General features: G+C 67.9%; 54 protein-coding genes and 2 tRNA genes (1 of these 56 running past the window's edge). 44 read left to right on the forward strand and 12 right to left on the reverse strand.

Translation table 11 applies throughout. The features are described 5' to 3' along the window. Window positions 1-186 precede the first annotated feature (186 nt). The 4 genes from WC971_07780 (at window position 187) to WC971_07795 (ending at window position 4,579) form a co-directional block, all read left to right on the forward strand. A tRNA-Val gene (locus tag WC971_07780) sits at window positions 187-261 on the forward strand. A gap of 88 nt (window positions 262-349) precedes the next feature. Continuing rightward, window positions 350-1,714 (forward strand): hypothetical protein, encoded by a 1,365-nt coding sequence (locus WC971_07785; GenBank protein ID MFA5844713.1) that lies wholly within the window; start codon window positions 350-352, stop codon window positions 1,712-1,714. A 123-nt stretch (window positions 1,715-1,837) separates the two neighbouring features. Further along, on the forward strand, window positions 1,838-3,787 hold the full coding sequence (locus WC971_07790) for an O-antigen ligase family protein (protein ID MFA5844714.1): 1,950 nt from the start codon (window positions 1,838-1,840) through the stop codon (window positions 3,785-3,787). A 27-nt stretch (window positions 3,788-3,814) separates the two neighbouring features. Further along, window positions 3,815-4,579 (forward strand): TerC family protein, encoded by a 765-nt coding sequence (locus WC971_07795; GenBank protein MFA5844715.1) that lies wholly within the window; start codon window positions 3,815-3,817, stop codon window positions 4,577-4,579. On the opposite strand, the gene WC971_07800 is transcribed toward WC971_07795, so the two are convergent. Continuing rightward, window positions 4,576-5,469: a diacylglycerol kinase family protein gene (locus WC971_07800; GenBank protein MFA5844716.1), complete on the reverse strand. Its 894-nt coding sequence runs from the start codon at window positions 5,467-5,469 to the stop codon at window positions 4,576-4,578. The two genes, WC971_07795 and WC971_07800, sit on opposite strands and share 4 nt — an antisense overlap. Window positions 5,470-5,568: 99 nt before the next feature. Between WC971_07800 and rnd the strand changes: the two genes are divergently transcribed. The 10 genes from rnd to hemG all read left to right on the forward strand — a co-directional run bounded on the left by rnd (window position 5,569) and on the right by hemG (window position 17,520). After that, on the forward strand, window positions 5,569-6,714 hold the full coding sequence (rnd, locus tag WC971_07805; GenBank protein ID MFA5844717.1) for a ribonuclease D: 1,146 nt from the start codon (window positions 5,569-5,571) through the stop codon (window positions 6,712-6,714). Further along, window positions 6,707-7,984, forward strand: a complete 1,278-nt coding sequence (gene xseA, locus WC971_07810; protein ID MFA5844718.1) for an exodeoxyribonuclease VII large subunit — start codon at window positions 6,707-6,709, stop codon at window positions 7,982-7,984. Before rnd ends, xseA begins: the two co-directional genes overlap by 8 nt. Further along, window positions 7,981-8,226, forward strand: coding sequence for an exodeoxyribonuclease VII small subunit (xseB, locus tag WC971_07815; protein ID MFA5844719.1), 246 nt, complete (start codon window positions 7,981-7,983; stop codon window positions 8,224-8,226). Before xseA ends, xseB begins: the two co-directional genes overlap by 4 nt. Continuing rightward, on the forward strand, window positions 8,210-9,511 hold the full coding sequence (locus WC971_07820) for a diguanylate cyclase (GenBank protein MFA5844720.1): 1,302 nt from the start codon (window positions 8,210-8,212) through the stop codon (window positions 9,509-9,511). Before xseB ends, WC971_07820 begins: the two co-directional genes overlap by 17 nt. A 45-nt stretch (window positions 9,512-9,556) precedes the next feature. Next, window positions 9,557-9,916, forward strand: coding sequence for a histidine triad nucleotide-binding protein (locus tag WC971_07825; GenBank protein ID MFA5844721.1), 360 nt, complete (start codon window positions 9,557-9,559; stop codon window positions 9,914-9,916). A 9-nt stretch (window positions 9,917-9,925) separates the two neighbouring features. After that, the gene (locus WC971_07830; GenBank protein MFA5844722.1) at window positions 9,926-11,464 is read left to right on the forward strand and encodes an ASKHA domain-containing protein; all 1,539 of its coding nucleotides are present in this window, start codon (window positions 9,926-9,928) and stop codon (window positions 11,462-11,464) included. 410 nt (window positions 11,465-11,874) lie between these two features. Beyond that, window positions 11,875-13,839, forward strand: a complete 1,965-nt coding sequence (gene acs / locus WC971_07835; protein ID MFA5844723.1) for an acetate--CoA ligase — start codon at window positions 11,875-11,877, stop codon at window positions 13,837-13,839. A 134-nt stretch (window positions 13,840-13,973) separates the two neighbouring features. Further along, the gene (hemE, locus tag WC971_07840; protein ID MFA5844724.1) at window positions 13,974-15,029 is read left to right on the forward strand and encodes a uroporphyrinogen decarboxylase; all 1,056 of its coding nucleotides are present in this window, start codon (window positions 13,974-13,976) and stop codon (window positions 15,027-15,029) included. Between the two features lie 5 nt (window positions 15,030-15,034). Further along, window positions 15,035-16,048: a ferrochelatase gene (locus WC971_07845; protein ID MFA5844725.1), complete on the forward strand. Its 1,014-nt coding sequence runs from the start codon at window positions 15,035-15,037 to the stop codon at window positions 16,046-16,048. Continuing rightward, window positions 16,045-17,520, forward strand: a complete 1,476-nt coding sequence (gene hemG / locus WC971_07850) for a protoporphyrinogen oxidase (GenBank protein MFA5844726.1) — start codon at window positions 16,045-16,047, stop codon at window positions 17,518-17,520. Before WC971_07845 ends, hemG begins: the two co-directional genes overlap by 4 nt. Here the strand turns inward: hemG and WC971_07855 are convergent. Next, complete coding sequence (locus WC971_07855; GenBank protein MFA5844727.1) at window positions 17,514-18,329, reverse strand: inositol monophosphatase family protein; 816 nt, start codon at window positions 18,327-18,329, stop codon at window positions 17,514-17,516. The two genes, hemG and WC971_07855, sit on opposite strands and share 7 nt — an antisense overlap. Window positions 18,330-18,384: 55 nt before the next feature. Between WC971_07855 and WC971_07860 the strand changes: the two genes are divergently transcribed. Further along, window positions 18,385-20,298 (forward strand): transketolase, encoded by a 1,914-nt coding sequence (locus WC971_07860; GenBank protein ID MFA5844728.1) that lies wholly within the window; start codon window positions 18,385-18,387, stop codon window positions 20,296-20,298. On the opposite strand, the gene WC971_07865 is transcribed toward WC971_07860, so the two are convergent. From WC971_07865 to WC971_07885, 5 genes are all read right to left on the reverse strand, one after another. Further along, window positions 20,295-20,840, reverse strand: a complete 546-nt coding sequence (locus WC971_07865) for a hydrogenase maturation protease (GenBank protein MFA5844729.1) — start codon at window positions 20,838-20,840, stop codon at window positions 20,295-20,297. The genes WC971_07860 and WC971_07865 overlap by 4 nt on opposite strands. Before the next feature lie 97 nt (window positions 20,841-20,937). Beyond that, window positions 20,938-21,579 (reverse strand): Ni/Fe-hydrogenase, b-type cytochrome subunit, encoded by a 642-nt coding sequence (gene cybH, locus WC971_07870; GenBank protein ID MFA5844730.1) that lies wholly within the window; start codon window positions 21,577-21,579, stop codon window positions 20,938-20,940. An 83-nt stretch (window positions 21,580-21,662) separates the two neighbouring features. Continuing rightward, a complete protein-coding gene (locus tag WC971_07875) occupies window positions 21,663-23,222 on the reverse strand; it encodes a nickel-dependent hydrogenase large subunit (GenBank protein ID MFA5844731.1) in 1,560 nt (519 codons plus the stop codon). Continuing rightward, complete coding sequence (locus tag WC971_07880; GenBank protein ID MFA5844732.1) at window positions 23,219-24,358, reverse strand: hydrogenase small subunit; 1,140 nt, start codon at window positions 24,356-24,358, stop codon at window positions 23,219-23,221. Before WC971_07880 ends, WC971_07875 begins: the two co-directional genes overlap by 4 nt. Window positions 24,359-24,818: 460 nt before the next feature. Beyond that, window positions 24,819-25,514, reverse strand: coding sequence for an HAD family hydrolase (locus WC971_07885; GenBank protein MFA5844733.1), 696 nt, complete (start codon window positions 25,512-25,514; stop codon window positions 24,819-24,821). Between the two features lie 78 nt (window positions 25,515-25,592). Here WC971_07885 and WC971_07890 point away from each other — a divergent pair, with 78 nt between their 5' ends. Together WC971_07890 and WC971_07895 are read left to right on the forward strand one after the other, a co-directional pair. After that, window positions 25,593-26,279, forward strand: coding sequence for a Crp/Fnr family transcriptional regulator (locus tag WC971_07890; GenBank protein ID MFA5844734.1), 687 nt, complete (start codon window positions 25,593-25,595; stop codon window positions 26,277-26,279). A 99-nt stretch (window positions 26,280-26,378) separates the two neighbouring features. Next, window positions 26,379-26,606 (forward strand): cytochrome b5 domain-containing protein, encoded by a 228-nt coding sequence (locus tag WC971_07895; GenBank protein ID MFA5844735.1) that lies wholly within the window; start codon window positions 26,379-26,381, stop codon window positions 26,604-26,606. Here WC971_07895 and rlmD read toward each other — a convergent pair. Next, window positions 26,603-27,949, reverse strand: coding sequence for a 23S rRNA (uracil(1939)-C(5))-methyltransferase RlmD (gene rlmD, locus WC971_07900; protein MFA5844736.1), 1,347 nt, complete (start codon window positions 27,947-27,949; stop codon window positions 26,603-26,605). The two genes, WC971_07895 and rlmD, sit on opposite strands and share 4 nt — an antisense overlap. A 76-nt stretch (window positions 27,950-28,025) precedes the next feature. Between rlmD and WC971_07905 the strand changes: the two genes are divergently transcribed. Genes WC971_07905 through WC971_07925 form a run of 5 tightly spaced genes read left to right on the forward strand, consistent with a single transcriptional unit; the run spans window position 28,026 to window position 33,017 of the window. Further along, window positions 28,026-29,600 (forward strand): PilT/PilU family type 4a pilus ATPase, encoded by a 1,575-nt coding sequence (locus WC971_07905; protein MFA5844737.1) that lies wholly within the window; start codon window positions 28,026-28,028, stop codon window positions 29,598-29,600. A gap of 14 nt (window positions 29,601-29,614) precedes the next feature. Next, complete coding sequence (locus WC971_07910; GenBank protein MFA5844738.1) at window positions 29,615-30,037, forward strand: OsmC family protein; 423 nt, start codon at window positions 29,615-29,617, stop codon at window positions 30,035-30,037. Window positions 30,038-30,075: 38 nt separating this feature from the next. Continuing rightward, window positions 30,076-30,759: a glycosyltransferase family 2 protein gene (locus tag WC971_07915; protein ID MFA5844739.1), complete on the forward strand. Its 684-nt coding sequence runs from the start codon at window positions 30,076-30,078 to the stop codon at window positions 30,757-30,759. Next, a complete protein-coding gene (gene bshB1 / locus WC971_07920) occupies window positions 30,756-31,436 on the forward strand; it encodes a bacillithiol biosynthesis deacetylase BshB1 (GenBank protein ID MFA5844740.1) in 681 nt (226 codons plus the stop codon). Before WC971_07915 ends, bshB1 begins: the two co-directional genes overlap by 4 nt. A 9-nt stretch (window positions 31,437-31,445) precedes the next feature. Further along, complete coding sequence (locus tag WC971_07925) at window positions 31,446-33,017, forward strand: hypothetical protein (protein ID MFA5844741.1); 1,572 nt, start codon at window positions 31,446-31,448, stop codon at window positions 33,015-33,017. Window positions 33,018-33,025: 8 nt separating this feature from the next. Here WC971_07925 and WC971_07930 read toward each other — a convergent pair whose 3' ends face one another. Continuing rightward, complete coding sequence (locus WC971_07930; GenBank protein ID MFA5844742.1) at window positions 33,026-36,142, reverse strand: hypothetical protein; 3,117 nt, start codon at window positions 36,140-36,142, stop codon at window positions 33,026-33,028. Window positions 36,143-36,413: 271 nt separating this feature from the next. Between WC971_07930 and WC971_07935 the strand changes: the two genes are divergently transcribed. Further along, a complete protein-coding gene (locus tag WC971_07935) occupies window positions 36,414-36,590 on the forward strand; it encodes a 4Fe-4S binding protein (protein MFA5844743.1) in 177 nt (58 codons plus the stop codon). 13 nt (window positions 36,591-36,603) lie between these two features. Here WC971_07935 and WC971_07940 read toward each other — a convergent pair whose 3' ends face one another. Together WC971_07940 and WC971_07945 are read right to left on the reverse strand one after the other, a co-directional pair. Further along, complete coding sequence (locus tag WC971_07940; GenBank protein ID MFA5844744.1) at window positions 36,604-37,242, reverse strand: glycerol-3-phosphate acyltransferase; 639 nt, start codon at window positions 37,240-37,242, stop codon at window positions 36,604-36,606. Then, complete coding sequence (locus WC971_07945) at window positions 37,239-38,144, reverse strand: diacylglycerol kinase family protein (protein MFA5844745.1); 906 nt, start codon at window positions 38,142-38,144, stop codon at window positions 37,239-37,241. Before WC971_07945 ends, WC971_07940 begins: the two co-directional genes overlap by 4 nt. Before the next feature lie 54 nt (window positions 38,145-38,198). Between WC971_07945 and WC971_07950 the strand changes: the two genes are divergently transcribed. After that, window positions 38,199-38,274, forward strand: a tRNA-Arg gene (locus WC971_07950). Window positions 38,275-38,298: 24 nt separating this feature from the next. On the opposite strand, the gene fusA is transcribed toward WC971_07950, so the two are convergent. Next, window positions 38,299-40,356, reverse strand: coding sequence for an elongation factor G (gene fusA / locus WC971_07955; GenBank protein MFA5844746.1), 2,058 nt, complete (start codon window positions 40,354-40,356; stop codon window positions 38,299-38,301). Between the two features lie 220 nt (window positions 40,357-40,576). Between fusA and WC971_07960 the strand changes: the two genes are divergently transcribed. The 20 genes from WC971_07960 to mrdA all read left to right on the forward strand — a co-directional run. Further along, complete coding sequence (locus WC971_07960; protein ID MFA5844747.1) at window positions 40,577-41,263, forward strand: peptidylprolyl isomerase; 687 nt, start codon at window positions 40,577-40,579, stop codon at window positions 41,261-41,263. Window positions 41,264-41,271: 8 nt separating this feature from the next. After that, on the forward strand, window positions 41,272-42,573 hold the full coding sequence (locus tag WC971_07965) for a tetratricopeptide repeat protein (protein MFA5844748.1): 1,302 nt from the start codon (window positions 41,272-41,274) through the stop codon (window positions 42,571-42,573). An 18-nt stretch (window positions 42,574-42,591) separates the two neighbouring features. Further along, window positions 42,592-42,990, forward strand: coding sequence for a nucleoside-diphosphate kinase (ndk, locus tag WC971_07970; protein MFA5844749.1), 399 nt, complete (start codon window positions 42,592-42,594; stop codon window positions 42,988-42,990). A 78-nt stretch (window positions 42,991-43,068) separates the two neighbouring features. Further along, window positions 43,069-44,079: a 4Fe-4S dicluster domain-containing protein gene (locus WC971_07975; GenBank protein ID MFA5844750.1), complete on the forward strand. Its 1,011-nt coding sequence runs from the start codon at window positions 43,069-43,071 to the stop codon at window positions 44,077-44,079. Then, a complete protein-coding gene (locus WC971_07980) occupies window positions 44,076-44,951 on the forward strand; it encodes an FAD/NAD(P)-binding protein (GenBank protein MFA5844751.1) in 876 nt (291 codons plus the stop codon). The genes WC971_07975 and WC971_07980 overlap by 4 nt, the downstream gene beginning before the upstream one ends. A 2-nt stretch (window positions 44,952-44,953) precedes the next feature. Beyond that, window positions 44,954-45,637 carry an NADH:ubiquinone oxidoreductase gene (locus WC971_07985; protein ID MFA5844752.1) on the forward strand — a complete coding sequence of 228 codons (684 nt, stop codon included), beginning with the start codon at window positions 44,954-44,956 and terminating at the stop codon, window positions 45,635-45,637. A 1-nt stretch (window position 45,638) separates the two neighbouring features. Further along, the gene (locus WC971_07990) at window positions 45,639-46,901 is read left to right on the forward strand and encodes a Ni/Fe hydrogenase subunit alpha (protein ID MFA5844753.1); all 1,263 of its coding nucleotides are present in this window, start codon (window positions 45,639-45,641) and stop codon (window positions 46,899-46,901) included. Between the two features lie 139 nt (window positions 46,902-47,040). Next, complete coding sequence (gene rsxC / locus WC971_07995) at window positions 47,041-48,342, forward strand: electron transport complex subunit RsxC (GenBank protein MFA5844754.1); 1,302 nt, start codon at window positions 47,041-47,043, stop codon at window positions 48,340-48,342. Then, the gene (locus WC971_08000) at window positions 48,339-49,343 is read left to right on the forward strand and encodes an RnfABCDGE type electron transport complex subunit D (protein MFA5844755.1); all 1,005 of its coding nucleotides are present in this window, start codon (window positions 48,339-48,341) and stop codon (window positions 49,341-49,343) included. Before rsxC ends, WC971_08000 begins: the two co-directional genes overlap by 4 nt. Then, window positions 49,336-49,923, forward strand: coding sequence for an RnfABCDGE type electron transport complex subunit G (locus tag WC971_08005; protein MFA5844756.1), 588 nt, complete (start codon window positions 49,336-49,338; stop codon window positions 49,921-49,923). Before WC971_08000 ends, WC971_08005 begins: the two co-directional genes overlap by 8 nt. Then, entirely contained in the window at window positions 49,923-50,588 is a 666-nt protein-coding gene (rsxE, locus tag WC971_08010; GenBank protein ID MFA5844757.1) for an electron transport complex subunit RsxE, read from the forward strand. Before WC971_08005 ends, rsxE begins: the two co-directional genes overlap by 1 nt. A gap of 17 nt (window positions 50,589-50,605) precedes the next feature. Then, the gene (locus WC971_08015) at window positions 50,606-51,208 is read left to right on the forward strand and encodes an Rnf-Nqr domain containing protein (protein ID MFA5844758.1); all 603 of its coding nucleotides are present in this window, start codon (window positions 50,606-50,608) and stop codon (window positions 51,206-51,208) included. Window positions 51,209-51,247: 39 nt separating this feature from the next. Next, window positions 51,248-52,078: an RnfABCDGE type electron transport complex subunit B gene (locus WC971_08020; protein MFA5844759.1), complete on the forward strand. Its 831-nt coding sequence runs from the start codon at window positions 51,248-51,250 to the stop codon at window positions 52,076-52,078. Continuing rightward, a complete protein-coding gene (locus WC971_08025) occupies window positions 52,075-52,437 on the forward strand; it encodes a NusG domain II-containing protein (protein ID MFA5844760.1) in 363 nt (120 codons plus the stop codon). Before WC971_08020 ends, WC971_08025 begins: the two co-directional genes overlap by 4 nt. Continuing rightward, window positions 52,403-52,975, forward strand: a complete 573-nt coding sequence (locus WC971_08030; GenBank protein ID MFA5844761.1) for a Gx transporter family protein — start codon at window positions 52,403-52,405, stop codon at window positions 52,973-52,975. Before WC971_08025 ends, WC971_08030 begins: the two co-directional genes overlap by 35 nt. An 11-nt stretch (window positions 52,976-52,986) precedes the next feature. After that, window positions 52,987-53,649 (forward strand): DNA repair protein RadC, encoded by a 663-nt coding sequence (radC, locus tag WC971_08035; GenBank protein ID MFA5844762.1) that lies wholly within the window; start codon window positions 52,987-52,989, stop codon window positions 53,647-53,649. Between the two features lie 63 nt (window positions 53,650-53,712). Then, window positions 53,713-54,753, forward strand: a complete 1,041-nt coding sequence (locus WC971_08040; GenBank protein MFA5844763.1) for a rod shape-determining protein — start codon at window positions 53,713-53,715, stop codon at window positions 54,751-54,753. A gap of 15 nt (window positions 54,754-54,768) precedes the next feature. Beyond that, complete coding sequence (gene mreC / locus WC971_08045; protein MFA5844764.1) at window positions 54,769-55,623, forward strand: rod shape-determining protein MreC; 855 nt, start codon at window positions 54,769-54,771, stop codon at window positions 55,621-55,623. Beyond that, window positions 55,620-56,132, forward strand: a complete 513-nt coding sequence (gene mreD, locus WC971_08050; GenBank protein ID MFA5844765.1) for a rod shape-determining protein MreD — start codon at window positions 55,620-55,622, stop codon at window positions 56,130-56,132. The genes mreC and mreD overlap by 4 nt, the downstream gene beginning before the upstream one ends. After that, window positions 56,129-57,671, forward strand: the 5' portion of a protein-coding gene (mrdA, locus tag WC971_08055) for a penicillin-binding protein 2 (protein ID MFA5844766.1). 377 nt of this gene lie beyond the right edge of the window; the window shows 1,543 of its 1,920 coding nt (coding positions 1-1,543); the start codon lies at window positions 56,129-56,131; the stop codon falls past the right edge of the window. The genes mreD and mrdA overlap by 4 nt, the downstream gene beginning before the upstream one ends.

The raw sequence follows: 57,671 nt of genomic DNA on the forward strand, positions 1-57,671 counted from the left end.
TTCTCTGGCATCGAAAGCGGCATCCTCGTGGCCCTTCGCCGGTCGATCCGGCGTGGGCCGGTTCGAGTACCTTTTCTTCTGAGGCATCGAATCGGTTTCGAGTACATTCTTTCTGAGGCAACGCGGGGTCTGGCGCCCGCGCGGACGGCTGGTACAATACACATCGCCGCCCTGCGCGGCCTATACGGGCGCTTAGCTCAGGGGGAGAGCACTTCCTTGACGCGGAAGGGGTCAGAGGTTCAAATCCTCTAGCGCCCACCAGATAGACTGAAACAGCTCCGTCACCCCATGAGGTGGCCGGAGCTGTATTCTTGGTCGGACGCGTTCTGCGGGGGGAGGGTCGGCTGTCGTGAGCGTGGATGTGAAAGAAGGACTCCAGTCGCGGATCGATCGATGGCGGGCCTATGTCCTCGCGCATGGTGAGGTCGAGACGCACGTCGCTGTCGTTGAGGATCAGCTGCGCGATCACGCGGCCAGGCTCGGCGATGCCGGCTTGGATGCGGAAGAGGCCTTCCTCGTAGCTCTCAGGCGCGTGGCAGTGAGCGATGAGGCTTCTCGCGACTTCGCTCGCGCGTACTCCGACGAGCTGTGGATCCAGCCTGTCGAGACTGAGGGCGAACAGGGCCTGGTTCACGGCGTCACGACCGAGTTCTGGGTCATGCTCGGATGCGCGGTCGCTGCCGCATTCGCGGTCAAAGTCCCAACGCTCTTCGGATACGAGTTCGACGGAGACGATTCGAGCTTCTATGCGCGGAACCTGAGCCTCTTCGTCCTGCCGTTCCTGGCGATGTACTTCATCTGGAAGCGCGGGTCGAGCAAGAAGGGCGTCGTCGGTCTGGCCGCAGTCTTCGCCGCGGGAGCCGTGTTCGCCAACGCGTATCCCTTCACACCGGGCGGATCCACGGAAGTGCTCACTGCGATCCACCTGCCCATCGCGCTGTGGCTCGCGGTCGGCGTCGCATACGTTGCGGGCGACTGGATGTCGGACGCGCGGCGCATGGAGTACGTGCGGTTCACGGGGGAATGGTTGGTCACCTACGCGCTCATCGCGCTAGGCGGTGGAGTCCTTGTCGCGATAACCGTCGGTGTCTTCGAAGCGATCGGTCTCGACGTCTCGATGCTCATGGAGGAGTGGGTACTCCCGTGCGGCGCCATGGGTGCCGTCATCGTTGCAGCGTGGCTGGTCGGGACCCGCCGCAACCTTGTCGGTGGGATGGCGCCGATGCTGGCGCGCGTGTTCACCCCACTGTTCGCGCTCATGCTCGTCGCCCTGCTCGTCGGCGTCGTCCGGACGCGGGGCATCATCGACGTCGAGCGCGAAGTGCTCATCCTCTTCGACGTGCTCCTGGTCGTAGTGCTGGCTCTCCTGCTCTATTCGATCTCTGCGCGCGACCCTCTCTCCGAGCCGGGGCTCTTCGATCGGATCCAGCTCTTGCTCGTCGTGTGCGCCTTGGCTGTGGACGTGTTCGCCCTCCTCAACATCGCCGGCCGCTTGACCGAGTACGGGTTCAGCGCGAACAAGACAGCGGCTCTCGGCCTGAATCTCATCCTGTTGGTCGACTTGACGTGGTCGGCGCTCGTCCAGACGGGCTTCTTGAGATCGCGGCGCAGTCTCGAAGCCGTCGAGCGATGGCAGATGCGCTACCTGCTCGTGTATGCGCTGTGGGCCGCGATCGTCGTCGTCGCCTTCCCGCCGCTGTTCGGTTTCGCCTGACCTTCGACTGAGTCCAGCCGGTGATCCTCTGGGATTGAAGATCCGCGCGTCACTCGGTTGGCTACGAACCCGTCCGACATGGCCCATCAGACCGCGCCGCGAAGGTCTGATAACATCCTGGTCATGAAGCCGAAGCGCACAGCACCCGCCGCGTCGGCCGCAGCCGGCGGCGCGACCGTGGTCGTCGCGATGGCCGTCACGGTGGTGACCGCTTTCCTCATCCTCCCGGGTGTGACCTTCCCTCTGGACACCCCAAGATTCGTCGGGCTCATGATCGCGGCGGGGCTATGGGCGTTCGCATGGTCGTCCCGTGCCGTGCGGTTGCCGGACACTCTCAGACTGCGAACGGCGTTGTTCCTGGTCGCCGCTGTGACCGTGGTCTCCGCCGCGCTTTCCACGGGACCCGGCCTCGCCTTCACATGGGGCGCCGAGGGGAACATGCTGTCGGCGCCGGCCTGGCTCGCAATGATGCTGATCTTCTTGGTCACGGGTGGGTTGGCTTTGGGCGACCGGCGCGTGATGGACCTTCTGGCGATCGGCACGGTCCTGGCGTCCGCCGCCGCGGTGTGGGGTATCAGCGACGTAGTCCAGGGGAAGCTCCCCTCGTCCGTCTTCGGGAACGGGAACTATCTCGGTCCCGTGCTGCTGCTCTTCCTCCCGGTGGCCGTCCATCGCGCGCGGACCGACAAGGAGTCCGGCTCCCGGATCGCATGGATCGCGGCCGCGGTCGTCCTCGTGGTGGGAGCGATCGCCTCCGACAGTCAGACCGCGCAGGCGGTCCTCGCGGTCGAGATCGTAGCCCTCGGGCTCCTCACATGGCGGTATTCGGGGTGGCGGAAGCCGTCCGTGAGGACGGGGCGCCGTCTCGCGATCGCGGCTGTCGCGATAGCGCTCGTGGCGGGGGTCTGGGGCCTAGCGTCTCCCGACCCGCTCGCGAGCACGCTGCGCCATTCCGTTACCCGAGCGCCCACGACGCTGACGCGCGTCGAGTTCTGGAAGGTCGCCTGGTCGGTCTTCCGCGATCACCCGGTGCTGGGCGTCGGACCGGACGGACTGCCGCTCGCCTCGCAGAAGTACCTTTCGCTGCGGACGATGGAGCTGGAGGCCGGAGGATACACGGGCTCGGTGCTACTCCTGCGCGATCCCCACGACCTGCCCATGCTCGTGCTCGCGGAACTCGGTGTCGTCGGCTTCGCCGCGCTCGTGTGGCTCGCCCTGGAGTGGGCGTTCGTCGTGAGGACGAGACTGCGAGACCAGGAAGACGACAGATTCCTGCGCCTCACCCTCGTCGTCTGCGTCGCCTCGTTCTTCGCGACCCAGCTCCTCGTGCCGTGGACGATCCGTTTCGGTGCGCTGGTCCCGCTGCTGGCCGGCCTCGCTGTCGCTCCGATGAAGGCGCGGGCCAAGGGACTCGCCGATCGCACCGGGACGGCGATGTCTCCGACGTCCAGGGCGATCATCGCGCTGGTGATCGCCGTCGCCGGGGTGTCGCTCGCCGTCACGGCTCTCGCGGGCGACGCGTCCTTCGCTCGCGGCCGCCGCGCGACGGATCGTGGGGAGGCGATGCGCTGGTTCGAGACGGCGTCCCGATGGCAGCCGACGCGGGCCGAGCCCCGCTACGAGGTCCTCTACGCGCTCGGTGACGGGATCGTGAGCGGCGAGACCGCGCTCGGGGAGTATCAGGGTCGCGTGAACACTGCACCGGAGATCGTGCGCGAGAACGGGGTCTACCTGGCGAACCTCGTTCAACCCGCCCTCGACGAGGCGGTCGTCACGTCGAGGACCGATCTGACTTGGGAGACCGGACTCGTGGCGAGTGCCGCGCAGCTGGCGCCGAACCATCCGGACACGATACTCGAGGAGGCGCACCTCGCGCTCGCCGAAGGGGATCTGAATGAGGCCCGCGACCTGCTCGGACTCGCCGTACGCATCGGCGCGCGCGGGCCGCGCTCGATCCTCTATCGCCTGCTGCTCGCGAGCGCCTCGGGCGATACCGCCGCCGAACGGCGGCTGACGACCGAGCTCGGGCAGACGGCGCCGTGGTTCCATGCCCTGGTTCCCGCGAGACGCTGATCGCATGTCGACAGGGTTGGAGACGTGATGGACCTTCTTGAGATCTTCTCGCGCCCGGAGAGTTGGGCGGCCGTCGCCACGCTCACCTTGCTCGAGATCGTGCTCGGCATCGACAACATCGTCTTCATCGCCATAATCACCGCCCGTCTTCCTCGCGCTCTCCAGCCGAAGGCGCGCCGTACCGGGCTCGCGATGGCGCTCGGGAGCCGTCTACTCCTTCTCCTCACGCTCGCGTGGGTCGTGAGGCTCGACCGGCCGCTGATCTCGATCGCGGGCTTCGCCCTCTCGGGGAAGGGCATCATCCTTCTCGGAGGCGGGCTCTTCCTGATCGCGAAGTCGACGCTCGAGATCTACCGCAAGACGGAGATGCGAGAAGAAGAGGAGACCGCGGGAGGCACCGCCGCCGCGTTCGGTTCCGTGGTCGCGCAGATCGCGCTGCTCGACGTGATCTTCTCGCTTGACTCGGTCATCACCGCCGTCGGCATGGTCAAGGAGCTGCCGCTCATGGTGACGGCCGTCCTCATCGCCATGGGGGTCATGATGGTCTTCGCCGACGGGGTGAGCGAGTTCATCAACCGCCATCCGAGTCTGAAGATCCTCGCCCTCGCGTTCCTGATGCTCATCGGCGTGCTGCTCATCGCGGAAGGGACGGGTCACGAGTTCGATCGCGCGTACGTCTACTTCGCGATGGTCTTCTCGCTGCTCGTGGAGCTCGTCAACGTCCGGTACCGCGCCAACGTCAAGCGCCACGCGCTGTCCGCGGGCGAGCGGTTGGGGGACCACCCGCTCTAAGGGATGACGAACGTCGCCGCCTGCGGCAGGACGCGCGCCTCGAAGGGCGTCGTAGCCTCGACGACCTCACCGTCCGCCTGCAGGTGCAGCGGCGGGTCGGAAGCGACTCGTACGGACGCCGCTGTGTAGATCTCCAGGTTCATCCGGTCGGGGTGGTCTCCAAGCCGGTCCAGCAGCGCCGCCCAGACGACCGGGAGTACGTCCACCATCGTCTTCCCGTGGAAGACGACGACCTCCAGCAACCCGTCCGAAGGGTCGCTGCTGTGCGTCACGGCAAGGTCGAACTGGATGCGCGCGAAGTTCACCAGCAGCACGGCGATGCCCTCGGTGCGCACCGTGCGGCCGTCGAGATCGAGGGTGAAAGCCGCGATCGTCGGCTGGAGGTTCTGGACGGCGCTGAGCAGGTAGGCACCGGCGCCCAGCACGGGTTTCAGTTCCTTCGCGCCGCGCATTATCGACGCGTCGAAACCTGCGCCGGCCATGATGACGAAACCGCCGGGGCGTCCATCCGCGGCCGGGCGCTCGGGCGCGAACGCGGCCAGGTCCGTGCGGACGGTGCGTCCTCGCAGTGTGGTCTCGGCGAGGCCGAGCGGGTCGACCGGCATCTGCAGGTTCAGCGCGAGCAGGTTCGCGGTACCCTTGGGGAACACCACGACGGGGATGTTCGAGTCGCGGAGCTCGAATGCCACGAAGGAAGCGGTGCCGTCTCCGCCGGCCGCGACGACCCGGTCGAACGACGCCGCGTCGTCGAGCGAAGCGCCGATCGGGGAGTCCGGACCGATGAATCGGATGACGACCTCGGCGCCCGCGCGGCCGAGTTCCCGGACGTACTCGTAGAGGCCCGCGTCGCCCTGACCGGCCGAGAGGTTCACCACGATGAGTATCCGCATGACGCACCTCGCGCGGCGAGCAAGCGGGAACGGCTACACTGTGCACATGATGACAGATGATGCCCGCACTGCTCCGCGTCCCATCGGACGGCGGTCTCCATGCTCGTGAGCGATCTCAAAGCTCTCGAAGCGCTCGTCTCGCGACTGCGTGGCGTTCCGGTGCTCGCGATCGATACGGAGTTCCTGCGCGAGCGCACGTACTGGGCACGCTGCTGTCTGGTGCAGCTGGCGGCTGGAGACGAGGTCGCCGCCGTCGACGTGATCGCTCTGCCCGATCTCAGTCCTCTCGCCGTGTTGCTCGAGGACCCCGCGACGGTGAAGGTCTTCCACGCGGGCTCGCAGGACCTCGAGATCCTGCGGCGGGCGACCGGCGCGACGACCACTCCCGTCTTCGACACACAGACCGCGGCGACGCTCGCCGGATTCCCCACCCAGGTGGGATACGCGGCCCTCGTGAAGGAACTCCTCGGAGTGACCGTGGAGAAAGGGGAGTCCTATACCGATTGGGCGATACGGCCGCTCACCGAGCATCAGCTAGCCTACGCCCTCGACGACGTGCGCCATCTGGGCGCCGTGCACGCTGCTCTCCTCGAGCGGCTCGAGCGCGACGACAGACTCCAGTGGCTGGAGGCGGACTTCGCGCGCATGGCCGATCCGGCGACCTACGAGGTCGTCCCCGAGGAGCAATGGCGCCGCATCAAGAGGGCTTCGACCCTCAAGCCGCGACAGCTCGGCGTCCTGCTCCATGTGGCGGCTTGGAGGGAACGCGAGGCGCAGAGGCGCGATCTTCCGAAGCGCTGGGTGGTGTCGGACGAGAGCCTCATCGAGGTCGCTCGGCGCGCGCCGAAGAGCGCGGAGGAGGTCGCCGCCGTTCGGGGGATAGCAACTCGCAGCGCTGCGCAGATCGGACCCGGGCTCGTCGCCGCGGTGCGCGCGGGACTTGAACTCCCGGAGGACCAGCTCCCGCACCTCGAGAAGCGTCCGCGACTCGTTCGAGACACGGACGGCGCCGTCGACCTCATGGCGGCCCTCGTGAGACTGCGGGCGAAGGAGCACGGTGTCGCATCGCCCCTCATCGCGTCGCGGAACGACCTGGAACATCTCGCGGCGGGCGGTGACGACAGTCCGTTGCTCGAGGGATGGCGCAAGACGCTCGTCGGAGACGAGCTCATGGATCTCCTGGCAGGCCGGTTGACGCTTCGTCTCGCCGACGGACGGGTCCGCGTGGAGCGTCGCGATGGCTGAGGCGAGGCCCGAAGCGGTCTCCGTCTCGCGCGCGATGGCGCTGGCGAAAGGCGCGCTCGAGCGCGTCTCCGCTCGAGTGGTGGGCGAGGTCACCGAGCTTGCGGACAAGCCGGGCTACAAGGCCGTCTACTTCACGCTCGGCGACGAGTCCGCGAACATGCCGTGCCTGGTGTGGCGGGACGCGTACGAGGCGAGCGGGGTCGCGCTCCGTCTCGGCTCGCTGGTCGAGGTCGGTGGCTCGTTCACTGCCTACGCCCCGAAGGGCCGTCTCCAGTTCCAGGTCCGCACGCTCGCCCCGGCGGGGGAGGGAGTGCTCCGTCTCCAGGTCGCGGCGCTCGCTCGCCGCCTCGAGGCGGAAGGTCTCATGCGGGAGGACCGGAAGCGTCCCCTGCCCGCCTTCCCAAGGCGCGTCGGTCTGGTGACCTCGCCGCGCGGCAAGGCCGTGCACGACGTGATCCGGACGCTGCGGCGGCGTTATCCGTGCGCCGAGGTCGTCGTCGCGGGAGTGCCCGTCGAAGGTCCGGGTGCGGTGTCGTCGATCGTGGCGGGCTTAAGGCGGATGGCCGAGGAGCCGGGCGTCGACGTCGTCATCCTCGCTCGAGGCGGCGGCAGCTACGAGGATCTTATGCCGTTCAATGCCGAGGAGGTCGCTCGGGCCGTCGCGGCGATGCCGATGCCGGTGGTCACCGGCATCGGGCACGAGCCGGACACCTCCGTCGCGGACATGGTAGCCGATCTGCGGGCTTCGACCCCGACGGCCGCCGCGGAAGCGGTCGCGCCTTCACTGGACGAGGTCGCGGCGAGGCTTGCCGGCGCTCGGGCGAGACTCGCGCGGGCGCTCGAGCACGTGGCGCAGCGCGCACGCCATCGCGTCCAGCTGCTCGCTACGCGTCCGCTCTTCCAGGAGGCCGCCGTCTTACTCGCTCCGTTCGGGCTCTCGCTCGACTCGGGACGGGAATCGCTCGAGCGGTCGCTCCCGGGAATGGTGTCCGCGAGGCGGGATCGTACGCTGAGGGCGCGCGGGGCGATGCTGCGTTTGGGCGGGCACATCACCGAGCGCCGGGCCGGAAGGCTCGCGCCGGCGGCCGCCCAGCTCGAAGCGCTCTCTCCGCTCGCCGTCCTCGGTCGCGGATATGCGCTTTGCACCGACGAGACGGGTGCGAGGGTGTTGACGGATGCCGGGGCGACCACGGTGGGCGAGCGCGTGAAGGTGCGCCTGCGACGCGGTGCCCTCGGATGTCGGGTCGAGACGACGGAGGTGGAGGCATGACACAGGCGAAGGCGGGCCTTCCGGCGGAGGATCTCTCGTTCGGAGAGGCGCTCGCGGAGCTCGAGAGCATCGTCGCATCGCTCGAGGACGGCCGCCTGGAGCTCGAGCCGAGCATCGCGGCGTACGAGCGCGGCGTCGGCCTGCTCCGGGCCTGCGAGGCTAAGCTCGCCGACGCTGAACAGCGCGTGACCGTGCTCATGGGCGAGCTCGACGCGGACGAGGACGATGCCGAGACATCGTGATATCGCTTCGGGCCCGCACGCCGGGGTGACGGAGCCGTCGGTCGGGCGGATACGGACCGTGATCGTCGCGGGCACCGCTGTCCTCGGCGTGCTCCTGGCCGCGACGTTCGTCTTCTCGCAGGTGCGTACGGAACGTCTCATCCACGAGCAGATCGTGCTCCAGGCGCGCGCTTTCGCGCACGAGGCGATCGCGACGCGCGCGTTCATCTCGCTGCATGGCGGCATCTTCGTGCCCGCGTCGCGGGACGCGACCGTGAGCTCGTACCTGACGCGCATGCCGGGCGTGAAGGCGCGCATCGTGGACCGGGAGGGGAACGTGTACGTCCTCCAGAGCTATGCGACACTCACGAAGCAGGTGAGCGCGGGACTCGGCGGGACGGATGGACGGACGACCTCATTCCGTCTCACGAGCCTCGATCCGGTGGACCCCGCCAACGCGCCGGACTCGTTCGAACGCGCGGGGCTGCGTCGCATGTCGCGCGGCGCCAGCGAGGTCACGGTGCTCGAGCGGTCGGACGGGCGTACCCGGTTCCGCCTGATGCTGCCGCTGCGGGTGTCGGCCGATTGCCTGGTGTGCCACGCATACCAGGGCTACAAGGTCGGCGATCTGCGGGGAGCGGTGACGGTCGACACGGATGTCGAGCGCGAGATGCGGGCGGTGGATCGCGGCCGCATGCTCGTCGTGGCGGTCTGTTCAGGGATCGCGATAGGGCTGGCCGGCGCCTTGCGGTTCGTCTTGACGCGACCGCTCGCCCGGCTCCGGAGGGCTGAGGCCGATCTCGTGCGCCTAGCGAGCGTCGACGCTCTGACCGGTGTCGCGAACCGTCGCATCGGGATGGCGACGCTTGCCGTGGAGGTCGCTCGATCCCAGAGGACGGGAGACGACCTGTCGCTGGTGATGCTCGACCTCGACCACTTCAAGCGCGTGAACGACGCGCTCGGCCACGCGGCTGGTGACGCCGTGCTCGCGGCCGCGGCGTCCGCTCTCATGAGTGAGGCGCGCGTCTACGACACGGTCGCACGTGTGGGCGGAGAGGAGTTCGTCGTGTTGCTCCCCGGAGATGACCTCGAGGCTGCGCTCGGGACGGCCGAGCGCATCCGGCGGGCGGTGGCGATGGCGACGCGAGGAGTGGTGATGGGGCTTCCCGACGGCGTGACGGTCAGCGCCGGCGTGTCGACCATGGAGGGCTTCTCGGAGGGCTCTGCCGACGAACTGCTCGCTCGGGCGGATGCGGCCCTCTACCGTGCGAAGGCCGAGGGTCGCGACCGTGTGCTTGCGGGCTGAACGCGCTAGTATCGGACGGGACCGACACACCTCGAGGAGGCCGGCGTGGACAACTGCATCTTCTGCATGATCGCGCGCAAGGAACTTGCCGCGAAGATCGTCTGGGAGGACGACGACCTGATCGCTTTCGACGACATCGCTCCGCAGGCGCCGGTCCATACGCTCATCATCCCGAAGGTCCACTTCGACGACCTCTCCTCCGACGTACCCTGGTCCGCTCTCGGGCAGCTCTTCGGCGCTGTCGGCCGCATCGCGAAGATGAAGGGCGTCTCAGATAGCGGCTACCGCGTCATCGTGAACAACGGCAGGGACGCCATGCAGTCCGTCGGACACCTTCACGTGCACATCCTCGGCGGCGTGTCGATGTCTCACGGCATGCTCCGGATGAGCGAAGAGGACCGGTAGGCCACGGCCGTGGGTGATCGCGTCCCCGTTCGGCTCGACCCACCGGGCGTGACCGTGTGGGTCTCGCGGGGTGAGACACTGCTCGAGGCGGCCCATGCGGCGGGCGTGCCTCTGGCGTCCGAGTGCGGTGGCCGCGGGACGTGCGGACGCTGCGCAGTGAGAGTCGTAGGAGGGCCCCCCGGCGTCGCTGTGCGCGAGGTCCTCCGGGCTTGTCAGACGCATCCGGACGCGCCGATGAGTGTGCGGCCCGTGTCAGCGCTCGGTCCGAACGCGGGCGCCGAGGCCGGCTCCGCAGCGCCGCGAGGACCGCTCGTGGCCGCCGTCGACCTTGGGACGACCATCGTCACCGGAGCCGTCGCATCCCCGGTCACGGGACGCGAGACCGGACGCGCGTGGCAGACGAATCCGCAACGCGCGAGCGGCGCCGACGTCCTGAGCCGTGCGAGCGCGGCGGCCACCGGCCGGGGCGAGGACTTGCGGGAGCAGGCCGTTCGCGCGGTCGGCGGCGTCGTGGCCGACGTGCTCGCTCTGGGCGCGCGGGACTTCGGCGACGTATCGCGCTTGGTGGTCGCCGCGAACCCGATCATGGCGCATCTGTTCGCGGGAGCCGACCCGTCCGGTCTGGGCAGACATCCCGTCGTGCATGCCTGGCAGGGTCCGCTCGCCAGGGACGCCGGGGTGTTCGGGCTCTCGGGGTTCGAACCGGACATGCCCGTGGTGGTCCTGCCCGCGCTCGGCGGGCTCGTAGGCGGCGACGCGACGGCGGGGGTCCTCGCGACCGGACTCGACGGCGAGGGCGTGCGCGTTCTCATCGACCTGGGGACGAACGCCGAGGTGGTCGTCGGGGTGGACGGTCGTCTCACCGCGGCCTCGGCCGCCGCCGGACCCGCGTTCGAGGGCGGGGGACTCTCGTGTGGCATGCCGGCGATGCCCGGAGCCATCGTGGGAGCGCGCATCGAGAGAGGCGATCTCGTCATCGATGTCGTGGGCGGGGGAGAGCCCGCGGGTGTCTCCGGAAGCGGCGCCCTGTCGCTGATCCGCGTCCTGCTCGCGACCGGACATCTCGACGGTAGCGGTCGCCTGTTCCCGGAGGGTCTGCTCGCAGACCGCTTCCGCACGAGCGAGGGCGTCCTGGGGCTGCGACTCGCGGGGGAGCCGGATGGGAGCGACGACATCAGGCTCACTCAACTCGACATACGTGAGATCCAGCTCGCGAAGGCCGCCGTGTCGACGGCCCTCACTCGCGCGCTCGACGTCGCAGGCGCCTCGTGGGACGCGGTGACCTCGGTCTCTGTCGCCGGAGCCTTCGGCTCCGCGCTCGACGGCGAGCTGCTCGAGGCCTTGGGTCTTGTGCCGCGCGGGGTCGCTCATCTCACCCGGGTGGTCGGGAACGCCGCACTCCAGGGCGCGATGATCGTCGCGCTCGACCCCGAGGCTGAGCGGCGAGCGGCGGAACTCGCCGCAGGGGCATGCGTCCTCGTGCTCGCCGCCGACCCCGCATTCGCCGCCGACTTCCTCGGCAACACCGCGTTCCCGGCGGCGACGTGACACGTTCGGCAGCGCTCGGAGTGTCCCATGACGTGGAACAGCCCCGGCCTTCGGGCCGAGGCTGTTCCTATTCCTTCCCTTGCTACCCCTGAGTCTCGTGTGGATGATCGTGCGGCTGGCCTGGAGTCCGCACCCGTCGCGATGCCGGTCGTCGACGGTCCACACATGTTCGCCGCGTCGGATCCCCCGACTGCGGCATTTTAGGGAAGGGAAACCGTTGATGTGACAGTAGCCCATCCCGTATGTATATGCAACACCAGTTACATCCTAAATCGTGCCGTCCACCGACGATATCGCGCCGCTGACCCGACCACGGGGCGGTCGGAGCGGGTGTTACTCTACGATTGCAGTCGTTGGTTCGACCCGATCGGAGGAGGCCAAACGTGACCGAGACAGTCTCGATCGAGTCCATGATGAAGGAGCTGCGGGTGGTCCAGCCGCCCGCATGGGTGTCGGAACGCGCCCACCTGAAGTCGATGGACGAGTACCACGCCATGTATCGTCGCTCCGTGGACGATCCTGAGGCCTTCTGGGCCGAGCAGGCCGAGGAGTTCCTGTACTGGCACAAGAAGTGGGACTCGGTCCTTGAGTATGAGTTCGACACACCGCGCGTGGAGTGGTTCAAGGGCGGTCAGACCAACGTCGCGTACAACTGCGTCGACCGGCACCTGACCACGTGGCGCAGGAACAAGGCGGCCCTCATCTGGGAGAGCGACGAGGGCCGCACCAAGATGTACACGTACCAGTCGCTCTACTACAAGGTCTGCCGTTTGGCGAACGTGCTCAGGAAGCGCGGCGTCAAGAAGGGCGACCGTGTCGCCATCTACCTTCCCATGATCCCGGAACTGCCGGTCGCGATGCTCGCCTGCGCTCGCATCGGCGCCATCCACTCGGTCGTCTTCGGCGGCTTCTCCGCGGCGTCGCTGCGCGACCGCATCCAGGACTGCGGCGCGAAGATGCTCATCACCGCCGACGAGGGCATCCGTGGCGGACGCCCGGTCGCGCTGAAGGCGGCCGCCGACGAGGCGCTGCTCGAGTGTCCGACCATCGAGACCTGCATCGTCGTCTCCCGCGCGCAGTCGCGCGTCGACATGGAGCCCGGCCGCGATGTCTGGTACCACGAGGAGGTCCGGGCCGCGGACATCCACCGTCACTGCGACCTGGAGTGGATGGATGCCGAAGACCCGCTCTTCATCCTCTACACGTCCGGATCTACCGGGAAGCCGAAGGGCGTCCTCCATACCACGGCGGGTTATCTGCTCTTCGCGACGATGACGATGAAGTACTCCTTCGACTACCACGACGAGGACGTCTTCTTCTGCACCGCGGACATCGGCTGGGTGACCGGGCACAGCTACATCGTGTACGGTCCGCTCTCCCTAGGGGCCACCTCGCTCATGTTCGAGGGCGTGCCCACGTATCCCGACGCTGGCCGCTTCTGGCAGATCATCGAGAAGCACGGCGTCAACCAGTTCTACACCGCGCCGACCGCGATCCGCGCGCTCATGAAGGCGGGCGAGTCGTGGCCGGCGAAGTACGACCTCTCGAGCCTGCGCGTCATCGGCACGGTCGGCGAGCCCATCAATCCCGAGGCTTGGATGTGGTACTACAAGAATATCGCCCGCGAGAACTGCCCGATCGTCGACACGTACTGGCAGACGGAGACTGGCGGTCACCTCATCACGAACCTTCCGGGCGCGACTCCGATGAAGCCGGGCTCCGCCACGTTGCCGTTCTTCGGCATCCAGCCCGAGATCCTGAACGAGGACAAGTCCGAGACGCCCGTGAACGCCGGCGGGCGGCTGTGCATCAAGTTCCCATGGCCCGGCATGCTCCGCGGGACGTGGGGCGATCCCGAGAACAAGCTCGTCAAGGAGGTCTACTTCACGACCTTCCCGGGGCGCTACTTCACCGGTGACGGCTGTCGCAAGGACGAGGACGGCTTCTACTGGCTCATGGGCCGCGTCGACGACGTCATCAACGTCTCGGGACACCGCATGGGCACCGCTGAGGTCGAGAGTGCGCTGGTCAGCTACCCCGCGGTCGCCGAAGCGGCGGTCGTCGGGTTCCCGCACGAGATCAAGGGTGAGGGCATCTACGCGTACGTCAATCTCAAGACCGGCCAGGAGCCGACCGAGGATCTGAAGAAGATCCTTGCCGGGCACGTGGCGCACGAGATCGGCCCGATCGCGAAGCCCGACTACATCCACTTCGTGCCCGAGGTGCCCAAGACCCGCTCCGGCAAGATCATGCGCCGCATCCTGCGCAAGGTCGCGGCGGGCGAGCGCGACCTCGATGCGATGGGCGACATCTCGACGCTCGCGGATCCGACCATCGTCAAGACGATCATCGATTCGGCTCCGAAGTTCGACTGATCGACCGTCGTCCGCAAGGTTGTGTCCACAGCCCCGGTACCCGTGTTTCGGCGGGGGTACCGGGGCTGGTTTTCTGTTAGACTATCTCGCGGCCTTCACCGGGCTGGCGATCCCTTACGAGAGGACCGATCCGCATGCCGTTCGACGATACCTTCCTGCGCGCCTGTAGGCGCGAGCCCACCGAGTTCACTCCCGTGTGGATGATGCGCCAGGCCGGCCGCTACTTGCCCGAATACCGGGCCATCCGGGAGCGTCACGGGTTCCTCGAGATGTGCCGTACGCCGGAGCTGGCCGTCGAGGTCACGCTCCAGCCGGTGGACCTGATCGGTGTCGACGCGGCGATCCTCTTCTCCGATATCCTCGTGCCCTTCCCGGGCATGGGCCTCGATCTCGAGTTCGCCAAGGGCGAGGGGCCGGTCATCCACAACCCGGTGCGCACGGTCGCGGACGTCGACAAGCTGCGCGTCGCCGATCCCATCGAGGACACCGGCTTCGTCATGGACGCCATACGCATCCTCCGCCGCGAGCTGGTGGACAAGGTGCCGCTCATCGGGTTCTCTGGCGCGCCGTTCACCCTGGCCAGCTACATGATCGAGGGCGGTGGGACGCGCGACTACGAGAACTGCAAGGCTCTCATGTGGGGCGAGCCCGCGGCCTGGGACCGCCTCATGAACGTCACTGCCGACACGGTCATCGCGTACCTGTCGGCGCAGATCGACGCAGGGGCGCAGGCCGTGCAGGTCTTCGACAGCTGGGTCGGTTACGTGGCTCCGCGCGACTACGAGCATTCCATCCTGCCGCACACGAAGCGAGTGATCGACGAGGTCTCGAAGAAGGGCGTCCCGGTCATCCACTTCGCCAATGGCGCGACTTCGATGATCGAGCTCGTCCAGCGGGCGGGCGGCGACGTCGTCGGCGTCGACTGGCGGCTCGATATGGCCGAGGCGCTCCAGCGGATCGACCCGCGATTCTCCATCCAGGGGAACATCGACCCGGTGGCGTTGTTCGCTCCCGACGACGAACTCGAGCGCATGGTCGTCGAGATCCTCGAGGCGTTCGGTACCCGGCCGGGCCACGTCTTCAACCTCGGACATGGGATCCACAAGACGACGGACCCGGCGAAGGCGAGGACCTTCGTCAGGCTCGTACACGAGCACTCGCGCCGGATCCGCTCCGGCATGGAGGTGTAGGCGCTGTGGGAAAGTCGACAGAGGGCGTTCTGCTGCTCGGGTTCGGCGGCCCCGACTCCGTGGAGGAGATCGGACCGTTCATGTGCGAGCTCATGGGGCGTGAGCCTTCGGAGGAGCTGCTCGCGCGCGTCCGAAAGCGCTACCTGACGATCGGCGGGAAGTCGCCGCTGCCCGAGATCGCGGCGGAGATCGCTTCCGCGCTCGAGACGGAACTGGGGAAGCGCGGGCATGCCGTGCCGGTCCGTGTCGGCATGCGCTACTGGTCTCCGTTCATCGGACAGACCCTTCGCGAGATGTACGACTCCGGCGTGCGGCGAGTCGTGACGGTCAGCCTGTCGCCGTTCGAATCCGCGGTCAGTTCGGGAGCGTACCGCGATGCCGTCACGGAGGCTCTGGCCGGTCTGCCGGGTATGGAGGCGGTCGAGTCTCGGACCTACCACGACGCTCCAGACTTCATCGGCCTTCTCGCGGGGGCGTCCGCGGACGCTCTCGAGCGTCTGGGCGAGGACTACCGCGAGCATGTCCTCGTCGTCTTCACGGCTCACAGTCTCCCGCTCTCCGACATCGCGGAGGACGGGACCTACGTCGTGCAACTCGAGGCGACCGCGCTCGCCACGGCCATCGCGCTCAAGCTCGGCCCCGCGACGGCTTTCAGGGGAGGCGAAGCGCTGCCCGGTATCGAGGCGTTCGGCGATCTGTCGACCGGTCGTCCGTGGCTCCTCGCATACCAGAGCAAGGGCCAGAAGCCGGGAGAATGGCTCGGCCCGGACGTCGAGGAAGTGATCGCCGCAGCTGCGGCGCAGGGTCTGACCGCCGTCGCCATTTGTCCGATCGGGTTCGTCACGGATCACATGGAGACGCTCTATGATCTCGACGTCGTGGCCGCGGGGGCGGCGCTCGACGCCGGGCTGGAGTCGGTCAGGGCAACGGTCCCCAACGCCCACCCGGACATGATCCGGGTGTTCGCGGAGGCCGTGGCGTCGCTGCTGTCGCCGAGTGGAGAAGGAAGGCCCGGATGAAGAAGGTAGTCGTCATCGGTGGCGGGGTCGCCGGCCTCGGCGCGGCGTTCAAGGTGAAGCGGGCGGCCGACGCGGGGAACGACGTCACGTTCACGTTGGTCGAGCGCGACCCCCGTCTAGGCGGGAAGATCGCCTCCGAGGTCACGGGGGACGGCTTCATCATCGACGGCGGTCCCGACTGCTTCCTCACGAGCAAGCCGGCGGTCCATCGCGTCGCGGAGCTGATGGGGATCGACAAGGACAAGATGCCCACCGATGACAGCCGCAAGAAGACCCTCATCCTGTCGCGGGGGAAGCTCTACGAGATGCCCGACGGGGTCATGATGTTCGCTCCGACGAAGTTCGTCCCGTTCGCCACGACGGGGCTGTTCACCTGGCCGGGTAAGATCCGCGCGGGGATGGACCTCTTCGTCCCGAAGAAGCGTGTCGTGGAAGGCGAACTTAACGACGAGACGCTCGAGCATTTCATCCTGCGCCGCATGGGGCGCGAGATCCTCGACCGGCTCGCCGAGCCCCTCGTGGGCGGCGTGCACGCGTCCGATCCTGCGGTCATGTCTCTCGCGGCTACCTTCCCGAACCTGCTCGACATGGAGCAGAAGTACGGCAGCATGGTCCGCGGCTTCCTGGCCGCCCGCAAGATGGTCGAGGCGATGAAGAAGAAGTACCCGCCCGACCCCGCGAATCCCAAGACGTTCTTCACGTCGTTCAAGCACGGCATGCAGGAGCTCACCGACACGCTGGCCGACGCGGCGGGCCGCGACAAGATACGCACGGGGGTCGCGGTCACGGCGATCAGCCGCTACGGGGACGCGTGGAGCGTCGCACTCTCCGACGGTTCGGTGGAGGCTTGCGACGCCGTGATCGTCGCGACCGAGTCCTGGGCGGCCGAGCCGCTGATGCGCCCGATCGACGAAGCGATCGCCGACGCGTTGGCGGGCATCCCGTCGTCGTCTTCCGCGACCGTCTCCGTCGGGTTCGATGAGGACCAGGTCGGCATCGACATGAACGCCTTCGGCGTGCTCTGCCCGCTCGTGGAGAAGCGCTCGCTGATGGCGGCGACCTACTCGTCGACGAAGTGGCCCGGCCGGGCGCCCGAGGGCAAGGTGCTCCTGCGCGGATTCGTGGGAGGACCCCACAACCAGGCGATCATGGAGCGCAGCGACGACGAGATAGGCGAGATCGTCCTCTCCGAGCTGCGCTCGATCCTCGGCGTCAAGGGCGAGCCCCTCTTCAAGAAGGTCTTCCGCTGGCACCTCGGGATGCCGCAGTACACGATGGGGCATCTCGACCGCGTGGCTACCGTCGAGGACCGCAGCGCCGACATCACCGGCCTCGCGCTCGCGGGGGGCAGCTACCGCGGTGTGGGGATACCGAACTGCATCGAGAGCGGCGAGCGGGCGGTGAGCAAGGTGCTCGGCGAGTGGGGCATCGACCTCGCTGAGGATCACGTCGAGGAGAAGCGCCGCTACTGACGCGCGAGAGCGCGAGTGATGCGATCGAGCATGAGTCCGTGGAGCGCGATCCCGCCGGCGGCCAGTATGTCGCCGGCGGCGGGCGTCCACTGTGCGCCGCGCATGTCGGTGACCACGGCGCCGGCCTCCCGCAGGATGACCACGCCCGCGGCGGTGTCCCACGGCTTGAGGCCGCCCTCCCAGTAGCCATCGCATCGTCCCGCGGCGACGTGGCAGCAATCGAGCGCCGCCGAACCGTCGCGGCGCACGTCGTGGACGTCGCGGATGAACGCCGAGAAGATCGCCATCTGCCTGTCGAGCGGCTCGCCACGGTCGTAAGGGAAACCGGTGACGAGCAGCGATCTCTCGAGCGGGGACGAGCCCGCCGGTCGGATCGGGGCGCCGTCGAGGGTCGCGCCCAGCCCGAGGGCGGCGGCGGCCGTCGTGGCGCCGGGGACGTCGCGTACCGCGCCCGCGACGGGCACACCGTCGCGGAGGCACGCGACCGAGACGGAGTAGCACGGGTATCCGTGCACGAACGAAGTCGTGCCGTCGAGCGGGTCGACTACCCACGTCTCGCCCTCGAAGATGTCGCCCTCGGGCACGCCGGTCGCCGCGAGTGCCTCGGGTTCCTCCACGACGACCCGTGCGCCCTCCGAGCGTTCGGCTATCGCGCGGACGACGGCGATCCCCGAGGCGATGTCCGCCTCGGTGACCAGGTCGAACCCGCTCGACTTGGAGCGTACGGCACCGAGGTCTCCCGCTCGCGCCAGAAGGATCGCGCCGCCCGCCTCCGCTGCGGCGACGGCGATGGACAGCAGCTCACGCATGGGGGTCCTCTCGGGTTCGGGTAGATTCAAGTGTACCCTTCCCGAGGAGGTCCGCGTGCTCCACGACGGCTTCGCGTCCGCCACGCTCGCCGAGCCGCTCGCGCGGGAGCTGGAGGAGAGCGCCCGTCGCTGCAGGGGCGCGGTGCTGACCATGACGACGCTCGCGGCGTCGGGTCATCCGGGCGGGTCGTTCTCCTCGATGGAGATCCTCACGCTGCTGTACTCCTTCGCCCGGCTGCGTCCCTCCGAGCCACGATGGGCCGATCGCGACCGGGTCATCGTCAGCCATGGTCACACGTCGCCGGGGGTCTACTCCGCTCTGGCGGCGGCCGGCTTCTTCGATATCGACGACGCCGTGGCCCACTTCCGGCAGGCGGGCAGCCCCTTCGAGGGACATGTGGAGCGGTCCGTCCCTGGAGTCGAATGGTCGACCGGGAATCTCGGCCAGGGTCTATCCGCGGGCGTGGGATCGGCTCTCGCCGCGCGTATGACGCGCGGAGGGTGGCGCACGTTCGTCGCGATGAGCGACGCGGAGCAGCACAAGGGGCAGGTCGGGGAGGCCCGCAGGCTCGCCGTGAAGGAGGGGCTCTCGGACCTGACGGTCGTGGTAGACCTCAACGGGATCCAGATCTCGGGGCGTACGCGCGACGTGCTCCCGGTCGACGTCGCCGCGGACTATCGCGCCGACGGATGGGGCGTCATCGAGGCGGACGGTCACGACGTCCGCGACCTCTACGCGGCGATCGCGTCCGCCGTCGCCGAGCATGCCCGGCCGGTCGCCGTGCTCGCGAGGACGGTCATCGGCAAGGGCGTTCCGTTCATGGAGGGAGACCCCGAGTATCACGGACGGGCCCTGAGCGAGGAAGAGTACGTCGACGCGATGACGGTCTTGGGTCTCGCTCCCGGGCTTCAAGCGGCGCGGGAGCGCAGGACATCGCCCTGGGTCACCGCCCCGGCGCTGGTGGCCGCCGACCATCCGGAGCTGAAGACTGGCAGCCCCAGGGAGTACGGCGCCGATCACCCCACCGACTGCAGATCGGCCTGGGGAGCCGCGCTCCTCGATATCGCACAGGCGTCGCCCGGCGTCCCTCTGGCCGTGCTCGACTGCGACCTGGCGGCCTCGGTGAAGACCGAGGCGTTCGCCATCGCCCGGCCGGAGTCCTTCGTGGAGTGCGGAGTGGGGGAGCACAACGCCGCGACGGTGGCGGGAGCGCTGGCGGTGAACGGAGTGGCGGCGTTCTGGTCGGATTTCGGTGTCTTCGGTATCGACGAGGTCTACAACCAGCAGCGGCTCAACGACATCAACGGAGCTCCCGTCCGTCTGGCGGTCACGCACTGCGGTCTCGACGTCGGGGAGGACGGTCGCACTCACCAGTGCGTGGACTATGTCGGTACGCTGCGCAATCTGTTCGGCTGGCGCGTCATCGTCCCGGCGGATGCCGACCAGACCGACCGGGCCGTGCGCGCCATGGTCGCTTTCGATGGCCCCGTGGCACTGTGCGTGGGACGCTCGAAGCTTCCCGCGGTGCTCATGGCGGACGGCAGCCCGGCGTTCGGAGGGGACTGGGAGTTCCGCTACGGCGCCATCGACCGTGTCCGCGATGGGACCGACGCGTACGTGCTGGCGATGGGGACGCCCGTCGGGGCGGCGATCGCGGCGGCCGACGCGTTGCGTGCGGCCGGGGTCTCCGTCGCGGTCGGTGTCACCGCGAGTCCTCTCGAACTCGACGAAGCGGAGATGGAGTTCGCCGCTCGCGCCGGTCTGCTCGTCACGGTCGAGGACCACAACGTTCGCACCGGGCTGGCGGCCAGCGTCGCCGAGTGGCTCGCGCTTTCGGGAAGGACCGCGCGGCTGTTGCGCATCGGAGTCGAGGGATATGCGACGTCGGGGAGATCCGCCGACGTGCTCGCACGTTCGGGGCTCGACGCCGGCGGCATCGCTGCGGTACTCAAGACGGCGCTTCTCTAGTCGTCGCCCCTGCGGACGGCGCGAAGCACCGCTGCCCCGTCAGCGTCGCCGGCGCACTCCACCGGGACGATCCCGCGCTCGGCGAGGACGGCGAGGACGGCATCGACTGCCGCAGGCACCGCGGCGGCTACCTCGGGTGAGAGCCCTATCTCCGGGCCGCCGATGTCGCGGGCCTGCACCCCGACGAAGGTCGCCTGGGGCCGGGCGCCGATCAGTTCGGCCGCCTGCAGGACGTCGATGAGCCGGACGTCGTGCAGCGAGTGCATCACCTGGTTCCCCGCGACGTCCTCCGCGGCGACGCGCACGACCGTTCCGGGAGGCTCGCCGGTCCCGTCGACCGCGTCGACCACGAGCAGGAAGTCGCATTCGCGGAAGAGGTTGAGGATGCCCATCCCCATCGTTCCCGCGTCGATCACGCGGACGTGATCGGGGAACTCGAACCGCGAGAGGAGCTCCTCGGTGACGCGGGGGCCTATCCCTTCGTCGCGGCAGAGCGGGTTGCCCACCCCCATGACGGTGATCCGCTCGGGAGCTGAAGTCACGGCGTTCCTCCTCCCTGTGGTCTCGTGTGCGGGTCCGATGAAGAGCCGGGCCCCGGGATGTCCCGGGGCCCGGCCGGTCGTGCGATGGCGCGTGGTGCTAGTGCTCCTTCGCCGGAGTCTCCTTCTGGAAGAACATGAGCGGCAGAGCCTCGATGTCCTCCGCGAGAGACAGGTAGACGTGGATCATGGTGATCAGGATGAAGACCCACATGATGAAGAAGTGGATCTCCCGCATGATCATCAGCCCACCGACGAGGCTCGTGCCCCACGAGAAGAACGTCATCCGGGCCGCTGGGCCGTAGATGGCGAATCCGGTGTAGCCCTGTGCGATCAGTAACGGGATCATCGCCAGGTACGCCGTCTTCTGCATGGGATTGTACTTGCCCGAGATCGGATGGGTCTTGCGCAGGAAGAGGTAGTACTTGATGGTCTCGAAGAACTGACCCTTGTTCTCCTCCTGGAATCCCCAGTTCTTGCGGTCCCTCGCGATCTCGCGCGTCCCCTTCGTCAGCGTCGAACCGCCACCCATGAACGCCCAGTAGATGCGGCAGACGAGGGTGATCAACACGACGTACATGAAGATGAAGTGGAGCGTCCTCATGAGTTCCATGTTGCCGTTGAAGAAGGGCTTGTGGATGTAGAAGCCCGTGAAGCCGAGGGCGACCATGCTGATCAGGTGCGACCAGTGCATGAGCGTCGCCGGCAGGGGATGGGCTTCCCTGTATGCTCCGTGGGACATACGCATCACAACCCGACGGGCTTGGAGAGGACTGTCGCCTGCTTCTTCGTCTTGGGTTCAAACACGTGAACCCCGCACCCGATTCAAGGATCGAAGCTATGTACGATGCGCAACGCTTCGAGCGGCTTGGTCGGGTCCTCGACGGGAGCGCCGACGAGCGCTTCCTCCAGCGGACCGCGCTGGCCGTCCTTGTCGCGCGGGGACATGTCCCACGTCGACGGGGCGATGACCTGGTAGCGGTCTATCTTGCCGCCCTTGACGGTCACCCAGTGTCCGAGAGCGCCGCGAGGCGCCTCCCAGAGGCCTACGCCTTCGCCGTCGGTGGCGTCGCTGGTCTCGAAGAACTTCGAGTCCCCGCCCTTGATCGCGGCGACGAGATCGTTGACCCAGCCGAGGGCCTTGTCGGCGATGTACTTCGCCTCGAGGTTACGGGCCGCGACGCGGCCGAGCAGCGAGAGAAGCACTTCCGGCTTGCCCGCGACGCCGAGCGCCGCGAGTGTGCTGTCGACGAGCTCCTTGATCTCGGGAACGCCCGAGACGTATCCGACGAGCATGCGGGAGAGCGGGCCGACCTCCATGGGCTTGCCGTCGTAGCGCGGCGCCTTCACCCAGGAGTACTTGTCGTCGACGTTGTAGTCCTTGTACTCCATCTTCGTGACGCCCTTGGCCGGATTCAGATTGCCGGAGTCGGACGTGAACCAGGAGTGGTCCACGTACTCCATGATCTTCGTCGGATCGGCCTCGAGGACGGATAGCTGACCGCCCATGATGACGCCACGAGGCAGGGCGCGCTTCTTCGGGTCCATCGACTCGTCGTCGAAGACACCCCACGCGAGGTGGTTCCCGACGCCCTTGCCGTACGTCGCGGCGTCGATGTAGAACGGGGCGATGGCGAGGGTGTCCGGGATCATGGTGTTCGTGATCCAGTCGCGGACCTTCGTGAAGCGGAAGAGTATGTCGTCGAGCTTCTCCTCGGTGGGGACCCACACGGTCCCGCCGGGAAGCGACGTCATGAAGTGCGGGAACTTGCCGCCCATCACGGCGATGATCGCTGCGGCCTCGGCCTGGATCTCCAGGGCCTCGAGGTAGTGCGCGACGGCGATCAGGTTGAGTTCGGGCGGAAGCTTCATAGCGGGGTGGCCCCAGTAGCCGTTCGTGAAGATCGACAACTGGCCGCCCTCGACGAACTTCTTGACGCGGGTCTGGACTGCGCCGAAGTCGGCGACGCTCGTTCCCGCCTTACTCGCGAGAGCATACGTGTCGGCGATGTCCGCTGAGAGCGCGGAGACCACGTCGACGTAGTCGAGCGCGGTGAGCGTGTAGAACCACAGCACGTGGCTGTGGAGTGACTCGGCCGCCTCGATGAGGTTGCGGATGATCCGCGCGTTGTTCGGGATCTTGATGTTCAGCGCGGCCTCCGAGCCCATCGTGGAGGCGTGACCATGTGAGATGGGGCAGACGCCGCAGATGCGCTGCGCGACGTAGAACGCGTCGGCAGGTTCGCGGCCCTGCAGGACCGTCTCCATGCCACGGTAGAGGCCGCCGGACGCCCAAGCGTCCTTGACCTTCCCGCCCTCGACTTCGATCTCTACGCGGAGATGACCTTCGATGCGGGTGACTGGATCGATGACTGCACGAGTCACTGGTTATCGCCTCCCTTCGCGCTCTTCTTCTGCTTCTCCATGGGAGCACCGTGCCCCATGCGGCCCGTCGCGACCTGGGCGACGCCGTGGACTACGAGACCCGCGGCGGCGACAGCGCCGAGCGCCGCGCCGATGGTGTCGGGCTTCACGCCGCCGATACCCGGCAGCGGGATGTCGGCCAGCCGGTTGAGGAACGGAGCGTCCCTGTCGACCCAGTTCAGGTTGCCGCAGCCGATGCATGGGCTGCCGGACTCGACACACCAGTTGACACGGCGGTTCCAGCGCACGTTCGGGCAGTTCGTCTTCGTCTGGGGGCCCTTGCAGCCGACCTTGTAGAGGCACCACTGCTTGGCTTCCTCGGGCGTGCCGAACGTCTCGACGAACTCGCCGTTCTCGAAGTGACCGCGACGCGGGCAGTTGTCGTGGATCGTCGACCCGTAGATGAGCGTCGGGCGACCCTCTTCGTCCAGTTCAGGGAGCTTGCCGATGAGAAGCGCGTCGACGACCATCGCGACGATCCACTCGGGGTTCACGGGACAGGTCGGGAGGTTGATGAGCGGGACTTCACCGAAGCCGAGCTCCGCCGCGACCTGCTTGACGCCGGTGGCGTTCGCGGGGTTCGGTGCGGCCTTCACCCAGCCGCCGTCGACCGCGCACGAACCGACCGCGATGATGGCGTCCGCGTTCGAGCAGACGTCCTTGAGGTGTTCCGTGCCGGTCTTGCCGGCGATGCGAAGGGTGTTGCCGTCGGCGCCCTGCATAACGGAGCCCTCGATGATGGCGATGTAGCCGCCCTTGTCGATGGTGTCCTTCTTTGCCTGCTCGGCTTGTTCACCTGCGGCGGCCATGACCGTCTCGAAGTAGTTGAGTGAGAGAAGGTCCAGCACGATCGAGGCTACGTCGGGATAGTCGACCTGTGCGATCGACTCGGTGCAGCCCGTGCACGAACCTAGGTTGAGCCAGATAGCCGGCTTGAGCGCGGCGCCCTTCTCGATCGCCGCGGCGATCTGCGGAGCGGCCATCTCGGACAGCCCGAGCATCGCCGCGAGGGTGCCACAGTACTTGACGAAGTCACGCCGGGTCACCCCGCGTGCCGCGAGCGCATCGTCGAGGACGCTTCGCGTCTCTTGCGCCATACCATACACCTCCTTGGATGCGTTCCTGCTGACAGTACGTTCGGGACCGCGACGGCGGTCCGGTTCGGCGGTACCGCTATCGGCATCCTCCTCTCAGGCGGAAAGACCCGGGGATCGTCCTGGACGGGATCTCAGGCCGCGCGCCACCCGGGAGGGTCGCGCCGGCCGATGCCGGAAGGTGGACGCGGGCAGAGGCGCCCGAGGGGGAAGCCCAGGTGGGTCGGGAGCAGGAGCGGGAGTCTCGACTTGGACGCGCCGGAAAGGCAGTCGACGTGGCGGTGAGCCCCGACTCCGGGCGAACGCACGTGAGTGCGTGACTGTCCATAGCCCCCTCAGACCACACAGCTTTCACCGGACAGCAGGCAGCCAGCTGCGACGGCAGGCCGGCACCCACCGACAACTATCTTACGAGTCGCCGACAGGCATGCCAACACATTCTTCCCCCATAGGGAGCCGGTTTTCACGCACCGAGGAACGGGAGTGCGTCCGAGAGTCCGTCGAGGTCCCCGTGCATGTCGGCCTCGACGAGGTCGCCACCGACGTACCAGGTGCTCATGCCCGTCGCGGATGCCGGCAGATCGAGGGACGCGTCGTCGCCGACCATGAGGCACTCCTCCGGAGAGGTCCCGAGCATCGACGCCGTCTGGAGGAAGTACTCCGGGCGCGGCTTGCACGCGCGCATGACCTCGTACGTCGTGATCGCGTCGAAGGGCAGGTCCGCGAGTCCCGCCCAGGCGAGACGGTGCTCCACGGCTATCCGAGGGAAGATCGGGTTGGTCGCGACCGCCACACGCAGGCCCAGCCCGAGGGCCGTCTCCACGACCCTCCGCGCTCCCGGGGCGGGTCCGGCGTCCCCCCGAAGACCGGGGAACGTCTCCCGGTAGAAGTCCTCGAAGACACCCCAGTGCACGCCGAGGTCGACGCCGGTGCGAAGGAGGAAGTCCGAGAAGAACACCTCGCGGTTCGTCAGGCCGGGGTGATCCGCGAACATGGCCTGCGTCGACCTGGAGATGGCGGCGATGGCGTCCGCACCGTCTCCGAGACCGGGGACCATGGCGGCGCTGCCGCGCAGAGCGGTGAAGTAGCGCGCTAGGAACCCGTCGAGGTCCAGGTCGAGCAACGTCCCGTCAAGGTCGAAGAGGATGGCTCGCATCATGGGTGGAAGGATGCGGTAAAGTGTGCTCGATGTCACGCCGATAGGGGACACATGGAACCTGTCGATCAAGAGACACGGGTGGATGTCGGCGTAGTCGTCGCCAAACTTCGGACGCTGCCGCTCTTCGCCGAGCTCTCTCCTGCCGATCTGGCGGCTCTCGCCGGGCTCGTGACGTACCATCGCCTCCCCAAGGGGGCGATCATCGTGGCGCAGCACGAGCGAGGGTCTTCGATGTATCTCCTCGTCTCCGGACGGGTGAAGGTCTCGCTCGCGGCGCCCGACAACAGGGAGCTCGCTCTGAGCTTCCTCGACGCTCCCGCGCACTTCGGTGAGATGAGCCTGGTCGACTCGGAGCCGAGGTCGGCCGACGTCACGGCGATGACCAACGTCGAAGTGCTCCAGATCGACGGGAAGGACCTCTCCGCGGCGATACAGCTGCAGCCCAGATTGGCGCTCTCGCTGATCGCGACGCTCTCGCGCCGGCTGAGGCAGACCATCTCGCGCCTGGAGGACCTGGTCTTCCACGACGCGACGCATCGCGTGATGCGCGTGCTGCTGAACGTGGCCACCGCTTCGTACGAGACCTGCGGCGTGCCGGTGATCGGCGGGATGACGCAGTACCAGATCGCTACGCTCGCGGGCACGTCTCGCGAGACGGTCAGCCGGGCGGTGTCCGCGCTCGGCAAGGAGGGCGTCCTCGCCACGAAGGGCCGTCGGATCGTCGTCGACATCGTCCGGCTGCGCGAGCGTCTCGAGACCGACTGATCGTTCGGGACGCGTCGGGTCCTCCTCCCGCGGGGGATAGACCCCCTATGGGTCCGCGCTGGCGACGGCGGACGTCCGAAGGATCACGGGAGGCCCCACATGAAGGAGTTCACTGCCGAGGAGCTGGCGGGTTTCGACGGCAAGGACGGTCGTCCGGTCTACGTCGCGTACAAGGGTGTCGTCTACGACCTCTCCGACAGCACGATGTGGCTCGAAGGCGAACATGGCGACACGCACTTCGCGGGCGTCGACCTCACGGTCGAGCACGAGGACGCTCCGCACGACGCCCTGGTGACCGACTTCCCCGAGGTCGGGAAGCTCGTCTAGGCCCGTTCGAGCAAGGCGACCGTCTCGACGTGATACGTCTGCGGGAAGAGGTCGACCGGAACGGCAGACGCCAGCCGGTAGCCCGACTCCGCGAGCCGCGCGACATCGCGTGCTAGCGTGGTCGGGTCGCACGAGACGTAGACGATCCGCCCCGGCCGTGCCGCGACGAGCGCGCGCAGCGCGTCCGGGCGCATGCCCGCGCGAGGCGGGTCGACGACCGCGGCGTCGAAGACACCCAGTTCGGACAGGGCGCGGGCGGCGTCGCCCGGAGCGACCTGGGCCTTCAGGTCGTTCTCTTGCAGGTTGCGCCGCAGGTCGCGCACCGCGCTGCCGCCTGACTCCACGGCCACGACGGAGCCCGCCGCGGCCGCCAGCGGGAGAGTGAACGTCCCGACTCCCGCGTAGAGGTCGAGGACCCGGTCCGAGCCGTCCGCAGCGAGGCGCTCGAGCACGATCGCGACGAGCCGCTCGGCGGCCATCGTGTTGACCTGGAAGAACGAAGGCGCGGAGACGAGGTACGGACGCCCGGCGAGCCTCTCGCGCCATGCCCCGGGTCCGGCGAGGACCTCCACTCGCGAGACCGCGCGAGCGGACGTCGGGCCCTTCGTCAGGACGTGCGTGACGGTCGTCGCTCCGACCGCGGTGGCGATGGTGCCCGCCGCGGCGTGTCTGGGGAAGGGCCCCGGCGGGCCCCAGAGGTCGACGGCGACGTCGGGGGAGTGACGCGCGACGCGCAGGGAGACCCTCTCGATGCCGAGGCCGTGACGGCCCGCGAGGTACCTGAGCGCACCGCGCAGCGCACGCGGGGCGCCCTCCCGGTTCTTCGGAAGCAGGAGGCATGCGTCGACGGGGACGAACCCGTCGCCCTGGCGAGGAGCGAACCCCAGGGAGAGGCGGCCGTCCTCGGCGGCGCCGACGGTGAGTTCGACGCGGTTCCGGTAGCCGAGGGCGGGTCCGGCGTCGACGACGTCCTCCACGACCTCGCCCGTGACATGCCCGATCCGGGTGAGCGCCTCGGCGACGGCTCTCGTCTTCGCCGCGAGTTGCACGGCTGCTGAGACGTGCTGCCACTGACAGCCGCCGCACGTCCCGAAGTACGGGCAAGGTGGGACGACCCGCTCGGGCGAGGCCTGCACGATCTCGAGGACTTCTCCGATCACGTACCGGCCTCGGTCGGAGACGACCTTGGCCGTGACCACATCTCCGGGGCAAGCCCCGCTGAGGAAGACCGCACGACCATCGGCGGCGTGGGCGACCGCGTCACCGCCGTACGCGAGGCTCTCGACGGTAAGACGCATCGGATCGTCCATCGGGTCCTTCCGGTTGCCGACCGTGCCGGTCACGGTCCATCATACGGTATCGGGCGCGCCGCGCCCCGTGCGGGGGCCGCAGGCCCCGAACGAGGAGGTTGGGCGTCCCGTGGGGGAGAGCAGGATACTGATCGTCCACGACGACATGGGCCTCGTCGAGACTCTGAAGAACGCGATCGAGCAGGCCTTGCCGGGTTCGGAGGTCGCGTCCGCGATCTCCGCTCCACGCGCTCTCGGTCTGTGCATGAGCACCCCTCCGGACCTCGTGATAGTCGATGGGGACCTGACGGGGATGGACGGATACACGTTCACGAAGCAACTCCTGGAGGAAGAGGGCTGCTCCGGCGTCAAGGTCATCATCCTGGCCGAGAGCCCCACCGAGGCCTCGGCGCTCAAGGCGCGGCAGTCTGGAGCCGCGGCGCATCTCTCGCAGGCGGCGGACACGACGACGGTCGTCGAGAAGGTCGCGTCGCTCCTCTCGGTCGCCGCGGAGACCCCGCAAGCGCCCGTCGAGACTCCGCTTCCCGAGCCCGTCGGCGGCTACGGCGTGGCAGGGCCGCCCAGCGGAGTGCCGGTCGGGGCGGTCCAGGTGGGCAGCGCCGTGCCCGGAGGCGACGCCCCGGTCGTCGACGACCTCCTCCGCGAGATGGTCGACCGCGGCGGCTCGGACCTGCACATCGCGGTCGGTAGCGCTCCGGGCTTCCGCATCCGCGGCGAGCTCATACCGGTCGACGGGGCGAAGACGCTCACGCCGCGCGACACGCAGGACATGATCCTCAACCTGCTCTCCGAGGAGCAGCGACGTCGCTTCGAGACGGAGCTCGAGCTCGATTTCGCCTACAGCATCCCCGGACTCTCGCGATTCCGCGCCAACGTCTACCAGCAGAGGGACACCATGGCGGCCGTCTTCCGCGTGGTCCCCATCGCCGTCCCGACGCTCGAGGAGCTGGGGCTGCCGAAGGTCTGCAAGTTCCTCGCGGACAGGCCGCGAGGCCTGGTCCTCGTGACCGGTCCGACGGGCGCCGGCAAGTCGACGACGCTGGCGGCGATGATCGACCACATCAACGCGACGCGTCCGCTGCACATCGTCACCCTCGAGGACCCGATCGAGTTCATGCACAAGAACCAGAAGGCGTACGTCTCGCAACGCGAGATCGGCGAGGACACGCATTCGTTCGCGGGCGCGCTCAGGCGGGTGCTGCGACAGGACCCCGACGTCATCCTCGTCGGAGAGATGCGCGACCTCGAGACGATCTCCGCGGCCATCACGGCGGCGGAGACGGGCCACCTCGTGCTGGCGACCCTGCACACGACCGGCGGTCCCGCGACCGTCGACCGCATCATCGACGTCTTCCCTCCACACCAGCAGATGCAGGTGCGCATGCAGCTCGCCGGCACCTTGGAGGGCGTCCTGTCGCAGGTGCTGTTGCGCAGCACGGACGGTCGCTCCCGCGTTCTGGCGATGGAGATCATGCTCGGCGTGCCGGCGATCAGCAACCTCATCCGCGAGGGGAAGACGCACCAGATGCCGACGATCATCCAGGGCGGCGCCGCGCTGGGCATGCAGACGCTCGACCAGCACCTGAAGACCCTGCTGCAGGCGGGCAAAGTCACGTACGAGGAGGCCATAAGCAAGGCTCAGAACCCGCGGGAACTCGCGGCCATGGTCGGCCGGAAGATATAGGGTACATAGCCGGCGTGGACACCGTCATCGTCAGATGGAACGGCGGAAGGCGCTTCGTCGGCTGGGACGAGGCCGGCCACGGCGTCGTCATGGACTCGCCGAAGGAATACCACGGCGACGGTTCGGGCGCGCGTCCCCTCGAACTCGCCCTCTACGCCCTCGGCGGATGCACGGGCATCGACGTCATCTCGATCCTGGCCAAGCAGCGCCAGGACGTGCGCGACTTCGAGGTGCGTGTCACCGCCGGCCAGCGCGAGGAGCAGCCGCGCATCTATACCGAGGTAGCGGTCGAGTACGTCGTGACGGGACACGACGTCAATCCCGCGTTCCTCGAGCGCGCGGTCGCGCTCTCCGAGGAGAAGTACTGCTCGGTTCGGGGGATGTTCGGACCGCAGGTCCGGATCACGTCCTCCTGGCGCGTCGTCGAAGCCGAGTAGGGCAGGGGCAGCGGCGCGCGGTGTCCGATGCCGTCATCATGCCCGTCCATGACGAGGCGCCCACGGTGTGCGAGGTCCTCGATGCCGTGCGGGAGGAGTTCGCGGGGCTGGTCATCGTCGTCGACGACGGCTCCACAGATGGTAGCGCGGAGATCCTTGCGCACCGCCATGACATCGTCCTCGTGACGCACCCGGGCAACCTCGGCTACGGGCGCTCGCTCATCGACGGGTTCGCGCTCGCGCGCTCGGCGGGGGCCCGCCGCGTGCTGACGATGGACTGCGACGGACAGCACGAGCCCGCCCACATCGCGGCGTTCCTCGCGGCGATCGATTCGGGTGCGGACATCGTGTCGGGCAGCCGCTACCTGCCCGAGAGCGTCGCGATCGGGGAGACCCCCGGCCAGCGCCGCGAGGTCAACGAGCGGGTCGCGACCGAGGTGAACGCCGTCACGGGCTGGGGCATCACCGACGCGTTCTGCGGCTTCAAGGCGTACCGCGCCGGGATGCTGGACTGTCTCGACCTGTCCGAGCCAGGGTATGCCATGCCCATGGAGCTGTGGGCGAAGGCGTGGAGGTGCTCCGCTAGAGTGCGGGAACTGCCGGTGGAGCGGATCTACTCCGATGCGGACCGCTCGTTCGGTGAGGACCTGGACGATCCGGAGAGGCGATTCGCCTACTACTTGCGCGTTTGGCGCGATGCCCTTGGGAAGGACGAAGGATGATCGACGCGCTGTGCGTCGGGGCTCACCCCGACGACGTCGAGATAGGGATGGGCGGCACGGTAGCGGGCATGGTACGCCGCGGACTGGAGGTCGCGATCGTCGACCTCACGGACGGCGAGCCCACACCCGCGGGCTCTTCCGAGACGCGCGCGAAGGAGTCCGCCGCGGCGGCGGCCGTCCTCGGCGCACGCCGCCGCACCCTCGACCTCCCGAACCGCTCGCTCTTCGACGGAGTGGCGGAGCGCACGGCGCTGGCCGAGGTCATACGCGAGTTGAAGCCCCGGCTGCTCTTCCTGCCGTATCCCGAAGACGCGCATCCCGACCATGTCGCCGCCGCGGCGATAGGGGAGGCTGCCCGCTTCTGGGCGAAGTTCGTGAAGACGGAGATGTCCGGGGAGCCTCACTATCCGGAGAAGGTCTACCACTACTACGCCGTCCACCTGCGGCTGCTCAAGAAGCCGGCGTTCGTCGTGGATATCTCGCCCGACCTCGCGGCGAAGATGGATGCCCTGCGATGCTACGCGTCGCAGTTCTCCGCCAATCCCCGCAACGCCGAGGTGCTGCCGACGATGGAGATGATGGCCCGCTCGTGGGGCGCTCTCATCGGCACAGCCGCCGGTGAGCCGTTCTTCTGTCGCGAAGAGATCGGCGTAGCCCGCGTCGAGGACCTGGTCTAGGCACGCGCGATGGTCCACGCCAAGGGCACCACCCCGCAAGGTCACGGCGAGCTGCTCACCGTGCCGCCGTACGTCGAGTGGGCCGCGCTCGCCCGTGCGAACGCGCGTGTCGCGGCAGCGCTCGACGTGCGGATCGCGGGCGTTCCGGCGCGCGAGCTGCGCGCGGAAGCTCGCGAGACCGCGCTCGCGGCGGCCGCTGAGTTCTCGCGGTACCTAGGCGTCGAGGTGACGAGCGGCGCGGGGGCCGGCGCGCCGCTCGTGATGACCGGCCACCAGCCGCAGCTCTACCACCCCGGTGTCTGGGCGAAGGTCTTCCTGTTGCAGCGTCTCGCACAAGAGATCGGGGGCACGGGCATCGACCTTGTCGTCGACTCGGACGGTTTCGACGCGGTCGAGCTGACCGCTCCGTGTCTTCGCCCGGAGATCGAGCGATGCCGCCAGTACCTCGCGATCGGCGGCACGGATGCCTGCTACGCATGCTCTCCGGTGCCCTCGCTGGCGGACATCGAGACCTTCCGCGTGGCTGGGGAGCAGATGCTCTCGACCCTGCCCGCCCCGGCCCTGCCGAGGCATTTCGGCGCTTTCTGCGACGCGCTGGCATCGGCGAACACAGATGCGCGCAATCTCGCGGAACTCGTCACCTTCGCGCGCAGACGTTACGAAGCGAGCGCCGGGACGACGTACCTGGAGCTTCCCGTGACCGAGGAGGCCGTCACGGCACCGTTCCGGCGCTTCGCCGTGTCGCTGCTCGGGGAGGCCGAGCGGTTCGCACTGGCGTACAACGAAGCGCTCGCGGCGTACCGCGCGGCGAATCGCGTGCGCTCGGTCGTGCAGCCGTTCCCGGACCTGACGTTCGACGGCGATCTCGTGGAGACGCCTTTCTGGCTGGTGGGTGAGCGTGGGCGCACGGCCGTGTGGGCGCGTCAGGGCGACGTGACGGAACTGCTCGCCGGCGGCGAGGTCGTTTGCCGGCTGCCCGCCGACCCCGATGCGGCCGTCACCGCTCTCGAGGAGTCGGGTGTCCTGCTCGCGCCGAAGGCCGTCGTACTCACCGCATATCAGCGACTGCTCGTCGCGGATCTGTTCATCCACGGTGTAGGCGGAGGGCGCTACGACCGCGTGACCGACGACGTGGTCCGCCGCTTCTTCGGTGTGGACCTTCCGCCCTTCGTGGTGGCGTCGCTGACCGTCCAGCTCCCGCTGGGTGCGAGCGTGGTCGGCGACCGCGAGGTGGAGGAGGCCGAGAGGCGCGTGCAGACGGCGGAGCACAACCCCGACCGTCTGCTCGACGAGGTGGAGTTCGACGACGAGGCCGAGCGTGAGCGGGCCGAAGCGCTCGCTGAGGAGAAGGCGCGGCTCGTCGCCGCGATCGAACAGCCGGGAGCGGACCGCAAGGCGCTGGGCGCGGCGATCCGAGACGCGAACGCCGGGCTCGCGGACGTGCTCGCGCCGCTGGTGGCGGAGGCGCGCTCGCGCGCCGAGGACCTGCGCGCGCGCCGCGACGCGGCGGACATCCTCACCGACCGCACCTACCCGTTCTGCCTCTGGAGCCCACAGGAGATCCAGGACAAGGTGGGGTAACGCCGAGTCTAGCGTCTCACTCCAATCGCATCCAACTCCAACCTAGGCCTGCGCGCCGTCGCAAGATTCTCTATCGTCACCGTGTGGACCTCATTCGCGTTTCCCGCGATGCGCGGCCACGCCCACGCAGCCTGGCGGAATCTCGTGGACGGAGCATACGTGTCGAAGGTCGACCAAGCACCTCCGTCGACCCTGACCCGTGCCTTCCCTCGATCAGGCCCTTCCGTGACGAACAAGATCACCTGCCTGCCGTTGAATCGATAGACCGCCCTGGCTCCTGGTCTGGTCGTGGATCTCGCGGTGCCAAGGTAGAGCTGGGAAGACGTCGCGCTGGTCGACGCCCACATCCGAGCCGAGTAGGTCGCCACATCCTGGTCGAAAGGAACCACCGTCGCGACAGGCGGAGACCACGTACTCTGGTTGTCCGTCCAGTCCGTGGCTCTGACCCGGAAGTGGTACGTGTGGCCGACGGTGCCGGAGAAGATGCCGGACGTCTGAGTCGTGTCGTTCTTCCAGTCCGTCCACGCGCCCAGTGAGCCGTCCTTTCGCTGGACTTCGTAGGAGGCGATGCCCATCGTCGGCGTCGCGTCGCTTGCCGTCCAGCCGACCCTGAAGGTCCTGGTCTTGGACTGATCGGTCGAATATCGCGGCGCGGAAGCTCGAGCGAACGGTTTCGTCCGGTCCGGCCAGTATGGATTGAAGCTGCGTGCGGCCATGATGAACCAGGATGTGGCACCGACGTGCAGACGGTTGAGGTACACCAAGTCGAATCCCGTGGTCACTCCGTCGTGGCAAGCGGCCACGATGCCCCTGCCGTCCGAGTTCTCGGCCGAGACCTGTGCCCGGCGCAGCTCTCGCAGGTACGTGCCGGCCGCCTCGGTCTCACATGCCGCCCGATACGCCGTCACCATCTGCGCGGTCCCTTCGAACCAGATGCCGTCCAGGTCATCGTTGAAGTCGAAGCCGCTGAACCCAGGGCGAGCGTCGCTGTGATTCGGACAATCATGCACCGCGCAATCCGTTCGCGCATTCGCCTCGGCCCACGCAAGACCTTGTCGGTATTCCAGCTTCTCAGGGAAGGCAAGCACCGCCCACGCCTGGATGTCCACTGGGATGTTGGCGGTGTTCGTGGTCGTTCCGTCACCTAATGTGCCGGTCCAGAAGCGTCCCGAGTCAGAGTCCCACATCGCCTCGACCAGCCGCTTGGCATGGTTCGCCCGTTCGACCCAGGCGGTGTTTCCTGTTGCGGTGTGTAGCCGCCTGAAGGCCACGTAGAGATCGATGTTGTGCTCTGTGGACTTCCAGGTCTGTTTCTGGGGAGGATCGCTTGGCCAACCCCTGTAGCCCCCCATGTATCCGCCGATCGCAACCGAGTCGTCTCTCGTCTCGGTCTCGACCCACTCCCCCATCCTTCTTGCGGCTTCGAGATAGGCTGGGTCCCCTTTGTTCTCGTAGTAGTCGAGGAGCGCGATCATCGCCCAAGCGATGTTGCCCGTCGTGGAGCTCACCGCTTCCGGATCCTCGAGCCATCTCTTCCGAGTGTCGTCCCACCAACCAGGCAGTAGGGCATCGCCGTTCGACGTATCAGTGATGTCGCCGGAGCGATACGCGTTCCGCAACCTCCCATCGTCATAGTCTGGATCGTGATCCTGCGCGTAGATCAACGTATCGCCGATGATCTTGGCTCTGCGCCAATCGTCCGCGGTTCCGCGAGCCATGTATGACAGCATGGCCAGGGCGTTGTCATAGGTGAAAGCCACGTTGCCGAGTGGTTTGTCGGCGTCGGGATCGCGCAACTCGAAGCTCGTGAGCAGCCGGAGAGCGTTCGGTCTGGCTTTGTCGAACTGGATGTCGTCGAGATAGAAAGTGACGCCGTCGGGATTGCTGGCCTTGTCCGTCGCCCACGCGAACCCGCCGATCGTCGAGTTGAGATCCGAGGGCGAGAGTGACCGCTCGTATCGAATGTCGTCAAGGTAGAAGGTGGCTCCATTTGCGTTGCGCGATCTGTTCGTGGCCCAGCCGAAGCCGCCGATGACCCGAGACAAGTCCTTTCCGGTCAGGTCTATCGAGTACGTCGTCCAAGTGCTATCCAGCGAGACATAGCCCAGACTGGTCTTTGGACTCGAGTCGTAGTACGGCTTCGTCGGCGTGCCGGTCAACGGGTCTCGGCCGATGCCGAACGCGAAGAACTCCACCTGCTCTCCGCCGACCCGGCCGTGTGCCTTGAAGGTCAAGCGGGTGAAGCCTGCGAGGTCGAGACCTGCGGGGGAATCGCCCCATGCGTTGGCGGGACACTGCCAGTAGATGCCAGACCATCCTTGTGGGCCCGCCGCCGAGTAGTCGATCCGGATCGCCGTTCTCCCGGCGTACGGGTTGACGGTGTAGGTGTCGGTGAAAGTGATGTCGCCCAAGTCACCCATCGAGCCGCTCGGAGCGAAGCCGTTGGCCACGTGTTGATCGCGGTAGACATCGAAGTAGTCCTTGTCCAGCGGGATGGTGAACCGCTGCCACTCGTCGCTCAACCTCACGTAGCCGGTGCCGATGGGACCGAATGCATCCCGATCGGGCTTGGCGGGATCGTCGTTCGGGATCCTGTTGATCCCGCCGACCTTGAAGTCGACCCAACCGTCACCCGGATCTTCCTTCTTGCCCCAGAAGGTAAGCTGACTGGCTCCGCGAAGGTCCAATCCCCCAGTGAGATCGCCCCAGTTGTTCTCCGGATGTTGCCAGTAGATGCCGGCCCACCTGTTTCCCTGGGTCGCCTCGGCGGAATAGCGAATCCTGACCGAGGTGAGGCCGGAGTGAGGAACGGTTGCGGTGCTGTCGCTGGCGAACGTGACGTCAGCCCAGTCTCCCATCCACCCGGAGGGGATGTAGTGGTTGCCGCCGGAGTCCGCGTCCGTGTACACGTCGACGGTATGGTTGAACTTGTCCATCACGCTGTTGAGATACTCGTATCCGAGCGCGGTCGAAACCGTCGTTGATGTGTCGAGCGCCACAGCCGGTCTCGTCTCCGGTGGTCTCGAGATGGTTTGAGACGCAGCGCCCACCCCGACGGCGAATCCGACCATCGTCGTCGCCATAGAGAGGATTACCAGCGGATACCCGATCCTCTTGGCTGACATCGCGTTCGCCCCCCTCGCGGTCGATCATACGACCATCCAAGTGAAGAAACGAGCGCCACCACCTCTAGATGCACCTGGCTTTAGCAGTCCGTACGCGATGCCGCGCGATTCCTTGCGTGGCTTCCGCCCCCGCGCAATATCATACGCCCCTCTCACTGTCAGGCTCTGGACGGCCGGACGTCCTCCTTGCCCTCCTGCGCCCGCCCGCGCTACGATGCGGCCCTGCGGCCGTACCGGGCCGCCGTGACCCGCAGTCGAAAGGGAGTCTCACATGGGCAAGCCCGTCGTCGACAACTCGCTCTGCACCGCTTGCGGCATCTGCGTGGATGAGTGCCCCACGAGCGCGCTCGACCTCGATGACTTCGCCGTACTCGCCCGTCCGGACGATTGCTCCGAGTGCGGCACGTGCGCCGACGTCTGTCCGAACGAGGCCATCGAACTCAAGTAGGGTCTGCCCGCGATCAGCCGCGCGGGCCCTTCCCGTCGTCGATGTAGAGGCGCGGCTCCTTGCCTTGCAGCATCCCCACGAACCTCTTGTGGTGCGCGGCGTAGACGAGAAGCCCTATGGCTAGCGCGAAAGGCCAGTCGGGCGAGTGTAGTGCCAGCGCGGTCACGGGCAGCGCCGCAGCAGCGGCGACCTGACCGGCCAGCATGTACTTCGTCACCGCGATGACCAGCAGCGCGACGGTCAGCGCGACCACGAAGTAGCGCCAGTCGTAGATGAGCAGCGCCCCTCCGCCGGTCGCCAGCCCTTTGCCCGTACGCTCGAAGCGTCGCTTCAGCAACGCCATCCAGAGCGAGTAGTTGTGTCCGACGACCGCGCCCGCGAGCGCCACCGCTGGAGCCGCCACGATCGTTGCGGGCAGCAGGCGCGTCGCACCGACCGCGAGCATCCCCTTCGAGGCGTCCGCCACCATCGCGACGACGAACCAGCGCCAGGAGCCGGTCGAGCGGCGCACGTTCATCGCGCCGACGTTGCCGGTGCCGTGCGCGGCGATGTCCTCTCCGGTCACGCGGCGCACGATGACGTACGCCCACGGTACGGACCCGATCAGGTACGCGGCCGCGAAGACCGCCGCGCCCCACACGAACCGGCTCACGGCGCAGGGATCACGCACTCGATAGCGGAGGGCAGCATCGAGACCTCGTAGCGGCTCTCGAGCATCACCTCGCCGTCGATCTGCGCGGGGAGCGGGCCGTCGCCCGACTCGATGACTAGCGACGTGTGGCGCTCCATGTGGACCGGGCGCATGCGCGTGTGCTTCCCCATGATGACGAACGGTAGTCGCATGAGCGCCTGGGGCAGCGAGAGCGGGTCGATCACGCAGGTGTCGAAGAGCCCGTCGTCGGGGATGGACGCCGGCGTGATGAAGAAGCCGCCCCCGTACGTCGGTCCGTTCGTGACCGCGACGATCAGCAGGTCGGTCTCTTCGGCCGGCGCGCCGTCCCACGAGACGCGCACGTGGTGGGGGTAGAGCTCGTTGAAGAGCACGTGCATGAGTGCGGTGAGGTAGAGCCAGATGCCCGAGCGGCCGGTGGTCGACTTGTACTCGACCGCCTTCATCGTGACGCGCGCGTCGAGGCCCGCCGCGAACGAGTTGTTGAAGTACACGCCGTTGCACACGCCGACGTCGAAGCGGCGGCGGTTGTCGGCCATGAGCTGTATCGCGGCGGCGGCGAGGTCGACGGGCACGCCGTACGTACGTCGCGTGTCGTTGCCGGAGCCGGTCGGCAGCAGGCCGAGCGCCGGGCGGCTGCCTTCGGGGCGGCGCATGATCCCGTTGAGGACCTCGTGGACGGTGCCGTCGCCCCCGACGGCGACGAGGAGGTCGTAGCGGTCGTCGGCCTGCTCGGCGATGACGGCCGCGTGGCCCATGCGCTCGGTCAGCACCGTGTCGTGCGGCAGCGACTGCAGCATCCGCTCCACCGCGGGGACGAGCTTGCCCGTCTCGCCGTGCTTGGCGACCGGGTTCACGATGACGAGCGCCCGTCCGACTGCCACCTCTGCCTCCCCGATAGCGGTTCCAGGGCCGATTGTGGTAGCGTGACTTTCCACGCCCTCGTAGCTCAGTGGATAGAGCGTCTGCCTCCGGAGCAGAAGGCCACAGGTTCGAGTCCTGTCGGGGGCGCCATCACGGCATACGAAGGAGGAGGCCTTACGCCTCCTCCTTCTCCTTCTTGGTGGCCTCGATGATCTTCTTCGCCATGTCGAAGGGGACCTCGGCGTATTCGCCGACCTTGATGGTGTAGCTGCCGGTCCCGTGCGTGAGCGAACGCAGCTGGATGGCGTAGTGGACGACCTCGGCGTAGGGCACCGTCGCCTTGATGACCTGCCGCTTGCCCTTCGCCTCCATGCCCAGGATCTTGCCGCGCTTCGAGGACATGTCGCCCATGACGGCCCCGGCGTACTCCTCGGGCATCTGTATCTCGAGGTGTGCGATCGGCTCGAGAAGCACCATGTCGGCCTTCTCGGCGGCTGCGCGGAACCCGATGCGGGCGGCGGTCCGGAACGCCATCTCGGACGAGTCGACGCTGTGGTAGCTGCCGTCGTAGACGCAGACCTTCACGTCGACGACGGGGTAGCCGGCGAGCACGCCTTCGGTGAGCGTGTTCTGGACGCCCTTGTCGACGGCGGGGATGAACTGGCGCGGGATCTTGCCGCCGACGATCTGGTCGACGAACTCGTAGCCCGCGCCGGGATTGGGCTCGAGGCGCAGCCAGCAGTCGCCGAACTGTCCGCTGCCGCCGGTCTGCTTCTTGTGGCGGCCCTGCGCGGAGGCGATCTTACGGATGGTCTCGCGATAGGGGATCCGCAGCTCGATGAGCTCGGCCTCGACGTTCGCCTTCGTCTTCAGCCGGTTGAGAGCGGTGTCGATCTGGATGTCGCCGAGGCCGGAGAGCACCGTCTGGTGCGTCTCGGGGTCGCGGCGGATCGTCAGCGTCGGCTCCTCGTCGACGATGCGGTTCAGCGCCGTGCCGAGCTTGTCCTCGTCGGCTTTGTTCTTCGCGACCACCGCGACGGGATAGAGCGGCTCGGGCAGGGGCATCGGAGCGTAGCTGACGTCTCCCGAGTCGGAGAGGGTGTCGTCCGTGCGCGTGTCGGCGAGCTTCGGGAGGATGGCGATGTCGCCGGCGGCTGCGGCCTCCACGTCGACCGATTCCTTGCCTCTCATGGAGAAGACGTGCCCGATGCGCTCCTTCTTGCCGGTGCGCGGGTTGCCCGCTTGGGTATCCGGCTTCAGCGTGCCCGTGACCACCTTCACGAAGTTGAGGTGGCCAAGGTACGGGTCGGAGACGGTCTTGAAGACGAACGCGGACATGGTGCCGGACGACGAGACGGGCACGTCCTTGCCGTCGGTCGTCGTCCACGGTGCGCGCTCGGTCGGGGCGGGGAAGAAGCCCACGATCTCGTCGAGCAGGTCCTCCACGCCTTGCAGGGTGGTGGCGGAACCCACGAAGACCGGCACGAAGATGTGCTGCGCGATCGCCTTGTCCAGAAGTGTCTCGAGCTCCTCCTGGGTCAGCCGCTCGCCCTCGAGGTACTTCTCCATGAGGTCGTCGTCGGCTTCGGCCACGAGTTCGCAGAGCTTCTCGCGAGCCGCTTCCGCCGCGTCGGTCATGTCGGCCGGGATGTCGAATACCTCTTCTTTGTCGCCTTCGTGGTGGTAGGCCTTCATTCGGATGATGTCGACCACGCCGCGGAAGTCCTGTTCGCACCCGATGGGAAGCTGGACGGCGCCGATCCGGTGTCCGAAGGCCTCGGTGAGAGAGGTCATGGCGGCGTCGAAGTCGGCGTGCTCCTTGTCCATCCGGTTGATGAACACAGCGCGGGGGGTGCCGGTCTCCTCGGCGGCCTCCCACAGCTTCTCCGTCTGGACCTGCGGGCCGGAGACGGCGTCGACGACGAACAGTGCGGCTTCGGACGCGACGATCCCGGCGATGGCGTCGCCGATGAAGTCCGAATACCCCGGGGTGTCGATCACGTTGATCTTGCAGCCCTTGTGCACGATCGGAGCGAGCGAGAGGTTGATCGTGAACCGTCGGCGCTTCTCCTCCTCGTCGTAGTCGAGGTTCGAGTTGCCGTCGTCGACCCTGCCGAGCCGCTTCGTCTCGCCGGCGACGAAGAGCATCGCCTCCGCGAGCGAGGTCTTGCCGGCTCCGCCATGGCCCACGAGCGCGACGTTGCGGATCTTGTCGGTGGTGGGTGCCGCCACTGCGTCTCCTCCTTCACGCGCCACGCGCGTTCTCCGTATCGAGCGGCCGTCGCCGTTGGGCGTGGCGGCCGGGCAACAGCGTAGCAGGACGACCGCGCGAGCGCATGCCCCGGCACCCGCGCGGGAAGGACGGCTTACAAGCCGAGCGCGGCCTTGCTAGAATGATGCGGGTTCCGGCGGCCGGTGAAGCCGGACGCAGACCGCGAGAGGGGTTCCATACATGTCGAGATCCGCTGCGCGAGCGATCGCCGCCGTCCTTCTCGTGGGGGCCGTCTTCGCGCTGCAGGGTTGCGCCAAGCAGGCGTCGAGCGCGGAAGAGGCGGCGGCGCAGCAGGCGGCCGATGCGCAGTCGACAGCGGGGGGAGAGCCGATGCACGTCTCTACGACGAAGGTGGGCAAGGCTCCGATCGTCGTGATCAAGACTTCGAAGGGCGACATCACCGCCGAACTCTATCCCGCGGATGCCCCCAACTCGGTCGCGAGCTTCGTCGAGCTCGCGGATTCTGGCTTCTACGACGGCATCAAGTTCCATCGCGTCGAAGCCGGATTCGTCATCCAGGTCGGGGATCCGCAGACGAAGGTCCTCTCCGCTCAGGAGATCATCGACATCGTGACCCGCCAGAAGGCGAACCAGGTCGCGCCGGAGGACCCGACGCTGGGTACCGGCAACCCGGGCTGGCGCATGAAGGCCGAGTTCAACCCCCGCAAGCACGTCGACGGGACGCTCGCCATGGCGCGAGCGACCGACCCGGACTCCGCGGGCTCGCAGTTCTACATCTGCCTCGGACCACAACCGAGCCTGGACAACCAGTACACGGTGTTCGGCCAGGTGATCAAGGGTCTCGACGTAGTCCACAACATCGCGGTCGGTGACGTGATCACGTCGATCACCGTGCAGGACCAGTAGGCGAGGGCGTGGACCAGGTCCGCTTCCAGGAGGCCGAGCGCGCCTACGCCGATGGCGACTGGCGCGCCGCCGCGAAGGCCTTCCTCGCATCCGCTACCGGCGGTGTGGAGGGGAACGGGCCGGCTTACCATCTGGCCGGTAACTCCCTCGTGCGGCTGCGCCGTCACAACGACGCCATCACCGTCTACCGTCACGCTCTCGAGGATCCCAGATACGCGAAGCGACCCTCCGTGTGGTTGAACCTGGGAGCGGCGTATTCGGCCGCCGGCAGCTATCCCGAGGCGGTCGACACGTACGCCTCGGCGATCGGGGAGCCGGGCCAGACGGCGGCATACAAGGCGCACCAGGGCATGGCCGGCGCGCTCTACGAGATGGGACGCGTCGCGGACGCCGCGAGGGAGTACCGCGCGGCCGCCGTCGACGAAGGGAACCCGGATCCGGGCAAGGCGCTGAACAACCTCGGTCTGTGCCTGATGGCGTTGGGCCGTCCCGAGGATGCCGTCGAGGCGTACCGCACCGCGTCCGGGATGGCGGAGTACGCCGGCAAGGGCAGGTCGTTGGCGAACCTCGGTCTGGCCTACACGACGCTCGGCCGTCATGAGGAGGCCGTGAAGTCGTTCAAGAAGGCCTCGGAGCTGCATAGTCATCGTCTCTCGGTGCCGGCGCTCGCGGCGTACGAGGCGAGCGCGGCCGCGATATCGGCGCCGTCTCCGCAGACCGTGGACGGTTGGACGACGGGGGAGCTTCCCACAGCGCCTGAGTCCGCTCCGGTGGCTGGGTCCGTCCAGGCGTCGGGAGTCCCCATCGCGGGTGCTGCGGCGGACTCGAGGTTCTTCACGGCGACCGAGGACGAGATGCGCGAGCGCGACCGCACGGCGCGACGCGAGGAGCGCGAGGAGTACCGCGCGGAGCGCAATCCGTGGGTGGTGGCCGCCGTCTGGATCGTGGGCGTCCTCCTGGTCGTCGGCGCCGTGCTCGGCGCGTGGGCGCTCGGCCTGGGCTGGCCGACGCAGAACGCCACGGTGAAGGGCCTGCTCGACGCCCATCAGAACGGCAAGGAGGTCGCGCGCTATTGGGTCGCCGTCCCCGACGTCGATGTGAGCAAGGAGATGGCGAACCTGCCTCCGACTTACCGTTCGTTCACCGTCGACTCGATCGAGCGTTCCGCGCTGTCCTCGAAGGCCTCCGTCACGGTCACGCTGGAGAAGGGCGCTCCGCTGCACTATGAGGTCACGCTGGGCCGCGAAGGCGTCGGCTGGAAGGTGACAGGGATCTCGAACGACTGGCGCTCCACGGGCGGCGGGTCCTGACCCGCGGGAAGGTGAGGTATGGAGAAGACCTACGTGATGATCAAGCCGGACGCCGTCGCGCGCGGGCTCGTCGGTCGGATCGTCGACCGCTTCGAGTCGGCCGGGCTGACCATCGAGCGGATGGAGCTCGCCGCGCTCACGCGGGAACAGGCGGAGGCCAACTACGCCGAGCACGCGGGTAAGCCCTTCTACGAGGGGCTCGTCTCGTATGTGACCTCGGGCCCTGTCGTCAAGATGGTCGTGGTGGGTCCCGGAGCGGTCGCTGTCTGCCGCAAGCTCATGGGCGCCACGGACCCGGCGCAGGCCGCTCCGGGTACCATCCGGGGGGACTACGGGCTCGAGCTGGACGCGAACGTCGTCCACGGCTCCGATTCGCTCGCGAGCGCCGAGAGGGAGATAGCGATCTTCTTCGCGTGACGCACGCTCCATCGCGGCGATATCTCGCCGCCGTCCGCACTCTGCCGGGAGTAAGGGGACGCCGTGTTCTTTCGCATCATGGATAAGGGCCGCCTGCCCGATCTCGTGAGCGGTCTGGCTCGCGAGTTCGAGGTCATCGGGCCCATCGCCAAGGGGGACAAGTTCGTCTTCGCCCCCGTGCACGAGGCCTCTGAGTTGCGGCTCGACTACGATACGACGCTCTTGCCGCCCAAGCGGTGGTTCTTCCCGCCCGAGGAGGCGCTCATGCGCTTCCGCGTCGCGGACAACGAGGTCGTCGACGACGCGGTGTGGGCCAATCCGCGCGTCCTGTTCGGGCTGCACCCGTGCGACATCAACGGGCTGCTGCTCATGGACAACGTCTTCAACGGGAAGTACATCGACCCGTACTACAAGGCCCGCAGGGACGCCACGCTGCTCGTCGGCGTGAGCTGCACGCCTTCGGACACGTGCTTCTGCAACGCGTGGAGCACGGACGAGGTCCATTGGGGGTTCGACATCTTCCTCTCCGACCTCGGGGACCGCTACTTCGCTTCGGTGCGCACGGTCAAAGGCGCCGAGCTCCTCGACCGCCACGTCGAGACGCGAGACATCACCGACGAGGACACCGCCGAGTTCCAGCGAGCGGTCAAGAGGTTCAAGAAGTCCTTCATGCACGACCTCGACACCTCGCAGCTGCCGCTCCTGCTCGACGCGAAGTTCGACAGCCCCATCTGGGACGAGCTGGGCAAGCGCTGCCTGAGTTGCGGCGCGTGTTCGATGGTCTGCCCGACCTGCTACTGCTTCGACGTGCGGGACGATCTCGACGCCGATCAGCAGATGGGCACGCGCGTGAGGAAGTGGGACTCCTGCCAGTTCAGGCAGTTCGCCGAGGTCGCTCACGGCGAGAACTTCCGTGAGAGTCGCGCGAGCCGCGTGAAGTACCGCTACTACCACAAGCAGTGGGGCTACCTCAGCAAGTTCGAGAGGGTGCTGTGCGTCGGCTGCGGGCGTTGCGCCCGCGCGTGCCTGGCCGGCATCAGCCCGATGGAGGTCGTCAGCGCGCTGGAGAGCGGAGGTGAGGTGGTATGAGAGACGGGCAGCACGCCGATCTCGGCAGCGTCACGCGAGACATCACGGCGAACCCGTACCGGCCCTGGCCGGCGAGGATCACCTCGATCCTCGACCTCACGGAGAAGGAGAAACTCTTCGAGCTCCGTCTCATCGACGAGGACGTGCGGGAGGCGTTCCAGTTCCACTCGGGTCAGTTCGTCGAGCTCTCCATCTTCGGGGTGGGAGAGGCGCCGATCTCCATCTCGTCCGCACCGAGCAAGGCCGGCTTCATCGAGCTGTGCATCCGCGAGGCCGGGGACGTGACGGGCGCGATGCACCGCAAGCAGTGCGGCGACGTGGTCGGCATCCGCGGGCCGTTCGGGCGCGGGTTCCCCTTCCAGCAGATGAAGGGCTCCGACGTCCTGCTCGTCGCGGGCGGGCTCGGTATCGCGCCGCTCAAGTCGCTCATCAACCACATCCACGACGAACGTCACGAGTTCGGCCGGGTGACGATCCTCTACGGCGCGCGCACGCCAGCCGAGGTGCTCTTCCGCTACCAGTTCGACATGTGGAAGCACCGGGACGACTTCGACCTCATCCTCACGGTCGACGTATCGGACGAGGAATGGGAGGGCGAGGTCGGTCTCGTCACCAAGCTCTTCGACAGGATCGAGATCGATCCGCTCAACACGTACGGCGCGATCTGCGGGCCTCCGGTCATGTACAAGTACGTCATCGCCGAGATGCGCAAGAAGCAGATGGACGTCGACAAGATCTACGTGAGCTTCGAGCGCCGCATGAAATGCGGCATCGGCAAGTGCGGCCACTGCGGGGTAGGTCACCAGTACGCGTGCGTCGACGGGCCGGTCTTCAACTACTGGGAAGCCATGAACCTGCAGGAGGCGATCTGACCATGCGACCGAAGCTCGCGGTCTTCTCACTAGCCAGCGATTTCGGCTGCCAGGTCCAGATGACGAACATGGAGGACGTGCTCCTCGACGTCCTGGGATTGTTCGAGATCGCGTACTGGCAACTACTCTCGTCGGGTCACGTCCCCGACGAGTACGACGTCGCCGTCGTCGAGGGCGCGGTCACGTCCGACGAGCACGTGGAGCTGCTCCGCGACATCCGCCGGAAGGCGAAGATAGTCGTCGCCATCGGGGCGTGCGCGATCACCGGAGGTATCCCCGCGATGGTGACGGGAGGCCGCACGCCGGTCTCCGTCACGAGCGTCATCGACGTCGACTACGTCGTTCCCGGATGTCCGATCGACCCCCCGGAGTTCGTGCGCGTCGTCTCGCGTGCTCTGCAGGGCCTCTCCGACGCGACGCCCGCCGAGCCGCTCTGTTCGACGTGCAAGACGAAGGAGAACGTCTGCTTCTGGGAGAGCGGCGAGGTCTGCCTCGGAGTGCTCACGCGCAACGGGTGCGGCGCGCGCTGCGTCACGCTCGGGAGGGCCTGCAGCGGGTGCCGTGGGCTCGCCCCGGAGGCGAACCTCGACTCCGCCCGGGAGGTCTTCACCAAGCACGGAGCGGATCTCGCCGCGGTGGTGTCGCGGCTCGAACTGTACAACGCCGTCGAGGAGGTGACGTTCTAGGATGCCGAGCATATCTGTCGAGCACGTCGCCAGGATCGAAGGCCATGGGACCATCTCGGTCGACGTCGAGGGCGGGGCGGTCGCGTCGGTCCGCCTCGACGTCATCGAGCCCGCGCGGTACTTCGAATCGATGGTCGTCGGACGCAGGTTCGACGACATCCCGCTCATCACGTCGCGCATCTGCGGTATCTGCTCGCCGAACCATGCGCTGACGGCCATCAAGGCCCTCGAGGCCGCGCTGGGCGTCGAGGTGTCGCCGCGCACGCGTCTTCTGCGGAAGCTGCTCGTGTACGGCTCCTACCTGCAGAACCACGCGACGCACCTCTACGTCTTCGCCGCGCCCGACTTCGTCGGCCAGGCGAGCGTCCTCCCGCTGGCCGCATCGCATCCCGAGGTGGTGCGTCGCGCGCTGCGCATCAAGAAGCTCGGCAACGACCTCACGACGCTCGTCGGCGGCCGGCCGGTGCATCCCGTGACCGCGGTCGTGGGCGGGTTCACCTCCGAGCCGGACCAGCGCGATCTCGAGAAGATGCGCGACTCTCTGCTCGCCATCGCGGACGAGGCCCTCGAGACGGTCTCGCTGTTCGCCTCGTTCGAGGTGCCGGACTTCGCGACCTCCGGAGACATGCTCGCGCTCGTCGCCGACGACGACTATGCCATCTACGAGGGCGATATCGCGTCGCTCGACGGCGGATGGCGGCGCCCGGTCGCGGACTACCGCTCCATGGTGCACGAGGAGGTCGTCGCGCACGGCAACGCGAAGCACAGCACCGTGGACGGCCGGACCTTCATGGTCGGCGCCCTGCCTCGCATCGACCTCTCCTCGGGCCGGTTCGGCGCGCGGGCACGTCGCGCGCTCGAAGCCGCGGGGCTCGAGGTCCCCTCGCGCAACCCCTTCGCCAACAACGTGTGCCAGGCCGTCGAGCTCGTCGACGCGGCCGAGCGCTGCGCCGGCTACGTGGAGCGGATCCTCGAGTCGGACGGATCCTCGCTCCCCGTGCCGTTCGTCGTGCGAGCCGGATCGGGCGTCGGAGCGACGGAGGCGCCGCGTGGGACTCTCTACCACGGCTACAGCGTGGACGACGACGGCATCGTCACCGCGGGGGACGTCATCACCCCGACCGCCCAGAACCTCGCGAATCTCGAGTCGGACATGCGCTCCTTCGCCCCGACGGTCGTCGACCGGCCGCGCGAGGAGTTCACGCTGTTGATCGAGCAGCTCGTGCGTGCGTACGACCCCTGCCTCTCCTGCGCCGTGCACTGAGAGCGGGGGCATCGTCTTTACGCGGAAGGGCGGGCCGCACACCCGCCCTTCCGGATATTCCCGAATATATTTTGCAGGAGTCCGGCCGACCGGCTAGAATCCAATCCTCATATCGCGTCGGGCTCGCAAGGGGGTCTGTGTGGCAAGGAGCGCGTTCGCAGGTGGCGTCCATCCTCCGGCAGGGAAGACGGCGACCTCGGGGAAGCCGATAGAGCGCCCCCCGCTGCCGTCGAAGCTGTTCGTGCCGATGTCGCAGCACCTTGGCGCCCCGTGCGAGCCGACCGTCGCCGTCGGAGACCGCGTGGTCCGCGGCCAGCTCATCGGCAGCGTCGACGCGATGGTCAGCGCCCCCGTTCACGCGCCCGCCTCGGGCGTGGTCGACGCGATCGCGCCCGTCCTCCTCACGTCCGGAGTGCGCGCCCCCGCCGTCGTCATCGCGACCGATCCCGATCAGGACCTAGAGGCCTTCGAGCCGATCGCGCATGCCCATGACGTTCGCGCCGCGGTGCGTGCGGCCGGGATCGTCGGCCTCGGAGGCGCGGCGTTCCCGTCGGTCGTGAAGCTCACCCCGCCTAAGGACATGCGGCTCGATCTGCTCATCGTGAACGGCTGCGAGTGCGAGCCGCGCTTGACGTGCGACCATCGGCTCATGCTCGAGCACGCGGAGCAGGTCGTCTCCGGCTCCAAGGTCGTTGCCTCCGCCGTCGGGGCGGAGCGCATCGTCATCGCCGTCGAGGACGACAAGCCCGACGCTGTGGAGGCCTTGCGCGCGGCCGCCGACGGTGGCGTCGAGGTCGTCGCTCTGCCCGTGCGCTACCCGCAGGGCGGAGAGAAGCAGCTCATCCTCGCGATAACCGGTCGCGAGGTCGGACACGGCCAACTCCCGGCTTCCGTCGGCGCCCTCGTGCACAACGTCGCGACCATCGTCGCCATGCTCGAGGCCATCGAGAACGGGCGGCCGCTGATCGAGCGCGTCGTGACCGTCACCGGCGCCGTGAAGCGGCCGGGCAACTACCTGACGCTGCTCGGCACACTCGTGAGCGATCTCATCGAGGCGGCTGGCGGACTCGACGGCCCGGTGGGCAGGGTGGTCGCCGGCGGGCCGATGACCGGCGCCGCGCTGGGCTCTCTCGACGTCCCGATCGTCAAGGGGACGTCCGGCGTCCTGGCGCTGCGTCCCGACGAGGCCGCGCCGTGCGTCGACGGCGACCAGCCGTGCATCCGCTGCCGCCGGTGCGCCGACGCGTGCCCGATGGGGCTGTCGCCTTTCGCTCTCGGTACCTACGCGGACAGGCGCATGTGGGACAAGACGTCGGCTCTGCACACGCTCGACTGCATCGAATGCGGCTGCTGCAGCTACGTCTGCCCGACGCAGCGTCCGCTCGTACAGCTCATCCGCCTGGCGAAGGCCATGGCGCTGCTGCAGGGGGCGGCGCTGTGAGCGAGCAAGAGACGGTCCGCCTCCCGCAGGTCGCGCCTTCGCCTCACATCGCGGCGCCGGCGTCCGCGTCCGGGATCATGCTCGCCGTGGTCGCCGCTCTCGTCCCGACCGCGGTATGGGCCGTCTACAACATGGGCGCTCCGGCCGCGATCACGTTCGCGAGCGCGATCGTCGGGTGCATGGGGACCGAGGCGCTCTGGTGCGCGGTGGCGAAGCGCAAGCAGACGCTGCGAGACGGGAGCGCGCTGCTCACGGGCATCCTCCTCGCGATGTGTATGCCGCCGATGACGCCCTGGTGGATCACGTTCGCCGCGGGCGTCGTCGCGATCGGTCTCGGCAAGATGATCTTCGGCGGGCTCGGCTGCAACCTCTTCAATCCAGCGCTCGTCGGCCGAGCGTTCGCCGTCATCTCGTGGGCCGGAGTCATCTCCGAGAGCCCGGGCCGCGGATGGTTCCGCACGCTCGATCTGCCGGGCAAGGCCGGTCTCGACGCTGTGACCGGAGCGACGAGGCTCGCGCTCGCCGCCGCCGACCGCGCCGCGCACGGCGGATACGGCTACGACCTCTCGGCGCAGTACGCGCCGCTGCTCTGGCGCAACCTCGAAGGCTCGCTCGGCGAGGTCTCCGGCGCGCTCCTCCTGCTCGGTGGCCTCGTGCTGGTCGCCGCACGTATCGTCGATTGGCGCATCCCCGCCGGGTACATAGGCTCCGTCGCTCTGTTCTCGTGGCTGACCGGCTCGAACCCTGGGTTCGACGTGCTCGCCGGCGGAGTGCTCCTCGGAGCGTTCTTCATGGCGACCGACTACGTGAGCAGCCCGATCACGCGCAACGGCCGGCTCGTGTACGCCGTGGGGTGCGGGACGCTCGCTTCCTGCGGAAGGTTCTTCGGCACGTCGATGCCCGACACGACGACCTTCGCGATCCTGTTCATGAACGGGCTCGCGCCGCTGATCGACCGCGCATTCACTCCGCGTACGTACGGGTGGCCGCGCCGTGGATAAGACAGCGATCAAGCTCGTGGTCTCCACCACCGTCGTCTGCATCGTCGCGGCCGCAGGGCTCGGCATGACGTACGGCGTCACGAAGGACCGCATCGCGAAGATGGACCGCGAGGCCGAGGTCGCCGCGCTGCGCGCGGTGCTGCCCGACGCGAAGCGTTTCTCGAAGGTCGCCGCCGCCGAGGATCTCGCCGCCGCCAAGAAGGCTGCGGGCGAGGTCACGTTCGTCTCCGCATATAGCGCCAGTTCCTCGGGCGGGGACCCGGCGGGGTGGGGCGTCAGGGTCGCCTCCCGCGGATACGGCGGTCCTATGCAGCTGGTTATCGGATTGGATAGAGACGGGAAAGTGACGGGTGTCAGCATAGTCGCCATGAACGAGACGCCCGGTCTCGGCACCAAGGTCCTGACGGAGAAGTGGTTCATGCGACAGTTCACGAAGCTCCCCGCGGGAGCCAGCGACGCCGACCTCCGGAAGCTCGACGCGATCAGCGGGGCCACGAAGTCGTCGCGGGGCGTCAGGCATGGTGTCGAAGCGGCGGTACGTGTCTGGCGGGCGGCGTTCGGCGGGGGAGGCGGGAACTGATGGGCGCTTGGCGTAAGACCTTCATGGACGGTATCTCGCTCGAGAACCCGCTGACGGTGCTCATGATCGGTCTCTGCGCGACTCTCGCCGTCACGTCGAAGCTCGAGGGTTCGTTCTTCATGAGCATCGCCGTGATCTTCGTCCTCGTGATGAGCAACGTGCTGGTCTCCGCGATACGGAAGTTCACCCCCAACGAGGTGCGCATACCGATCTTCATCGTCGTGATCGCGTCGTTCGTGACGATCGTCGACCTCTCGATGAAGGCGTTCGTGCCGGGCGTCTACGCGCTGCTCGGCATCTGGATCCCCCTCATCGTCGTCAACTGCATCATCCTCGGACGTGCCGAGGCGTTCGCCTACCACAACACGGTCTGGCTCTCGATCGCTGACGGGCTCGGCATGGGCATCGGGTACTCGGTAATCATGGTGATGCTCTCCGTGGTGCGTGAGCTCTTCGGGACGGGCCGGATCGTCTTCCTCGGGGCCCAACTGCTGGCGTTGCCGGCATGGTTCAAGCCTCCCGGGATCCTGCTATCGTTCCCAGGCGCGTTCATCCTGTTCGGGTTCGTCATCGCGGGGTCGATAGCCTTGAACCGCAAGCTCAGGGCGCGCGCCAAGGCCAGCGGCCGCGAGATACCGCCTCCGCCGGAACCGGGGTGCTGCTGATGGGTACTCTGAGCCATATGGCACTGCTCTTCGTCGGAGCGGCGCTCATAAACAACATCCTGCTGACACGGTTCATCGCCCTGTGCTCGTTCTTCGGCATCAGCAACGACATGGACACGTCGGTCGGGATGAGCCTCGCCGTGATCTTCGTCATGGTCATGGCGTCGACGGCGACGTGGCTCCTGTGGAACGTGGTGCTGGCGCCACTCGGCGTCGGTGAGTTCCTCTACATACCCGCGTTCATCCTGATCATCGCGGCACTCGTCCAGTTCGTGGAGATGTACCTGCGAAAGGCGAGCCCGGCGCTCTACCGCGCCATGGGCATCTACCTGCCGCTGATCACCACCAACTGCGCGGTCCTCGCCGCGGCCACGGAGGTGGCGAAGCCAGGCTTCTTCAAGATGAACATGGCGTACAGCTACGGGTTCTTCGAAGGCCTCGTGTACACGATCGGGGTCGCCGCTGGGTACGGTTTCGCTCTCGTGAGCTTCACCGCTCTCAGGGAGCGTCTCGAGACCGCGCCCGTCCCGGCCGCGCTCCGCGGGATACCGATGGCGTTCATCACCGCGGGACTGTTGTCCCTCGGGTACGTGGGACTAGGCGGGTTGTTCGGGCTGTGAGCGGACGGACGCGGACGGAGAGACGCTGAAGTGGATCCGATGCTCGTCTTGAAGGCGGTACTCGTGCTCGCGGCGCTCGGCGCGTTCTCCGCGGCGCTGCTGGCCACCGCCGCGAGGCGTTTCCATGTCGACGTCGACCCGAAGGTCGAGCTGGTCTTCGAGGCGCTGCCGGGCTCGAACTGTGGGGCGTGCGGCAATCCGTCGTGCTTCGCCGTCGCCGAGCGCGTCTCGGCCGGCTCGCTGAAGGTCGACACGTGCGTCGCCGGCGGCCAGTCCGTCGCCGACGCCCTCGCGAAGGTCCTCGGCGTCACCGGGGTCGAGGTCGAGGCGTCGGTGAGCGTGCTCCACTGCGGCGGAGGCACCCGGTCGGCGCGTTCGTACCGCTACAGCGGGCTCCACTCGTGCAACGCGGTCGCGCGTCTCGCAGGCGGCCCTCTGCGCTGTCCCGCCGGATGCATCGGGTTCGGCGACTGCGCTCGCGCGTGCCCCTTCGATGCGATCATCATGGGCGACGACGGTCTTCCCATCGTCGACCTCGAGGCTTGTACCGGATGTGGCATCTGCGTGCGGGAATGCCCGCGTGCGGGGTCCCATCACCTTCTCGAACTCCTGCCTGTCGCCACCAGGGTCGTCGTCCGCTGCTCCACGCGCGAGCGCGTGAAGGAACGCCGCGAGAGCTGCCCGGTCTGCTGCATCGCGTGTAAGAAGTGCGAGAAGGTCTGTGATGTCGACGCGATCGTCGTCGTCGACGGTCTCGCCGTCATCGACCAGGCACTCTGTACGGCTTGCGGAGCTTGCATCGAGGAGTGCCCGCAGAACTGCATCGGACGTATCGACCAGGGGGCCTGTGCCGCGGAGGTCAGCGCTTGACCAAGTGGGATCGTGTCCTCGTGATCGCGATCGTGGTCTTGGCGATCACAGCCCTTCCGGTCGCGACCGCGCTGGCCGGTGGAGGCGCGAACCGCGTCGTGATCACCGGGCCTCACGGTCGCACCGTCCTTCCGATCGGTGTCCCGCGCCGCGTGACCGTCGAAGGGGCGCTCGGGCCGGTCGAGGTCGTCATATCCGACGGAGCGGCCCGCGTCACCGAGTCGTCGTGTCCCGACAAGCTGTGCGTGCGCTCGGGTCCGATCGCCGCTGCGGGTCATGCTGTCGTCTGTGCTCCCAACGGCGTCACCGTCGTCGTAGGTGGTGATGAGCGTGGCGTCTTCGACGCCGTCGTTCGCTAGCCACGTCGTGGTCGCCGCCCCGCGCAGTACTGGAGCGCTCGCGCGCGCCGCATGCCTGCTCGCGATGGGTTCGGTGCTCGGTCTCGTCGAGAGCTGGCTCGTCCCCGCGCTCCCGCTCCCAGGCGTGCGACTCGGGCTCGCGAACCTCGCGGTGGTCCTCGCCATGGTGCTCGTCGGGGACGGTCGGGCCCTGGCCGTCTCGATCGGGCGGGTGATCATCGTGGGCGCCGCGACGGGCTCTCTCGGCGGCCCGGGGAGCGCTCTCGCCGCGGGCGGCGCCCTGGCCGCCTGGACCGTGATGGTCGCGCTCCGTCGTCTCGGCGGGGAGCGCTTCTCCGTGGTCGGCTGGTCGGCGGCCGGTTCCGCCGCCCACGTGCTGGCGCAGATCGGCGTCGCGTGCGCGCTGGCCGGATCGTTCGCGCCGCTGTTCGTCGCACCCGTGTCCGTGCTGGCCGGGCTCGTCTTCGGCGTCATCATCGGCTATCTCGCCCTGCTTCTCCTCTCCCGCATCCCCCTCGCCGCGTACGCGTCTCGGTGAGAGGAGGGGCCATGGCGCCCCGGCTCGGAGGGTTGGCCCGCTCGCCGCGGGAACTGCTGCTGTGCGGAAGGGCCGACGCGCTCTCGGACGCCGGATTGCTCTCCGTGCTCGTAGGTGAGGACGGCGACGAAGCGGGACGGGCGATACTCGAGGCACACCCGCTGCCCGACGGACTGTGGCGGGCGTGCGCCGAGGACCTGCAGCGATGCGCCAGGGTCGGGCCCGCTCGCGCCGCTAGAGTGATAGCCGGCATCGAGCTCGGCAGACGCGTGTCGGCGTGGCCGAAGTCCGTGAGGCCCCTCGTGTCCTCTCCCGAGGACGTCGTGAGGTTGTGCGGCCCTCAGCTGCGCGGACTCGATCGCGAGCACTTCTGGGCGCTGGCCCTGAACACGAAGAACCAGCTGTTGCGGGCGTTCGAGGTCTCCGTCGGGAGTCTGAACGCGTCGATCGTCCATCCGCGGGAACTCTACAAGGAGGCCGTCCGTGTCTCGGCCGCCTCGCTGGTCGTGGTGCACAACCACCCGAGCGGCGACCCGACGCCGAGCGGTGCGGACATACAACTCACGAGGCGGCTCGTGAAGGCCGGCGACGTGCTCGGGATCGAGTTGCTCGATCACGTCGTCGTCGGCGACGGCGAGACGCACGCGTCCTTGCGCGAACTGGGCGTGATGTAGGGGCTGCGACGTGCTGTGCTAGACTTTACGGGTCCGGACGGCCCAGTCCCGGAGGGGGCCTGCGTGTCGCTCATCGACATGTTCTTCAACTCGTGGGGCGGCGACATGGCCGTCGACCTCGGCACCGCGAACACGCTGGTCAGCGTTCGCGGTAGAGGCATCGTCCTGATCGAGCCGTCCGTCGTGGCGGTCGAGAAGGACACCAAGCGCGTGCTCGCCGTCGGCATCGAGGCGAAGCGCATGCTCGGTCGCACGCCAGGCTCGATCGTCGCCATCCGTCCGCTCAAGGACGGCGTCATCGCCGACTTCGAGGTCACCGAGGCGATGCTGCGCTACTTCATCAACCGCACCCGCGTGAAGCGCTTCCCGTGGCAGCCGAAGCCCCGGGTCGTCGTCTGCGTCCCCTCGGGCGTCACCGAGGTCGAGAAGCGCGCCGTCTTCGAGGCGACGATGCAGGCCGGCGCGCGGCACGCGTACCTGATCGAGGAGCCGATGGCCGCGGCGATCGGCGCGGGGCTGCCCATCCAGGAGCCGACCGGCAACATGGTCGTCGACATCGGCGGCGGCACGACCGAGGTCGCGATCATCTCGCTCGGCGGCATCGTCGTGGCGCAGTCCATCCGCATCGGCGGCGACGAGTTCGACGAGGCGATAATCGCCCACGTCAAGCGCGAGTACAACGTGCTCGTGGGCGAGCGCACCGCTGAGGAGATCAAGTTCGAGATCGGCTCGGCCCATCCGCTGCCCGAGGAGCTCGACGTCGAGGTCCGCGGTCGCGACCTGCTCACCGGGCTCCCCAGGACGATCCAACTCTCGTCGGAGGAGATCCGCACAGCGGTCGAGGAACCGACGCAGGCCATCGTCCAAGCCATCAAGGCGACTCTCGAAGAGACGCCGCCGGAGCTGTCCAGCGACATCATGGAGTACGGTATCGTGCTCACCGGCGGAGGCGCCCTGCTCAAGGGGATGGACGAGAGGTTGCGAATGGAGACGGGGATGCCCGTGCACGTCTCCGAGAACGCGCTCATCAACGTCGTTCTCGGTTCGGCGATGGCCCTCGAGGAGATCGACGTCCTCAAGAAGGTCCTGACGGTCTCCCGCTAGGGAGCGTCCGCCGAGATGCGCCTGGCAGACACCGACACGAGGAAGGGGAGCCCGGCGCTCCTCGCCGTTCTCGTAGTCGTGTCGCTCGTCGTCACGACGGTCTACTTCCGCGAGGGCCCTCGCGGGCCTCTGCGCCGTGCCCGGACGATGGCGCTTGCGGTCTCTCGCCCGCTGCTCGCGGTCGGCGACGGCGTGACCGCTCCGTTCCGCGCGGTGCGCGGCTTCTTCGCGGGCATGGGCGCGTCGCGTTCGGAGATCGAGACCCTGCGACGCCAGAACGCCGAGTTGCGCACGCGTCTCGCCTCGCTCGAGGAAGCGCGCCAGGAGAACGACCGGCTGAGGGCCCTCGTGAACTTCGCCGAGGCGAAGAAGTTCGCCTCTCTCGGCGCTCGGGTGATCGGCCGCCCGACCGACCCGTGGATCGGCGTCGTCACCATCGACCGTGGGACCGCCGACGGCATCCGGAGCGGGATGCCCGTGCTGGCGGCGCAGGGGCTCGTCGGGCAGGTCCTGGACGTCTCGCGCCACATTGCGCGCGTGCGCCTGATCACCGACCAGGAGAGCGGCGTCGCGGTCCTGGTGCAGTCGACGCGCGCCGTCGGCGTCGTCCGCGGGTCGATCGACCGCCGCCTCTCGCTCGACTTCGTCGACGCCTCGACCCTTCCGACCGTTGGCGACGTCGTGGTCACCTCCGGTCTGGGCGGCGTATACCCGAAAGGCATCGTCGTGGGGGACGTGACCGACGTCGAGAGGCAGCGGGGCGATCTGTATCCGACCGTCGGAGTGCGCTCGAGGGTCCCCATCGATCTCATCGAGGAGGTCCTCGTGCTGATAGGGCCGTCCGTCTCGACCGGGGGTGGGGGAGAATGAGCGGTGTCGCGGGTCGCGTCGCGCTCGGTGTGCTCCTCGCCGTCACGCTGCAGCTGGTGATCGGCTCCCACCTGACGATCGCTGGTGTCGTCCCCGATCTCCTGCTCGTGGCGACGGTGACCGTGGCTCTCGCGTCCGGCTCCAGCGCGGGCGCGGTCGCGGGTTTCGCCGCGGGCGTGCTGGCGGACCTCATCGGCAGCGGACCCTTCGGCGCGTCGATGCTCGTCATGACGGTCGTGGGCTACCTCGCGGGTTCGCTCCAGGCGAGCCTGTTCGCCGAAGGATGGCTCGCTCCCGTGACCGTCGTGCTCACGGCGAGCCTGCTGAAGGAGGCCTCGTACGGCCTGCTGCTGGGAGTGCTCGGCGTGGGGGGCCCGTTCTGGCGGACGCTCTCGCGGGTCGTGCTCCCGACAGCGGCGTATACGACCATCGTGGCGGTGATCGTCTACCCGTGGGTGTCGCGGCTCCTGCGCCGCGAGCGATCGGTCGCGACTCTCGGCCGGCTATGACCACGTTCCGCGATCGTCTCAAGCCCCGCTTCGCCGCTCTCGGCGTCGTGGTACTCGTCGTCTTCGGCAGCCTTCTCGTCCGCTTGTGGGCGATGCAGGTGGTCGCGGGCGATGCTTTCGCCCGCCAGGCGGAGAACAACCGTATCCGCGAGATCACGGTCGACGCGCCTCGCGGCCGGATCCTCGACCGCAAGGGCCGTCTCCTCGTGTCGAACCGTGCCGTCCTGGGAGTGACGCTCGATCCCTCGAGCGACGCGGTGAGGGGCCTTGTCGCCCTCGCTCAGAACTCCGACAAGACCGACGATCCCACGCCGGCGCAGCTGGCGAAAGCGCTCGGTCCGCTCGCCGCGCGTCTGAAAGTGACGCCCGCTGTCGTCTTCGAGCGGCTGCTCACCTCGAAGGTCGAGGCCCACAAGCCGCGCGTCGTCGCCATCGACGTGCCGATCGCCACGGTGAGCTACATCCTCGAACACCAGCCGGACTTCCCGGGAGTGGGCGTGGAGGAGCTCGGGGTGCGGCAGTACCCGTTGGGGAGCCTGGCGGCTCACGTCCTCGGTTACACGGGCGAGATCTCCGAGCAGCAGCTCGCCGATCCCGACCTCTCCGGCTACCATCTCGGCGACGTCGTGGGCAAGACCGGCGCCGAGCGCCAGTTCGAGAGCGTTCTCCAGGGCGACAAGGGAGTGCGGCACATCGAGGTCGACGCGGCGGGCCGGTTGCGGCGCGTCGTCGACAGGACCGACCCCATCCCCGGCCGGGACGTCGTGCTCACCCTCGACATCGACATCCAGCGCATCACCGAGGAGGCTCTCGCTGGGGCGCTCTCGGAGGCACGTCGCCAGAGGTTCTACAAGGCGCGCTCGGGCGCCGCGGTCGTCCTCGACGTGAAGACGGGCGAGGTGCTCGCGATGGCGAGCGCCCCGACCTACGATCCCGCGCTGTTCATCGGTGGCATCGGGTCCGTCGAGTGGAAACGCTTGAACGCGCCGAACAGCGAGTACCCGCTCAACAACCGGGCGATCATGTCCGCGTATCCGCCGGCCTCGACGTTCAAGGCGATCACGGGGCTGGCCGGGCTGCAGAACAAGATCACGAGCGAGTACCGGCTCTACGATTGCGCGGGGCGCTGGACCGCGATGGGCGAGCAGTGGCCCAAGTGGTGCTGGAAGCGCACCGGGCACGGCTCCATCGATTTCGCGAACGGTATCGAACAGTCCTGCGACACGGTCTTCTACGAGATCGGCTACGCGTTCTACAAGAAGCCCGGTGAGAAGTTCCAGGCTTTCGCCCGGGCGAGCGGTTTCGGGAGCGTCACCGGGATCGACCTTCCCGGAGAGGTGCCGGGGCGTGTCCCCGACGCCGCCTGGAAGCGGGCCTTCAACAAGGACTATCCCGAGTACCGCACGTGGCTGCCGGGCGACACCGTGAACATGGCGATCGGGCAGGGCGACCTGCTGGCCACGCCGTTGCAGCTCGCGGCCGGGTACGCGGGGATCGCGAACGGCGGCCGGGTCATGCAGCCGCACGTGATGCGCAGGG

Source organism: Coriobacteriia bacterium (genome assembly GCA_041658765.1).
Taxonomy (GTDB): Bacteria; Actinomycetota; Coriobacteriia; order Anaerosomatales; family JBAZZO01; genus JBAZZO01.

Excerpts from the sequence above, each read along its gene's own strand:
- WC971_07930 (MFA5844742.1), bottom strand. The coding sequence starts at position 36,142 with ATGTCAGCCAAGAGGATCGGGTATCCGCTGGTAATCCTCTCTATGGCG.
- WC971_07855 (MFA5844727.1), bottom strand. The coding sequence starts at position 18,329 with ATGCGTGAGCTGCTGTCCATCGCCGTCGCCGCAGCGGAGGCGGGCGGC.
- hemG (MFA5844726.1), top strand. The coding sequence starts at position 16,045 with ATGAAGAAGGTAGTCGTCATCGGTGGCGGGGTCGCCGGCCTCGGCGCG.
- WC971_08030 (MFA5844761.1), top strand. The coding sequence starts at position 52,403 with ATGAGCGTGGCGTCTTCGACGCCGTCGTTCGCTAGCCACGTCGTGGTC.
- WC971_07790 (MFA5844714.1), top strand. The coding sequence starts at position 1,838 with ATGAAGCCGAAGCGCACAGCACCCGCCGCGTCGGCCGCAGCCGGCGGC.
- xseB (MFA5844719.1), top strand. The coding sequence starts at position 7,981 with ATGACACAGGCGAAGGCGGGCCTTCCGGCGGAGGATCTCTCGTTCGGA.
- WC971_07885 (MFA5844733.1), bottom strand. The coding sequence starts at position 25,514 with ATGATGCGAGCCATCCTCTTCGACCTTGACGGGACGTTGCTCGACCTG.
- WC971_07880 (MFA5844732.1), bottom strand. The coding sequence starts at position 24,358 with ATGGCGCAAGAGACGCGAAGCGTCCTCGACGATGCGCTCGCGGCACGC.
- rsxE (MFA5844757.1), top strand. The coding sequence starts at position 49,923 with ATGGGCGCTTGGCGTAAGACCTTCATGGACGGTATCTCGCTCGAGAAC.
- bshB1 (MFA5844740.1), top strand. The coding sequence starts at position 30,756 with ATGATCGACGCGCTGTGCGTCGGGGCTCACCCCGACGACGTCGAGATA.
- WC971_07980 (MFA5844751.1), top strand. The coding sequence starts at position 44,076 with ATGAGAGACGGGCAGCACGCCGATCTCGGCAGCGTCACGCGAGACATC.
- WC971_07895 (MFA5844735.1), top strand. The coding sequence starts at position 26,379 with ATGAAGGAGTTCACTGCCGAGGAGCTGGCGGGTTTCGACGGCAAGGAC.
- radC (MFA5844762.1), top strand. The coding sequence starts at position 52,987 with ATGGCGCCCCGGCTCGGAGGGTTGGCCCGCTCGCCGCGGGAACTGCTG.
- WC971_08015 (MFA5844758.1), top strand. The coding sequence starts at position 50,606 with ATGGCACTGCTCTTCGTCGGAGCGGCGCTCATAAACAACATCCTGCTG.
- hemE (MFA5844724.1), top strand. The coding sequence starts at position 13,974 with ATGCCGTTCGACGATACCTTCCTGCGCGCCTGTAGGCGCGAGCCCACC.
- rnd (MFA5844717.1), top strand. The coding sequence starts at position 5,569 with ATGCTCGTGAGCGATCTCAAAGCTCTCGAAGCGCTCGTCTCGCGACTG.
- WC971_07925 (MFA5844741.1), top strand. The coding sequence starts at position 31,446 with ATGGTCCACGCCAAGGGCACCACCCCGCAAGGTCACGGCGAGCTGCTC.
- WC971_07990 (MFA5844753.1), top strand. The coding sequence starts at position 45,639 with ATGCCGAGCATATCTGTCGAGCACGTCGCCAGGATCGAAGGCCATGGG.
- WC971_07960 (MFA5844747.1), top strand. The coding sequence starts at position 40,577 with ATGTCGAGATCCGCTGCGCGAGCGATCGCCGCCGTCCTTCTCGTGGGG.
- ndk (MFA5844749.1), top strand. The coding sequence starts at position 42,592 with ATGGAGAAGACCTACGTGATGATCAAGCCGGACGCCGTCGCGCGCGGG.
- mreC (MFA5844764.1), top strand. The coding sequence starts at position 54,769 with ATGCGCCTGGCAGACACCGACACGAGGAAGGGGAGCCCGGCGCTCCTC.
- WC971_07800 (MFA5844716.1), bottom strand. The coding sequence starts at position 5,469 with ATGCGGATACTCATCGTGGTGAACCTCTCGGCCGGTCAGGGCGACGCG.
- WC971_07915 (MFA5844739.1), top strand. The coding sequence starts at position 30,076 with ATGCCCGTCCATGACGAGGCGCCCACGGTGTGCGAGGTCCTCGATGCC.
- WC971_07795 (MFA5844715.1), top strand. The coding sequence starts at position 3,815 with ATGGACCTTCTTGAGATCTTCTCGCGCCCGGAGAGTTGGGCGGCCGTC.
- WC971_07985 (MFA5844752.1), top strand. The coding sequence starts at position 44,954 with ATGCGACCGAAGCTCGCGGTCTTCTCACTAGCCAGCGATTTCGGCTGC.
- WC971_07975 (MFA5844750.1), top strand. The coding sequence starts at position 43,069 with ATGGATAAGGGCCGCCTGCCCGATCTCGTGAGCGGTCTGGCTCGCGAG.
- WC971_08020 (MFA5844759.1), top strand. The coding sequence starts at position 51,248 with ATGCTCGTCTTGAAGGCGGTACTCGTGCTCGCGGCGCTCGGCGCGTTC.
- WC971_07820 (MFA5844720.1), top strand. The coding sequence starts at position 8,210 with ATGCCGAGACATCGTGATATCGCTTCGGGCCCGCACGCCGGGGTGACG.
- WC971_07935 (MFA5844743.1), top strand. The coding sequence starts at position 36,414 with ATGGGCAAGCCCGTCGTCGACAACTCGCTCTGCACCGCTTGCGGCATC.
- acs (MFA5844723.1), top strand. The coding sequence starts at position 11,875 with ATGATGAAGGAGCTGCGGGTGGTCCAGCCGCCCGCATGGGTGTCGGAA.
- mreD (MFA5844765.1), top strand. The coding sequence starts at position 55,620 with ATGAGCGGTGTCGCGGGTCGCGTCGCGCTCGGTGTGCTCCTCGCCGTC.
- xseA (MFA5844718.1), top strand. The coding sequence starts at position 6,707 with ATGGCTGAGGCGAGGCCCGAAGCGGTCTCCGTCTCGCGCGCGATGGCG.
- cybH (MFA5844730.1), bottom strand. The coding sequence starts at position 21,579 with ATGTCCCACGGAGCATACAGGGAAGCCCATCCCCTGCCGGCGACGCTC.